The organism is Leucobacter komagatae (assembly GCF_000834055.1).
Taxonomy (GTDB): domain Bacteria; phylum Actinomycetota; class Actinomycetes; order Actinomycetales; family Microbacteriaceae; genus Leucobacter; species Leucobacter komagatae_A.
Genome location: NZ_JXSQ01000011.1, coordinates 1 through 57,538, shown reverse-complemented (window position 1 = coordinate 57,538; position 57,538 = coordinate 1). Strand labels below are relative to the sequence as shown.

Below are 57,538 nucleotides of genomic sequence, written 5' to 3'. Positions count from 1 at the left end.
TGAGTGGGCCATCCCGGCACGCATCGCCAGGTTCGAGGAGCGCGTCGCCTCGGGCGAGAGCCCGGCCGACTGGAGCGATGACTACCGGGAGCTGTCTGTGGCTACGGCGCGTGCACTGCTGCACGACCCGCCGGCGGTGGATCGCCTCGTTGTCTGCCACGGCGATGCCTGCGCGCCGAACACGCTGCTCGGCGCTGACGGCGAGTTCGCGGCGCACGTCGATCTCGGTTCGCTCGGTCTGGCGGATCGCTGGGCGGATCTCGCTGTGGCCGCGTGGAGCATTGACTGGAACCACGGGCCAGGGTTTGATCACCTCGTCTACGAGGGGTATGGCATCGAGCCCGACCAGGAGCGCATCTCGTACTACCGGCTGCTGTGGGACCTCGGTTAGGGACTCTTCTGCCCCGGCGGCCGGCCCAAACGCTGGGCGGAGGAGCCCCGGGCGGCTACCAGTCGATCGGGCGCGTCTGCCCGATCAGGCAGACGTTGCGCTCTGGGCCGACGGCGTCGACGGCCTGAGCTGCGACCTCGCGTGTCTCGGGGATGAGTTGCCCGATGAGGCAGGTCTCCCCCGAGCGGACGGCGACGAAGATGCTATCGGCTTCGAGGTTCGTCTTCGACTGGTCAAACGACACTTGCATGTCGGCCTTGTCGAACCCGCCAGCCGCGACCGCCTCAACGATGGGCTGGCCCTGGATGGGCTGCTCGCCGGCGGCGTAGCCGAGGAGGAGCTCTTGGAAGAACGGCAGGTTTTCCTGCGCTGAACCGCCAGGGACGAAGACCGCGGGTTCTGCGGGAGTTTCGATCTGTGGGCGGTCAGGGGTCGCGGGTGTTGGGCCCTCGAGTAATGAGCACGAGGCGAGCCCGAGAACGAGAAGCACGGATCCGGCTACAGCTACTCCTGCGCGGCGGGCTCGATTCACAACCATGACCCCAAGTCTATGGGCAGGCTGCTGCCTGGCGCACCCGAAGCTCAGAGGCACAGCTGGCGCGCATGTTCTCCACAACGCCGCTGCCGTAGGCGACGGCCCCCATCTTGTCCACACTGCGCGGTCGTTGCCCGGCGCCAGGCGGGACGTGACGCAAGCTTGAGCACACGCAGCGGATCCCCAGGTCCCGGCGACGGCGGCGCCGCCTCGAAGCGGCCCCAAGCGAACAGGAGCAGAGATGTCACACCACTTCAGCACGATTGGCCAGGTCGCGACCGACCCGAAGCTCTTCACCCCGGCCGGAGGAGCCGAGTTCTGCACGTTCAGACTCGCGAGCGGCGAACGGCGCTTCGACGCCGAGAAGCAGGAATGGGTCGACGCAGACCCGAACTGGTTTACCGTGAATACCTTCCGCAGCCTCGCGAGGCACGCGCAGCGGTCGCTGCGCAAGGGTGACCGCGTCGTCGTCGCTGGCAGGCTGCGCGTGCGGCAGTGGGAGACCGAGGAGAAACGGGGCACGTCGGTTGAGATTGATGCCGACGGGATCGGCCACGACATGCGCTTCGGCGTCTCCTACTTCACGAAGACGATCGGCGTCGAGCCAGGCGCCACCCAGAAAGCGGAGGCGAACGGCTCGCGCGACACGTCTGACACGGGCGACGCGGCCGACACGGCCGACACGGCCGACACGGGCAGCTTGCCTACCGCTCCCGCCCAGGCCCCCTCGCAGGTGACTGCTGGCCCCGGCGCCGCAGCGGCGCCCGCGGCAAGCAATGGCGACGACCGGAGCGACGACGGGAGCGGGCTGGCAGCCGACGGCTTCACGCCGAAACTCGCGTCAGCGTCGTGAGCCGCTTCACCCCGGGTACGCGACCTGCCAGCACCAACGCGTTCCTGGCAAACGATCGCGCCGGCCGCGAAGCCTAGGCCCGCGAACGGCGCGAGAACAGGCGGTCAAGCCCGAAGTAGACGTAGCCGACAGCGATGAGCGCGACCGCAAGCCCCGCAACACGAGCCGCGACGCCGCCAACCCCGTGCGCGTCGATATCCAAGAACGGGTACGGGTAGTGCTGCCCGGGCGAGAATTCCCCGCCAAGGCCCCCATAGGTGAACGCGAAGACAAGATACACGAGCGGGATGATCGCCCAGAGGAACGGGTCGAGTCGGCGCAGCCGCCCCTTCGGCACGAACAACAGCCAATCCACGATGAGCAGGCAGGGCGTGATGATGTGGATGAGGTTGTCGGTGAGCGAGAAGGGAACGTAATCGCTGTCCTGCACAAACGTCGCTGGCACGAGGACAATGAGATACACGAGCATGGTGACGGTGATCGCCATCATGACCGCAGCGCTGAACCGCGGTGACGGCGTCGAATAGCCGCTTGTCCCCTCACGCCGGAGGTCGCGGAGGGTTGCAACCACCAGCAGTGCCATCCACACCAGGCACAGCACGTTGCTCTGCACCGTGTAGAACGAGAACGATGCCCACCCCGGGTTCGCGCTGAATATCCCCGTGATCCGGATGATCCCCATCGCGATGAGCACGAGCGACACAATCCGGAACGCCAGCGCGCCCGGGCGCCAGGCCAACGCACCGGCGCGGAGCAACCTGCTCCCCCGCGCGTGGTCCGTTGCCGGCGTGGCCTGATCGTTCGTGTGGCCCGCGACCGCGGAGGTTTCTGTCATGAGGAAATCATACGAGATACGCAGCGAACCCCGCGCGGATCTTGTTCACCTTTGGCACCGCAACGGCGAGGCAGTAGCCCTGCGTTGGGTTCTTGGCGAAGAAGTCCTGATGCTCCTCCGGGCCGGGGAAGACCTCCCCGAGCGGCGACAGCTCGGTGACGACACCGCCGCCCCATGCTTCGTCTGCGCGCTCGCGGGCAGCCTCGAACAGCTCGCGCTGCGCCTCGTCGGCGTAGAACATCACCGAACGGTACTGCGTGCCAACGTCGTTGCCCTGGCGATTGAGCTGGCGGGGGTCGTGCATGGTGAAGAACGCATCAAGCACCACCTCGGCTGGCAACTCGGATTCGTCAAACTCGACCTCGACAACCTCGGCGTGTCCGGTCATCCCCGTGCACACCGCCTCGTATGTCGGGCTCGGCGTCGATCCACCGGCGAACCCTGAGCGCACAGCCTTCACTCCACCCAGTGCGCGGTATGCGGCGTCGAGGCACCAGTAGCAGCCCCCACCAAGTACGAATGTAGTAGTCATCGCGTTTCCTCCTTGTTGTTCCACCAGGCATCGTTCGGGCCAACGGGGACCCGGCGCTTGTGGTCTGTCGCGAGATAGCGGCGCTCGAGGTTCGCCCTTGTCGCGTCCGAGACGGCCTCCCCGCGGAGGTACGCGTCGATCTCCTGATAGGTGACACCGAGGCTCGACTCGTCCGTCTCACCGGGCGCGCCGTCGAGCAGGTCCGCTGTCGGCACTTTCTCCCACAGCCGCTGTGGTGCCCCGAGGGCCTCCAACAGCTGCGCTCCCTGGCTCTTCGTGAGACCGGCGAGCGGGATAACGTCTGCCGCACCGTCACCGAACTTCGTGAAAAAGCCGGTGATCGCCTCCGCGGCGTGGTCGGATCCGATGACGAGCAGGCCGCGATCCCCCGCGAGCCCGTACTGCGCCACCATGCGGGCGCGCGCCTTCACGTTGCCCTTGTTGAAGTCGGTCACGGCCTCGCCCGTTGCCTCGCCGAGGGCAGCAACCATGCCGTCAACGGCGGGGGCAATGTTTACCGTAGCAACGTGGTCGGGCTGGATGAACGAGAGCGCGAGCTGCGCATCGTCCTCGTCGCGTTGCACGCCGTACGGCAGGCGCATCGCCCAGAACTCAGCCTGCTCCCCCCGCTCCCGCAGCCGCTCCACTGCGAGCTGCGCGAGTCGCCCGGCGAGCGACGAGTCCTGCCCGCCGGAGATCCCGAGCACAAAGCCGCGAACGCCGGGGATGCTCGCGGCATAGTCCGCGAGAAACGCGACCCTGCGTTCGATCTCCGCTGCGACATCGATCTCCGGGACCGCGCCGAGCTCGCGGATGATCCGCTCCTGCAACGCGTTGATAGTTGTGCTCACTACACCAGCTCCTCTACGTCCATGAGGCATCGCGGCCCCAACAATCCTTTGAGCTCACCAAACAGGTCCGACGAGATCCTCACCCGCTCACGCAGTTCGAATACCCGAACGGCGTGCGGCGTAATGAGATTCAGGCGAACATCGGAATCCCCTGGGTGACGCTTTAGCGTCGTCTGCAACTCTTCCATGAGTGGCTGCGTTGTGCGAGCCTCTGTCAGTGTGAGTGACAGCGTGCCGACCTCGTCCTGGGCGGATGCATCGATGCCGCGCACCCCGTAGGCGTGCATCGACATGCCATCATCACGCGAGTTCAGCTTGCCCCGCAGCGCGACTATCGAATCAGGCTGCAGCATCGGACCGAACTCCTGGTACGACTTGCCCATGAAGAGCGCCTGGATCTCTCCCGTGAAGTCCTCGATGGTCGCCATCCCGTAGAGATTGCCCGACTTCGCGGTGCGGTGCTGCACGCTCGTGAGCAGCCCAGCGATCACCACGGTCTCGCCGTCAAAGTTTGCGTCGGGGTTCGTCACCTGCTCCACCGTCGCAGAGGCTTCCTTTGCGAGTGTCGTCTCCAGGCCGCGCAAGGGATGATCCGAAACGTACAGTCCGAGCATCTCGCGTTCGAATGCGAGCTTGTCTTTCTTCGTCCACTCGGGGCGCTCTGGCACGAGCGACACCACCTCGGCGCTCGATCCTGCGTCCTCAGCTGCCTCGGCGAAGAGACTGTCGAAGTCGAACCCGACATCGCCCTTCTCCTCCGCGCGCTTCTCCTTGACCGCGCCCTCAACGGCGCCCTCGTGGATCTCGAGCAGTGCACGCCTGGTGCCCCCGAGCCCATCAAATGCGCCGGCCTTGATGAGCGACTCAATGGTGCGCTTGTTCAGCGCTGGCAGCCCGACCTTCTTGAGGTAGTCGTGGAACGTCTCGAAGTTTCCGAGCTTCTCGCGGGCCTCGCGAACCGCCTCGACGACGTGCCCGCCGACGTTTCGAATCGCCCCGAGGCCGAAGCGAATGTCGTTGCCAACTGCCGAGAAGTTCGCGAACGATTCATTGACCGCCGGTGGCAGCACCTTGATGCCCATGCGACGGCACTCGTTGAGGTAGATCGCGAGCTTGTCCTTGGAATCGCCGACGCTCGTGAGCAGCGCGGCCATGTACTCGGCCGGGTAGTGCTCCTTGAGGTAAGCGGTCCAGTAGCTCACGACGCCGTATGCCGCGGAGTGAGCCTTGTTGAACGCGTAGTCGGAGAACGGCAGCAGGATGTCCCACAGCGACTTGATGGCCGCGTCGGAGAACCCGCGCTCGCGCATGCCGCCAGAGAAGCCCTCGTACTGCTTATCCAGCTCGGACTTCTTCTTCTTGCCCATTGCGCGACGCAGAATATCGGCCTGGCCGAGCGAGAAGCCGGCGACCTTCTGCGCGATCGACATCACCTGCTCCTGGTAGATGATGAGGCCGTACGTTGTCCCGAGGATCTCCTTCAGCGGCTCCTCGAGCTCGGGGTGGATCGGCGTGATCGGCTGCAGGTTGTTCTTACGCAGCGCATAGTTGGTGTGCGAGTCCGCGCCCATGGGGCCGGGGCGGTACAGCGCGAGGACCGCCGAGATATCTTCGAAGTTGTCCGGCTTCATGAGGCGCAGCAGCCCGCGCATCGGGCCGCCGTCGAGCTGGAAGACGCCGAGTGTGTCACCGCGGGCGAGCAGGTCGTACGAGGGCTGGTCGTCGAGCTCAAGGCGCTCGAGGTCGAGCTCTTCGCCGCGGTTGAGCTGGATGTTTTCGAGCGCGTCCGAGATGATCGTGAGGTTTCGCAGGCCCAAGAAGTCCATCTTGATGAGGCCGAGACCCTCACAGGTCGGGTAGTCGAACTGCGTGACGATCTGGCCGTCTTGCTCGCGCTTCTGGAGCGGAATGATGTCGATGAGCGGATCGCTCGACATGATCACGCCGGCCGCGTGCACACCCCACTGGCGTTTCAGGCCCTCAAGGCCGAGCGCGGTGTCGTACACCTTCTTCGCGTCCAGATCCTCCTGGAGCACCGCGCGGAACTCGGCGGCCTCCTTGTAGCGCTCGTGCTTCGGGTCGGTGATTCCGGCGAGCGGAATGTCCTTCGCCATCACCGCGGGCGGCATCGCCTTGGTGAGCTTCTCCCCCATGCCGAAGGGGAAGCCGAGCACACGCGAGGCATCCTTCAGCGCCTGCTTCGACTTAATCGTGCCGTAGGTCACGATCTGAGCGACGCGCTCGTCGCCGTACTTCTCGGTCACATACCGGATGACCTCGCCGCGGCGACGATCATCGAAGTCGACGTCGAAGTCGGGCATGGAGACGCGGTCTGGGTTGAGGAAGCGCTCGAAGATGAGGCCGTGCTGCAGCGGGTCGAGGTCGGTGATGCGGAGCGCATACGCGACCATGGAGCCCGCGCCGGAGCCACGCCCTGGGCCAACGCGGATCCCGTTGTCTTTCGCCCAGTTGATGAAGTCGGCGACAACGAGGAAGTACCCGGGGAAGCCCATCTGAATGATGACGCCGGTCTCGTACTCGGCCTGCTTGCGGACGTCGTCAGGGATCCCGCCCGGGTAGCGGTAGTGGAGGCCGGTCTCGACCTCCTTGATCATCCAGCTGTCCTCGGTCTCGCCGTCGGGCACCGGGAAGCGCGGCATGTAGTTCGCCGAGGTGTTGAAGGTGACGTCGCAGCGCTCTGCGATCCGGAGCGTGCTGTCGCAGGCCTCTGGCAGGTCGCGGAAAATGTGCCGCATCTCGGCGGCGCTCTTGAGGTAGTAGCCGGAGCCAGAGAACTGGAAGCGGTTCGGGTCGTCGAGCCGCGACCCCGACTGCACGCACAGCAGCGCGGAGTGCGCCTCAGCGTCGTGCTCGTGCACGTAGTGGAGGTCGTTCGTCGCGAGCAGCGGGATGCTCAGGTCCTTGGCGATCTTCAGCAGGTCGTTCTGCACGCGCCGCTCAATTTCGAGGCCGTGGTCCATGATCTCGGCGAAGTAGTTCTCTTTGCCGAAGATGTCTTGGAACTCGGCCGCGGCCGCGCGGGCCTCGTTGTACTGCCCGAGTCGCAGGCGCGTGTGAATCTCACCAGACGGGCAGCCCGTCGTTGCGATGAGCCCCTTCGAGTAGGTCTGCAGCAGCTCGCGGTCCATGCGCGGCTTGAAGTAGTAGCCCTCGAGCGACGAGTAGCTCGACAGCCTGAAGAGGTTGTGCATGCCCTCTGTCGTCTCCGAGAGCATCGTCATGTGGGTGTAGGCGCCCGAACCGGAGACATCGTCGCCGCCGCCGTCGCCCCAGCGCACCCGCGTCCGCTCGCTGCGGTGCGTGCCTGGCGTCACGTAGGCCTCGATGCCGATGATTGGCTTCACACCAGCATCGTTTGCCGAACTCCAGAAGTCGAACGCGCCAAAGGTGTTGCCGTGGTCGGTGATCGCCACCGCCGGCATTCCCTGCTCCGCGACCGCTTGCACGAGTGGCTTCACACGTGCAGCACCGTCGAGCATCGAGTACTCGCTGTGCACATGGAGATGAACGAAACCGTCAGAATCTGACACTACTGATCCCCTTTCGCAGACTTCTCAAGGGTACCCCCTCGTAGGCGAAGCCTCGCTCAGCGTGCGGCGCAATACGGGCGCCGACGCGGCAGCAGACTAGGAGTCGAGCACGTCGATTGCGTGCTGCAAATCCGCGGGATACACGGACTCGAACTCGACAGGGTCCCCCGAACCAGGGTGCCGAAATCCGAGTCGCATCGCGTGGAGCCATTGGCGTGTCAGCCCCAATCGATCCGACAGCGTCGGGTCGGCACCGTACATGGTGTCGCCAACGCACGGATGGCGTTGCGCCGACATGTGGACGCGGATCTGGTGCGTACGCCCGGTCTCAAGCTCCACTTCGAGCAGTGTTGCGAACGGGAACGCTTCGAGCGTCTCGTAGTGTGTAATCGACGGCTTGCCGTCGCTCGTCACGGCGAACTTCCACTCGTGCCCCGGGTGGCGCCCGATCGAACCCTCGATCGTTCCCGAGAACGGGTCGGGATGCCCCTGCACGACAGCGTGGTAGATCTTCTTCACCTCGCGGTCGCGGAACGCGCGTTTGAGGAGGCTGTATGCGCGCTCGCTCTTCGCGACGACCATGAGGCCGCTGGTTCCTGCGTCAAGGCGGTGGACGATCCCCTGCCGCTCCGGGGGGCCCGAGGTCGCGATGCGGTAGCCAGCGCCGGCGAGCGCGCCGAGCACCGTTGGCCCCGTCCAGCCGAGCGAGGGGTGTGCTGCGACACCTGCCGGCTTATCGATGACCACGAAGTCGTCATCGTCGTAGACGATGCCAAGCTCTGGGAGGTGCACGGGAACGACGGTTGGTTCCGCCTTTTCTTCCCAGCTCACCTCGAGCAGTGCGCCTGGCGTGAGCCGCTCCGACTTCGAGACAAGCTCACCGTCGAGCGCGACGCCGCCGGCAGCGATCACTTCCTGCGCGTAGCTACGAGAAAGGCCGAGCAGCTTGGCGAGGGCAGCGTCTGCACGCTCACCGGCCAACCCCTCGGGTACGGGGAGGCTACGGTGTTCCACCATCAGCCTTTCTTCGGGGGTGGCGGGGGTCTCGCCCGCGGTTGGCTGTTCGGGTGACTCGGGTGTTGCGTCTTCTTCGGGAGTCGCAGACGCTGCATCGGGTGCGTCGCGCACGCGCTTTTCCCTGCCACCCTCGATGGAGAAGCCGAAGATCGTGATGAGCACGAAGAGGATCATGCCGCTCACGATGCCGATGTCTGCGATGTTGTAGATCGCTGGCATCATCCACGGGGTGAAGATGTAGTCGACGACGTGGCCCTCAGGGAACCCAGGCTCACGGGTGAGCCTGTCCGTGAGGTTACCGAGCACGCCGCCGAGCAAGAGCCCGAGGAACAGTGCCCACGGCACCGAGCGAAGCCTGCGAATCTGCCAGACGATCACCCCGACGACGATCACGGAGAGGATCGTGAAGATCCAGGTCTGGCCGCTCGCGATCGAGAACGCGGCGCCGGGATTGCGCACGAAGTGCCACTGGAGGAAGTTGCCAAGGACGGGAACCGTCTCGCCCTCCGGGAGGTTGGCGACGACCCAGTTCTTGACGACCTGATCGCTCACGAGCACCGTGAGCGCCACACCAAGCAGCAGCAGCGGCACGAGCACCCGGCGACGGGTACTCGGTGCCGCTGCTGCGGGAGTTTCTGTCATCACCCTCGATTTACTCGAGGCCCTCAGGCCTCACGAGCGGCTCGGGTGAGCTGTCGAGCTCGCGCAGCTGCGACTGGATGTAGGAGCGCAGCGTCGAGCGGTACTCGCTCTCGAAGCCGCGAAGCTCGGCAACGACCTGGTTGAGCTTCTCCATCTCGTCGCTGTGTGCGCGGAGCTCATCGGTGCGGCGCTTCTGCGCCTCCTCGACGAGGTCGCGAGCGGTGCGCTCTGCGTCGTCGACCATCTGCGTGCTCTTGGTCTTCGCAGCGGTGATGAGCTCGTCGCGGGTGGTCTCACCCTCGCTCACGTACTTGTCGTGCAGTTCGAGCGCCATCTGGAGCATTGCGCTCGACTTGATCGCGTCGGGGCGCTGGGCGCCCTCGTCGTCGGCCACCGGCGCAGCCGGCTGCGGCTCGGGGGCAACAGCCGCCACCGGAGCGTCGACGACGATGGTCTCCTCCGAGGGATTGACCGAGCCGCGCTCTTCGAGCTGCGCGGTGAGCTCGGCGATTTTCGCCTCAAGCTCCTGCTTCTCAGCATCACGCTGGCGGATCTCTTCGACGACGGTATCAAGGAAGTCGTCGACCTGATCGAGATCGTAGCCGTCACGGAACTTTGTGATCGTGAACTTCTGATTCACAACGTCTTCAGGAGTTAGGGCCATCGTTAAGTCTCTTTCTGTGGGAAGGATCGCTCGCGCGATCATCACGTCAACGCTAGCAAACTCTCATTGAGCTTACGGGGTTTACACGTAGCCCGGGATAATCCGGATCAAGATAATGCAGGCGAACATGGTGAGAAACCAGCCAAGATCGAGTGCGACCTGGCCGAGTCGAATGGGCGGGAGCACCTTGCGGAACATCCGGATCGGTGGATCGGTGACCGTGTATACGGCCTCCACAGCGATTGCGAGCACGCCTTTCGGGCGGAATCCCCGTGCGAGGACCGTCACCCAGTCAAGAACGAATCTTGCCCAAAGGAGCAGCACGAACAACCGCAGTGCAATAACCACCACGGTTCCGACGATAAACAGGAGTTCCACTACGCGGTGGGTGCCACGAAGAACGAGCCGTCGGCTTCGCTCACCGGTTCATCGCTCCCAACCTCAATGTGCTCGGGCGTGAGCAAGAAGACCTTGCTCGTGACCCGCTCGATGCGGCCGTTGAGGCCGAGCGTGAGGCCGCTCGAGAAATCGATGAGGCGCTTGGCCTCGTCGTCGCTCATGCGGGAGAGATTCATGATCACAGGGATGCCATCGCGGAAGCTCTCAGCGATCACCTGCGCATCACGGTAAGCGGTCGGGTGGACGGTAAAAATCTCGTTCATTGCCTGTGGTGCCTGGTTGCGAACAGGGGTAACCCGTCGAAGCGGCGCGACGGCGGGACGTGCTGCCTGGGCCGGCTTCGTGGCCTGGGCGGCTGGCGCCGGCTCGCGCTCTGGCGCTGCCTGAACGACCGGCTCTTCCTCGAGGCCTTCCTCGGCCAGCCCGAGGAACACCATTGTCTTCTTCAACGGGTTACTCATCTGTTCTCCCAACGGTTGTTTGCCTTGAGACTACCTGGCATCGGGTCGGTTTCCGGTGATTGCGCTGCCGATTCGCAGGTGTGTCGCACCTGCTGCAATGGCTGCTGCGTAGTCGTGTGTCATCCCGGCTGAAATAGCCGACGCTGCAGGGTCGAGCGCGCGCACCCGCTCGGAGTAGCCCGCGAGCCTCGCGAATGCCGCCTCTGGAGCTTCTTCGAGCGGCGCAACTGCCATCACTCCGCGCAGGGTGAGCGTCTCGGTTGCGAGGATCTGCTCAGCGAGTGGCTCGATCTCTGTCGGCGCCGCACCGCCTCGGCCCGGATCGTCCGTGAGGTTGATCTGCAGGAAGACGTCGAGCCGGCTGTCGATCGGTGCGAGCGCCTCGACGAGCCTCGCCCTGTCGATGGAGTGGATCGCCGAGGCATACTGCGCCGCCTGGCGCGCCTTCTTCGTCTGCAACTGGCCGATGTAATGCCAGTTGAGGTCGAGGTCGGCGAGCTCGCCCGACTTCTGCTGCGCCTCCTGGTGCCGGTTCTCGCCAACATCGGTCACACCGAGCTCAGCGAGAGCGCGCACCAGGCTCGCTGGGTGGAACTTCGTGACAACGATCAGCGTTGTCTCAGACACGTCCCGCCCAGCGCTCTTGCACGCATCGGCAATTCCCGCCTGTACGAGGTGCAGGCGATCCGCGAGCCCCTCATACGCAACTAACGCCTCGGTAGCGCTCACGAGACTCGCCTACCTCAGGAACGCTGGGATGTCGAGATCGTCGTCGTCATCGCCGTCGAACGCTGGATCGCGAAGCTGCTCCTCGACCGGGGGGTGCGCGAGCGCCCCACCGAACTCGACGGCCTCGGCGGTGCGCGCCTGCTCGGACGCGCCAGCGCCCGCGAGCGCGGCAGCGCTGACCGCGGTTGCCTCTTCGATGCTCTCAACGTGTCCAGCACGGCGGCCGCGGTCTGCGTTCGCCTTGCTCTGACCGTTAGGTTCTTCGTCGAAGCCAGCTGCGATAACGGTCACGCGGACCTCGTCGCCGAGCGTCTCGTCGATGACGGTTCCGAAGATGATGTTGGCCTCTGGGTGGACGACGTCCTGCACGAGCGTGGAGGCCTCGGTGATCTCGCTGAGCGCGAGGTTCGAGGATCCCTGGATCGAGAAAAGTACGCCGTGCGCGCCCTCAATGGACGCTTCAAGCAGCGGTGACGCGACGGCGAGCTCTGCTGCCTTGATCGCGCGATCGGCGCCGCGGGCCGAGCCGATACCCATGAGTGCCGAGCCTGCCCCCTGCATCACGGACTTCACGTCCGCGAAGTCGAGGTTGATGAGGCCGGGGGTGGTGATGAGGTCGGTGATGCCCTGAACGCCGGCAAGGAGCACCTGGTCGGCGGCGGCGAAGGCGTCGATCATGCTGATTCCGGGCTCGCTGATCTCGAGCAGACGGTCGTTGGGGACGACGATGAGGGTGTCGACAGCCTCGCGGAGCGTGTTCACGCCCGAGTCTGCCTGCGCAGCGCGGCGCTTGCCCTCGAAGCTGAACGGACGCGTCACGACACCGATGGTGAGCGCACCGATCGACTTCGCGATGCGGGCGACGACTGGCGCGGCTCCTGTGCCGGTGCCACCACCCTCGCCAGCGGTCACGAAGACCATGTCGGCGCCGGCGAGCGCCTCTTCGATCTCTTCGGCGTGATCTTCGGCTGCGCGCCTGCCAACTTCGGGATCCGCGCCTGCGCCGAGTCCACGAGTCAGCTCGCGCCCAACGTCAAGCTTCACGTCGGCGTCACTGAGAAGCAGCGCCTGTGCGTCGGTATTCACCGCGATAAATTCGACTCCGCGAAGGCCGAGCTCGATCATGCGGTTCACGGCGTTGACTCCGCCTCCGCCGACTCCCACAACCTTGATCACCGCGAGGTAGTTCTGGTTCATGGCCACCTGGTCCCCTCAAACTCTAAAGTACTAGCAACATTAAAGTTCTAGTTGAACTTCAAAGTTAGTATCGCCGTATACGCTTTCGTCATAACGGTATGGGGCACAGCCCGCCAGGCGCCGCCGACACGCCGCGAAGCTACTTGAAGATAGGCGACTCGGTCGACGAGACGTCGATGTGACTCACCTCACGACCCTCGAGCGAGGCGAGCATCGTCTCGAGCACGAGCGACTTCCGCTTCGTCTCCTCCGGGTTGCCCCAGAACACCTCCACACCGTTCGCCAGCGTAAAGGTCACGTCTTGGCCGCTCGTTGCGCTCACAGAGACCAGCTGCGCGCGCAGGCTCCCTGGCATGTCGCGGACCACCTGCGACGCGGCGAGAAAGCCCTTGGACGACGTCGTTCGCATCCCCTCGCCGCCAAGTGGCACACCCTCAGGCCGCTCGGCAACGTCTCCGACGAGCACGCCTGCGGCGTCGTAGAGCTTCACCGAGTCACCCGCCTCGAGCGCGATGACCGGAATCCGCTCCTGAATCCGCACGACGAGGGTGCTCGGTGGCACCCGCTCGACGGCGAGACGTTGGATCAGCGGGAATGCCTCGAGCGACCTGAGTACGTCGTTTTCATCGACCAACGCGAGCGGCACGCCACTGAATTCGGCGAGTGCCTTCTCGATCTCCTCAGCGTTGACGCTTGTTGCGCCCTCGACCCGCACCTCACGGACCGCCATCACTGGTGTCAACGTCCCGACCAGCACGAAGAGCACCAAGCCTGCAACGGTTCCCAGCACGATCAGCGTGTGGCGACGGCGGCGGCGCGACGAAGCGGTAAAGCGGCGTGTCTCGCGCTTCAATCGCCGCTTATTCTGCCGCTCTGCTGCCCTGAGGCGCTTCTGCGCTGCCCGCACAGGGTCGACTTCTCTCGCCTCGCGCTGCAACCGGAGCATGCCGCCGCGGCCGGCTGCGGCGAGCTCTTGCGTCTCGGCGAGGTCATCCTGCGTCGAGACGGGGCCGGGAGACGCCGCGGCGCGAGGCAACAGGGTCTGGGCTCTGAGCCTGCGTGGTGTGGCCATCTGCTGGCACGTTCTCAGACCCGCGAGCGCCCGCGCTGCCCCTGGATTGGCTCAGCCGGTCGAGGACTCCGCGCCGCGCTGGTGCGGGTGGACGCTCGTCCTCCTGAGCGGCGTCGACCGGCTGCTCTGGCTCGGTCGTGTGTGGCGGTGCTTCCGGAGCCGGAGCGGGCCGCTGCACCCTCCCCTGCCGTTTTGGCGCGCCAGTGGACTCGGGATCGGCTTCCTGGTCAGCCCCCGAGTCGAAGCCCCCTGGCCGCTTCACGCCGCTCCGAATGCCCCGCCGAGCGCCTCGGCGAGCTGAGGGACGATCTTGTAAACGGTGCCAGCTCCGACGACGAGCACGAGGTCCCCGGGGCCGGTAAGCTCCACAACGGCCTGCGTCGCGCGATCCCAGCTGTCGATGTAGCTCGCCCGGCTCGGGTCGGCGAACGCCGCGGTCACCATCTCCCCCGTGGTCGTCGGGTCAGGCGCCTCGCGCACCCCGTCAATCTCAAGCACGATGGTGTGATCGGCCGCCGCAAACGCCGCAGCGAACTCCCGGTGAAACAGCCTGGTGCGGCTGTACAGGTGGGGCTGGTGCACGACAATGAGCTTCCCTGCTCCGGCAACGGAGCGCGCTGACTCGAGGAGCGCTGCCACCTCGGTCGGGTGGTGCGCGTAATCGTCGAAGAGTCGAACCCCGCCGGGTTCGCCGTGCGGTTCAAAGCGGCGATGAGTTCCGGTGAACGCAGCGACCGCCCGGAGCGAGTCGGCCGCGTCGAAGCCAAGCCCGGTGAGGACCGCGACGACCCCGGCGGCGTTCACAGCGTTGTAGCGCCCGAATACGCCGAGCTGCTCGGCAAAGCGCTCCCCCGCGATCTCGAGTTCGAGGATCGCGTGCCCCGCAGTATCGACCGACACGATGCGCACGTCGGCGTCGGCATCGAACCCGAAGGTACGGACCGGCGCGTGCACCCCGCCGTCGCCGCGCAGGCGCGCAAGCACTTCGAGCGCGCCTGGGTCATCGGCCGAGGTTACGAGCAGTTCGCTCGCCCCGCGCGCGAACTCCTCAAAGGCCGCCATGAAGTTGTCGCGTGACCCGAAGAAGTCGAGGTGTTCAGGGTCGACGTTGGTGATGAGCGCGACCTGCGTGTCGTAGATCAGAAACGACTTGTCGCTCTCGTCTGCCTCGATCACGAACAGGTCGTCGGAACCGGCTGCAGACGCCGCACCGATGCCGGCAATGACGCTGCCGTTCACAAACGAGGGGTCTTGTCCGAGGCCGCGCAGCGCCGTCGCGAGCATGCCTGTCGACGTCGTCTTGCCGTGTGCTCCGGCGACCGCGACGAGCCGCTTCGACCGAGCAAGCCACGCGAGCGCCTGCGAGCGGTGCAGCACGGGGATACCGCGCTCGACGGCCCTGAGGTATTCGGGGTTGTCTGGGGAGAGCGCGCCCGTCACGACGAGCGTGTCCGCGTCGCCAACGTTCTCCGCAGCGTGACCAATTGCGACCCGCACGCCGGCCTGCTCGAGTGCCTGGGTGCTGTAGTTCGCGCCGCGATCAGATCCGGTGACCGTAACGCCTGCCGCGTGCATCATGCTCGCGATCGCGCTCATGCCAGCCCCGCCGATGCCAACGAAGTGCACGCGCCCAAGGTTCGCGGGAATCTCAAGTTCGAGATCGGGGTAGATCATCTGGGTGCCTCCTCAGCGCGTCGGGGTGGCGCAGCCGCACGGCCGGGCCTCGCCGAACCGTACGTTTGGGCCACATGTAGCGTACCGCGCGCACGCCGTGAAGCAGGTCGCCCCGCGCGGCGGGGCGGGGTGCAGACCCGGCTCAGCTGCGGGGTGCGCCACCGTCACGCCGCGTGCGCGCGGTGCGGTTCGCGGTCGCGTGTGCGTCGCGTTCGCTCGGCACGATGGGTGCTGCGAGGAGCGGAGCGACGGCGACGAGCGCCAGTGTCACGGGCACGCCAACGGCGGCAATCATTGCGCCAATGAGCGGTGGCAGCAGCCCGGAGGCGAGGAACTGGCCGGTGTTTTGCGTGCCGAGTGCCCTGCCAGACCAGCGCGGGCCTGCGATCTCAGCAACCGCGGTGAACGCGAGTCCGTTGTCTGCGACGCTCACACAGCTCACGAGCACATAGGCGATCGCGGCTGGGATGGCCCAGTCTGCGGCCCCGAAAGCGGCAGAGATGAGCAGTAGCGCAGCGCAGGCGACGGCGATGAGCCTGATGGGGCGCAGCCTCGACCCGGCTGCGTCACTCCAGATTCCGGCAGCGATGCGCCCGCCTGCGCCGAGGAGCTGTGCGGCTGCGACGAGTGTTCCCGCCGCGAGCTCGCTCCACCCGAAGCCGATGACGAACCAGACGAGCCCGAACGATGAGAGCACGAACTGCGGGATCACGAGCAGCACGGAGACCGCGTGAATGCGGGCGAGCGTGCCGGACTCCCGGTACGGGTTACTCGAGACCGCTGCGAGCTGCTTCGCGGTGATCTGCGGGTCAATCACGACGAATGCGCACGCGATGACGCTGATGAGGGTGAGCACGCCCCCGAATGCGAGCGCTCCGTGGATCCCAAACTCGTTCGCGAGCGCCGGCACGGCGAGCGCGGCTACGGCGGTGCCGACCGGCTGGCACGTCTGCCGAATGCCCATCGCGAGCCCGCGCCGATCGGCGGGGAACCACCCGGATATCAGGCGGCCGCTCGCGTTATTGATGCACGCCGACATCGCTCCGCTCGCGACGAGCGCCAGCCCGAGCCAGACGAAGCCCTGCGCGAGCAGTGAGCCGATGACGGCAAGCACCGTGAGTGTCAGCCCGGAGAGCAGCACCCGCCGCTCACCGAAGCGGTCCGTGAGGGCACCCCACGCGATCAGTGTGAGCACCAGGCCGAGGCTTGGTGCTCCGGCAAGCACGCCAGCACGGGCGAGACTCATGCCCTGTTCGGCGTGGAGGTACGGGATGAGGAAGGCCGGGGTGACCGTAACGACTGTGGTCGCGGCCTGGCCAAACACCATCACCGCGAGCATTGCCCACGATCGCGCCGCAATGGGCGCGCGGCTAGCGGTCTCCATGTGCTTCGCGCACGAGGTCGTACAGTCGGGCAGTACCGTCGAGTGAACCGGCTCCGCGCGCGCGCTCGGCCATGTCGGCCAGCCGCGCCCGGTCGCCGAGCAGCGGCAAGAGCGTCGCTGTGACCCACTCGGGAGTGAGTTCAGAGTCGTCCACCATCAGCGCACCGCCAGCTGAGACGACGCCGGCGGCGTTCGCTCGCTGCTCGCCGTTTCCGTGACTCAACGGTACGAACACGGCTGGCACACCGAGGCCTGACAGTTCGCTCACTGTCGTCGATCCCGCGCGCGAAATCGCAAGGTCGCACGCGGCGAACGCGAGGTCCATCCGGTCGCAGTACTCGATAACTGTGTAGCCAGGCACACCGGGATCCTCGATCTCGGTGAGTCCGCCCCACACGTGCAGCACCTGCACACCGGCATCGACGATCGCCTGCGCGGAGCCCGAAACGCCACGGTTGATCGCGCGCGCGCCGAGCGATCCGCCCGTGACGAGCAGCGTCGGGCGATCCGCGTCGAACCCGAAGTGCGCGCGCGCCTCACCGCGGAGGGCAGCGAGGTCGAGCGTCTCGATCTCTGGGCGCAGCGGCATCCCCGTCACGCGTGCGTTCGCGATGGGCGTGCCTGCGAAGGTCACCCCAACGAACGCGGTCGAGCGGGCGCCCAGCTTGTTCGCCATGCCAGGCTTCGCGTTTGCCTCGTGGATCACGGCTGGCACGCCCTCCTTCGCCGCCGCGCGGTACGCCGGCGCAGAGGCATACCCACCGAAACCGACGACGACGTCGACGCCACGGTCCCTGATGAGCTTGCGGACGTCGCGGATCGCGCCGAAGTACTTCGCGGGGAACCGCAGCGCGTACGCGTTCGGGCGGCGCGGGAACGGGACACGCTCGATGGTCGACAGCTCGTATCCGCGCTCGGGGACGAGGCGGGCCTCGAGGCCCTCCTTCGTGCCAAGCACGACGATCTCGGCGTCCTCTTCCCGCGCCCTGATCCGGTCGGCGAGGGCGAGCAGCGGGTTCACATGGCCAGCAGTGCCGCCACCAGCGAGGAGATAGGTCGTCATACCCTCTATCGTGCCACGGATGCGGAGCTCGCGAGTTCCTCCTGGTGCGCCTTCGCGTCGCGCGCAACCGATATCACGACGCCCATCGTGACCAGACACGAAACAAGCGCTGTTCCGCCGTAACTGATGAGCGGGAGCGGCACGCCAAGTACCGGGAACAACCGGATGACAACGCCGATGTTCACGAATGCCTGACCAACGATCCACACGAGTGCACCGCCGACAACCGCGCGCCCAAACCGGTCGCGAGCACGGGAAATGACGCGGAGCATGAGCACAGCAAGCCCGATGAACAGTGCGATCACGAGCATCGCACCAACGAACCCAAGCTCCTCGCCGATGATCGCGAAAATGTAGTCGTTGTCGGCCGCCGGCAGCCAGTTCCACTTCGCTTTGGACCCGCCGAGGCCGACGCCGAACACTCCCCCGTTTGCCAGCGCCCACAGCCCGTGCTGGGGCTGCCACCCGAGGTTCGAATAGTCAGACCCGCCAGCTGAGTGCTCGAACAGCCTGTCCATACGGTTCTCGCTTGTGACGACGAAGAACACCACAGCGAGCAGTCCGCTGACGATGATGAGCCCGAGCGACTTCCAGCTCACCCCGCCGAAGAACATTGCGCCGATGACGAGCGCGGCCATGATGATCACGGTTCCGAGGTCGTGCCCCGCGAGCACGAGACCGAGCGCCAACAGCGCACCTGGAATGACAATCGGAATGAGTTCGTGAGAGACCTGACCGAGCAGTTTCTCCTTTTTGAGGAGCACCGCGCCGATCCACACGACGAGCGCAAGCTTCAGCGCCTCCGATGGCTGCGCCTGAATGCCGCCGACGAGGATCCAGTTGCGGTTGCCGCCGACGGCGAGGCCGAGCGGCGTAAACACGAGGGCTTGCAGGAAGAGCGCAACGCCGAAGAACCACCACGCCCAACGCTTCCAGAAGTCGAGCTTGCGGGTCGCGGCGAACGCCATGAGGGGCAGACCGAGCGCCGCGAAGAGCATCTGCCGCCAGAACACCCCGAGGAACCCGTTGTCCTGCGTGTAGGAGGTGATGGACGAAGCCGAGAGCACCATGATGAGGCCGAGCCCCGTGAGAAACAGGGTGATCCCCCAGAGCAACGCCACCGTGCGGTCGTTGCCGGACTTCACACTGGCGCCGAGCGATATCCGGGTACCTGAGACGGGGGGCCGCGATGTTCCGCCGCCCGCGCCCTGCCCCCCTGCTCGCCCGGCCATCGGGTTACTCCTTGCCAGCAGAGAGCTCGCGGAACGCGTCCTGGAACGCGCGCCCACGCGCCGCGTAGTCGTCAAACTGGTCCATCGATGCTGCTGCCGGGGAGAGCAGCACGGTATCGCCCGGCTGCGCGAGCGTTGCGGCAGCGTTCACTGCCTCACGCATCACGTCGAGGCCGCGCTCCGCGAGCACCTCGCTCACCGGCACGCCCGGGGCGTTGTCCGCGAGAATCCGGAGTACCTCGGTGCGATCGGCACCGATAACGACGGCGCCACGCAATCGCGCCGCGTGCTGCGCGACGAGCGGCGCAATGTCGACGCCCTTGAGCAGACCGCCAAGCACCCACACCACGCCGGACATCGCTCGGAGCGATGCGTCAGCGGCGTGCACGTTGGTCGCCTTCGAATCGTCAACCCACCGCGCTCCAGCCCACTCGCCAAGCTGCTGCGCGCGGTGCGGATCGGGGGTGAAGCTGAGCACCGCGCTGGCAATCTCCGCCGGGGCAACCCCGCGGGAGCGAGCAAGCGCTGCCGCGGCAAGAATGTTCAACCCCATGTGCGGTTGGCCGATCCCGCGCGACTCGAGTTCCTCCACGGTGACGAGCTCGAAGGCTTCGTCACGCCGATCTGCGTGGAAGCCACGGTCAACGAGGATGCCGTCGATGACGCCGAAGCCGCTCGGCGGCGGCGAGTCGAGACCGAAGCTGATGGCGCGGGCACCCTCAACGACATCCGCTTCCTCGACCATGCGCTCAGTCGCCAGGTCACCGCGGTTGTAGACGCAGGCGACCTGCGTGTTCTCGTAGACCTTTGCCTTGGCATCGCGGTAGCCGTCCGCGCCGCCGTGCCAGTCCAGGTGATCGTCTGCGAGGTTCAGGCAGACGCTCGCGTATGGGGACACGGTCTGCACGCGCTCGAGTTGAAAGCTTGAGAGTTCGACAACGATCGCGTCATAGCCGACGGGGTCGCGCAGCGCATCGAGGAGTGGGGTGCCGATGTTCCCAACGGGTACGGCCCTGAGGCCACCCGCAACGAGCATGTGCGCGGTGAGCTGCGTCGTCGTCGTTTTGCCGTTGGTCCCGGTGATGCAGATCCAGTCCGCGATGCTGTCGGTCTTGTCGCGCAAGCGCCACCCGAGCTCGATGTCGCCCCAGATCGCAGTTCCGCGCTCCGTAGCCCACGCGTTCACGGGGTGGTGCGCCGGGTACCCAGGCGAGATCACGATGAGTTCCGGGTCGAACGCAGCAAGCTCAGCGAGCTGCTCCTCGTCGGATGCCGCGAGGGCGCGCTCAGCCCCGATCACGTCGAGTAGCCGCTCGCGATCGGCGTCCTGTGCGCCGTAGACGACGCGCACACGCGAGCCAAGCTCAACGAGCGTGTCGGCGACGGAGAAGCCGGTCGCGCCGAGCCCGAGCACGGCAACTCGCAGGCCCGACCAGTCGTGGTGCCAGCTCGTGAGGGCGTCGAGCCGCTCCTGAACGGCGCTCACTGGCTCAACACCCACTCGGCGTAGAACGCACCGATGCCAACGATCGCGAAGATCCCGGCGATAATCCAGAACCGCACGACGATCGTCACTTCAGCCCAGCCCTTGAGCTCGAAGTGGTGGTGAATCGGGCTCATGAGGAAGATTCGCTTGCCCTTCGTCACCTTGAAGTAGATGCGCTGAAGGATCACGGAGCCGGTCTCGATGATGAAGAGTCCGCCGATGAGTACGAGCAGTACCTCGGTGCGGGTGAGGATAGCGAGCGCGGCGATCGCGCCGCCAATGCCCATTGAGCCGGTATCACCCATAAAGATCTGAGCCGGGTTCGTGTTCCACCAGAGGAAGCCTGCGACGCCGCCGAGGAAGGCCGCGGCGATGACCGCGAGGTCCATCGGGTCGCGCACTTCGTAGCAACCGGCCTCGCCAGCGGTCGTCGCGCAGTTCTGCGCCGACTGCCAGAAGCCGATGATGAGGTAGGAGCCGAACGCGAAAATGGATGCCCCCGCGGCGAGGCCGTCGAGGCCGTCTGTAACGTTGACCGCATTCGTCGTGGCGGTCACGATGACCATGACCCACAGGATGACGAGAATTGTGCCGGCGATGATGCCGAGACTCATGAAGTCGAACGGCAGGTCGCGGAAGATCGAGACGTGGGTGGAGACCGGCGTGAGCCCAGCCTCGTTGGCGAACTGCAGGCCGAGGAGCGCGAACGAGATGGCGATGACCACCTGGCCAACGATCTTCGCCCAGCCCCCGAGGCCGGCGGAGTTCTGCATGCGGGTCTTCATGAGATCGTCGATGAACCCGACCGTGCCAGCACCGACGGCCATGAGGATCACGAGCAGCGCTGACGGTGTCGGCGTCTCCCCCATGACGAGTTTGCCAACGAAGTACGCGAGCACGGAGCCTGAGATAAAGATGAGGCCGCCCATGGTCGGCGTTCCCCGCTTAACCTCGTGCTCTTTCGGGCCGTCAACACGGATCGGCTGCCCCCAGCGCAAGCTGTTGAAGCCGCGCACAAACAGCGGCGTCAACAGCAGCGAGTAGAGCAGCGAGAATCCTGCTGCGATGAGCATCGCGATCATGCGTAGGCCTCCCCAAGGCGGTCACCGAGCTTCTGCAGCCCGGCGTCATTCGATGATTTCACGAGTACCGTGTCGTCGGCGCTGAGCATCCCAACGAGGTATGCGTATGCCTCGTCCTGAGTTTCGAAAAACTCGCTCTCGCCGTCCCACGATCCCTCGTTGATTGCGCTGATATGCAGGTCACGCGCGTCGCGCCCAACCACGACGAGCTGCCTGATTCCAAGCCGCACGGCCTGCAGGCCGATCCGGCGGTTCTCCTCGATCGCGTACTCGCCGAGCTCCGTCATCGCGCCAAGCACGGCGACCGTTCTGCCAGAGGGCTTCCCGATCTGGGCGAGCGTGCGGATCGCTGCGCTCATTGAATCGGGGCTCGCGTTGTACGCGTCGTTGATGATCGTGATGCCGTCACGCCCGCCGAGCACCTGCATGCGCCCGGGAGCTGCGAGCGTCGCCGCTTCAAGCTCTGCAACGACGTCGTCGAGGCTCAGCCCGAGCGTCAAAGCGATCGCGGCCGCTGCTAGCGCGTTCATGACGTGATGCTCACCGAGCACGCGGAAGGCCACGTCGCGTGACTCACCGCCAGCGTGGAGCGTAAACGTCGTCCCGGCAGCGGACGGCTCGATCCCGCTCGCGCGGACATCGGCCTCCGGGTGCTGGCCAAACCAGAGCACTCTGGCGCTCGTGAGCTCGGCCATCTTCGCAACCCGCGGATCGTCACGGTTGAGCACAGCGACGCCACTGGCATCGAGGCTCTGCACCATCTCGCTCTTTGCACGGAACGTCGCCTCGATACCGCCAAACTCGCCAGCGTGCGCGAGGCCGACGGAGAGCACCACGCCAATGTGCGGCTGCGCCATTGCGGTGAGCCGCGCGATCTCGCCCGCTCCGCTCGCGCCCATCTCGGCGACGAGGGTCTCGGTCTCCGTGGTCGCGCGAAGCATCGTGATCGGCCCGCCAACCTCGTTGTTGAACGACTTCTCGCTCGCAACCGTCGGGCCAAGCCTCGCTGCCATAGCCGCAACAAGATTCTTCGTCGTGGTCTTCCCGTTGGAACCGGTGATGCCGACGATCGTGAGGGTCTCGCGCTCGCGCAGCTTGCGCACTGCGACGCTCGCCAGCGCTCCGAGCGCCTCCGTCGCGTCACTGACGACGATCTGTGTCACGGGGACAGCGCCGTCATCGAAACCAAGCTCTGCCGCCGTGAGTTCACGCTCGACCACGAGCGCAGCGGCGCCAGAACGAGCGGCCTTGCCTGCGAACAGGTGACCGTCGGTGTCGACGCCGCGCCGAGCAAAGAACAGCTGCCCCTCGCGCACCTCACGTGAGTCGGTCTGCGATTCACCCGAGACCGTGGTCTCGGGGGTGTCGCCTGGGGCAAGGAGAAGCGTTCCGGCTGTTGCCGCAGCGATCTCGGACAATGAGAGTTCAATCACGCAAGCAATCCTGCCTCGCGGAGAGCCCCGCGTACTTCATCCCGCGCCGAGTACGGCAGATACGCACCGGCAACCTCCTGATAATCCTCATGACCGGGGCCAGCATACAAGATTACGTCCCCTGGCTCCGCGAGCGAAATTGCGAGCCGAACGGCCGCGCGAGGATCCGCCTCCTCGATGAGCTCTGCGTGCCGCGCAGCGCGCGCGCCGTCGAGCAGTTGCGCCCGGATCTGCTCGGGCGGCTCACTCCTTGGGTGGTAGTCACAGATGATCACGGTGTCGGCCCCCGCACCAGCGATTCGCCCCATCTCGGCGCGCTTCGTGGTGTCCCGGTCGCCGTCTGCACCGAACATGAAGATGATCTTGCCGTCGGTCACCTCACCGAGCGCGTCGAGCATCGCCTCAAACGCTCCGGGGGTGTGACCGTAGTCAACGAAGAAGCGCGGCCCCGGCCCGCCTGCAGTGATCTCCTCGAGCCTGCCTGGGATGTGCAGCGGGATGAGCCCGTTCTCGAGCCCATCCGCTACCTGCTCAATCGGAATCCCAGCCTCGTGGAGCATGATCAGCGCGAGTGCTGCGTTCTCTGCCATGAACCGGCCAAAGACTGGCACCCGTCCACGAAAGTGTGCGCCGGCGGGGCCCTGCAACACAAACGAGACACCATCGAGGGTCTGCGCCGTGACTGCGAGATGCCAGTCGGCGCTTCGGCCGTACTCCGTCGCAAGCGTTGTCACCGGGATCGCTGACTGCTTCGCGAGCCGCTGCCCCGCGGGGCTGTCGACGACCACGACACCGCGTGCGGCATGCTCGGGAGCGAACAGCGCAGCCTTCGCCTGGAAGTACGTCTCCATGTCGCCGTACTCTTCGAGGTGATCCTGCGAAAAGTTATTGAACGCGACGACGTCAAAGTGCACACCGTCGATGCGGTGTCTGCCGATCGCCTGCGCAGACACCTCGATCGCGATGCCGGTAACGCCACGCTCAACCATTCTCGCGAGCAGGCCGTGCAGCTCAGAGGCCTCCGGGCTCGTGAGGTTCGACACGATGACCTCGTCGCCGATCCGCCGCTCGGCGGTCGAGCTGAGTCCCGGCCGCAGCCCCGCCGCTTCGAGCAGCGCTGCGATGCAGTAGACCACGCTGGTTTTCCCGTTAGTGCCGGTGATGCCGAACGTCTTGGCAGCCAGCGCATCAGTGCCGTACACGCGCGCTGACAACTCGCCGAGGAGCGCCCGCGGGTGCCCGTCGACGACGAGCACGGGGAGCGCATCAACGCCCGCGGCAGCCGCGAGGTCTTTGCCAGCGGCGTCCGTGAGCATCGCAGCAGCGCCGCGTTCAGCGGCTGACGCCGCGAAACTCGCACCGTGGTGGCGTGCTCCGGGGAGCCCAACGTAGAGGTCCCCCTGCCGCACGTCACGGGAGTCGATCGTGACGCCCGTCACGATCACCTCGCCCGATCCTTCGGCGATGACGAACGGAATGTGCTCCGCGAGGTTTGCGAGCGTTACCCGCTGTGGATGCTGAGGGCGGATCGTGAGATCCTCATGAGAGCTGGTCACGTGAATCCATCCTACCCAGCCGTGCCGGTCTCGTCGCCAATTGGGAGCTTCTCGTAGGTTCCCTCAGACGGCGGAATGCGGAACTTCCTGATCGTGGACTCTGCCGCATCGTGGAACGCTGTCACGGCTGCTGTTGTGCCGTCACCGCCGTGCGGGAAGCCGATGGTAGCGACGATCACGTACTGTGGGTCGTCCATTGGGAACACGCCCGCGAAGCTGTGAACGAAGTCGGTGCGGTAGCCGCCCTGCCCGTCTGACTGCTCCGCGGTTCCCGTCTTCCCGCCGATGCGGTAGCCGGGGATCGTAACCAGGTCTTTCACGAGACCATCGGTTCCTGTGGTCTCGAGCATGTCTTGCGTGGTGATGGCCGCCTCAGGCGAGAGCACCTTCACCGGGTCGCCATGATCGGGCTCAGTCACCTTGCCACTCGCAGAGGTGCAACTCTTCACGATCGACGGCGGTATCCGCACGCCGTCGTTCGCGATCGCCTGGAACACGCCTGCGGTTTGCACGATCGTGGACGATAGCCCCTGCCCAAACATGGTGACGTAGCTCGTCTGCGCATCCCAGTCCGCCACGTCGGCCAGCAGGCCCGTGTCTTCGAGCGGCAACCCAGCATTGGTCGGTTGTCCGACGCCAAACTTTTGGAGGTAGTCGTAGCGCACCTCGGGCGAGAGCCTGCTGCCGAGCATTGAAATGCCGACGTTTGATGAGTAGACGAGGGTGCCGGTGAGCGTCCAGTCCTGGGTGCCGTGCGGGAACCAGTCGCTGAAGGACACGCCATCCTGCGGCTGCCAGCTCCCAGGCGCAGACACCGTGCTCTGGGGAGTCGCCTTTCCCTGGTCGATGAGTGCGGCCGCAGTGATCACCTTGAACGTCGACCCGGGCTCGTACGACTGCACAAACGCACGGGCATTGTGCCGGCTTGAGTCTGACGCATTCACATCATTCGGGTCGACCGAGTCGTCCTCGGCCACGGCGACCAACTCGCCGGTCTTCACGTCTTGAATCACGAGGTAGCCGTACTCCGCTCCCACGTTCTGCGTCTGCTCGTTGATGATCTGCTGTGCCGCCCACTGCAGGTCGCGATCCAGCGTGAGCTCAACGGTTCCGCCGTTCTCGGCGGCTTTCGTCTGCACGACGCTACCTGGAAGCTGCACGCCGTCCGCACCGCGCTCGTAGGTCTCAGCACCGTCAACACCGGCGAGGCACTCGTCCTGCGAGAGTTCGACGCCTGCCTGTGCGACCTCGTCTTGGCCTGCGAAGCCAACAATGTTGCCGCCGACCGCGCCGTTCGGGTACACCCGCTTGTGCTGGCTGTCGAACGTGAGCCACGGAATGTACAGCTCCTTGAGCGCCTGGAGCTGGCTCAGATCGACGCCGCGCTTCACATAGGCGAAGTCCGACTTCTCGTTTTCCGCGAGCGCATCGTCGACGATCTTCTTAATCTCTGCACCGCTCTGCCCGGTGATTGCGCCGATCTCCGCGAACGCTTCGTCGGCGGTGACATCCACCGTGCCTGCTCCACGCTCGAGGTCGGGGCGCGTGAACTTCCTTGTGCCTTTCGCGTCAACGTTCTTTGGCGACAGCTGCACGTCGTATCGCTCGTCGGTTGTGGCAAGCACATCGCCGTTGCGGTCAACGATGTCGCCGCGAACGCTCGGCAGCGTGATGGGGACAGCGCGTTTCTCGCGCGAGTCCTCGTTCATCTGCGGTGCCGAAATCATCTGCAGGTCGACCAGCCGCACCATGAAGGCGAGCCCGGCGATGAGCACGATTGCGAAAACGACGAGGTTGCGGCCTCGCGGCCCGCGCAGGGTTTGCCACAGCACTCGTTCGTCTCCTTTCCGTGCCACTACGCGCAGCTAGCGGGTTTCGGGTGCTGGGAGCTTGCCCTTCCAGGCAACTGCTGCCGCAGCGTCGGTGACCGGGGCCTTCGCGGCCGTCTGCGCGCCGAGGAGCCCCTTGGCGTCGATCGTTGGGAGGGTATCGAGTTGCGCGTTCGGAACGAGGTTCTCGCCAGCGTCGCGCGTTGCTGAGTCGAGGGAGCCCTTGATGGCGCCGTCGCTCAGGCGCATCGTTGCCGGCGACACGTTCTGCACCATCCCAAGCGCGCCTGCATTCTCAACGAGGTTCTGTGGCGAGGCAAGCTTGTCGAGGTTTTGCGAGAGCACCCGCTCAACGCGTCCAAGGTCGCGCTCCTCGATCGACAGCGCGCGGCTTTCGTACGCGCCCTGCGAGACGAGGATGCTCAGGGCGAGCTGCGCCGCGAAGATGCCGAGGATGACGCACACAGCAACGATTGCGCCAACCACAGGGCTCTTGCGCGGTGCGGCAGCTGGTGCGGTGACCGGCCGCAGGCGGTCACCGCGCTCGCGCGTTGGCTCCGGCCTTGGAGCGGGTGCGCCAAAGAGGCGGTTCTGATCCACCTCGACGGGAACTGTTGCGTTCATGACACGTCCCTTACTCGTTCTGCCGCACGGAGCCGTGCTGGGATGGCGCGCGGGTTGACTGCGCGTTCTGCTTCGGTTGCGAGCTCTGCACCCTTGGTGATGATCTTGAGTTCCGGGCGATGCTCTGGGAGTTCGATGGGCAGGCCCTGCGGGGCCGTCGACTTGGCGCGCGACTGGATGGCGCGCTTCACGATGCGGTCCTCGAGCGACTGGTACGACATCACGACGAGTCGTCCGCCGAGGTTTAGCCTGTCGATGGCGGCGGGAATCGCCCGTTCGAGCGTCGCGAGTTCCCCGTTCACCTCGACCCGCAGCGCCTGGAAGACGCGCTTCGCGGGGTGGCGCTTGCCGAGTACCGCCGCCGGTGTTGCAGCCTGCAGCACGTCGACGAGCTGGCCGGAGCGTTCGAGCGGGGCGAGCTTGCGTGCCGCGATGATCGCCCGCGCGTAGCGGCCAGCGAGCGGCTCCTCACCGTAGCGCTCGAAGAGTTCGCGCAGGCGCCCCTCCGGCTCCTCCGCGAGGATCTCCGCAGCTGTCCGTCCGCGAGTCTGGTCCATCCGCATGTCAAGCGGAGCGTCCTGGGCGTAGGCGAAGCCGCGGTCGGCGTCGTCGAGCTGCAACGAAGACACGCCAAGGTCGAAGAGCGCACCGTCGAGGCTCTGTGCTCCGGCCTCGCGCAGCGCATAGTCAATCTCGTCGTAGACCGCGTGCACCGGTACGAAGCGCGCTCCAAAGCGCTCAAGGCGCGCACTCGCGAGTTCGAGCGCCTCAGTGTCGCGGTCGAGCCCGATAACGGTGAGCGAGGGGAACCGCTCGAGCAAGGCCTCGGTGTGGCCCCCCATGCCGAGCGTCGCGTCGATGACGTGCGCGCCGGGGCGCTCAGCCCCGGGTGCGAGTAGCTCAACACAGCGTTCGAGCATCACCGAAGTGTGCAGCTCGGCTGGGTTGCGTGGCGTGGGTTCGTTCATAGTGTGTTCCCGGCTAGAACATGCCGGGAATCACCTCCTCTTCAATGTCGGAGAAGACGGATTCCTGCTCAGTGAGGTACGTCTCCCACGCCGCTGCGTCCCAGATCTCCGCGCGGGAGCCTGCGCCGATGACGGCGAGCTCTCTCCCGAGCCCCGCGTAGTCGCGGAGGCTCTGCGGCACGGTGACGCGATGCTGCTTGTCTGGTGTTTCCGGGTGAGCCCCGGAGAGAAAAACTCGAAGGTAGTCGCGTGCCTGCTTCGAGGTGAGTGGCGCTTGCCGCACTCGCTCGTGCATGGACTCAAACTCGCTCTCGCTGAACACGTAGAGGCAGCGCTCCTGGCCGCGCGTAATAACCAGGCCGTCTGCGAGCTCGTCACGAAACTTTGCGGGGAGGATCAGCCGCCCTTTTTCGTCGAGGCGTGGAGTGAACGTGCCGAGAAACATGGTCCACTCCTTTCCTCAACCGTTGCGTTTCTCCCACGGTACTCCACTTTCCTCCACTTTTCACGACATTCGGCGGCAACATCACGTAAACCGCAGTGATACCCCTTTTATTTAGTGGTGGAGCAAAGTGGAGTGATTCCAGGCCTCAGTGGCAAACGAGAGCCTTTGCAGTGGCCGACGGGCAGTGGCGCGTGCGCGACTCGGGTCACTGCTTCGCCCGCGGCCGACCCTTCGGGCGCACAAAAAAGGGCCGCAGCAGATGCTGCGGCCCTTGTGTGGCGAATGCGATCGAGTTCAGGTGCAGCGCGTGTGTGCGCCGGAGCCTGATCGAAGCCCGCACCCGCGCGGGAAAACGAAAACGGGCCGCAGCATAAGCTGCGACCCGTTCACATTTGCCCCGCGTGGAGGAATGTGGAGTGCGACCCCCAGGCGGCTACTGCCCGCCCATTCGCTCGTCCCAGCGACGCTCCATGCGATCAGCAAGCGACGCTTTCGACTCGGGCTGTTGCCGCGAGTTCGAGGTGAACTGCTCGGGCTCGATCTCCGTGCGCTTCGAGAACATCACGAGAACACCCCCGAGCATCGCCGCGAATCCGAGCAACCCAAGCCACAGCTGCTGCATGGCGGCCCCTCCAATGAGGAACCCAATGCCGGCAAGTGCGAGAAGCGTTCCGAGCACCAACGAGCGGTAGTTAAACCGCCGTGGGACTCCGGTCGACGCGGGAAGCAAATCGGCCTCGCTCTGATAAAGCCTTCGCTCCATCTCGTCGAGCAGCCGCTGTTCGTGTTCTGACAGCGCCATGATGCCCCCTTCACCTTTAAGAAAAGTCTTTCCTACCAGTTTACGGCTACTGCTCCCGGATAGGCTAGTCGGGTGGACGAAACGACGAGACTCGCAGGCCTTATACAGGAGCGACTGAACGACACCATCGACGCGCACCGCATTGACCTTGAACCCCTCGGTCCCGATGCTGCACCGCTGCTCGATGAGGCCACGAGCTTTCTCACCGGAGGCAAACGATTCCGTGCGCTGTTCGCCGTGCACGGCTATCGCTCGGTGAAGCCGATCGCAATCGACGGCGACATCGACGCAGAATTTGGTGCGCTGCTTGACGTCGCATGCGCGCTCGAACTCTTCCACGCTGCGGCATTGATCCACGACGACGTGATCGACCGTTCCGACACGCGCAGGGGGCGGCCTTCCGTTCACCGCACCTTCGCCGGCCTGCACGAGCGGCATGGCTACCGCAACGCCCCCGACCACTTCGGCACGTCGAGTGCGATCCTGCTGGGCGACCTGCTCCAGTCGTGGTCGGACGAACTCATGGCGAACGCCTGCGACACCATCCCAGACCGCGAGGCCGCACGCGCGACACGCGCGCACTTCAACCGCATGCGCAGCGAGGTCGCACTCGGCCAGTACCTCGACGTGCTCGAGGAGCAGCGCGGCGGCTTCGCAGAGCACGCCGAGCAGCTCGACCGGTCGACGCGCGTGCTCGTCTACAAATCAGCGAAGTACAGTGTGGAGGCACCACTGCTCATCGGCGCGGCGCTCGCTGGCGCGAGCAGCGAGCAGGAGCACGCACTCGCAGGCTTCGGGCTTCCCGTCGGCGTTGCGTTCCAGCTGCGCGACGACCTGCTCGGGGTGTTCGGCGATGAAGAGGTGACGGGTAAGCCAAGCGGCGACGACCTCATCGAGGGCAAGCGCACCGTGCTCGTGACGCTCGCTCGTGAGGCACTCCCCGGCACGCAACGCCGCATCTTCGACGACCTCCTCGGAACCGCCCTCGATAAGGAGCAGGTTGCAATGCTGCAGCGAACGATCCGCGGCAGCGACGCCGAGCAGCAGGTCGAGTCGATGATCAGCCGCAACATCGAACGCGCCGAGCGCGCACTCACGAACTCGGATCTCAGCCCGGACGCGATCGCCACGCTGTCGCGGCTCGCGGAGCGTGCCGCCCGGCGCGACGCCTAGCAGTAGGCGCGTTTAGCCTGAACCCGTGGTGCCCCTGGCGCTACCGGGCGGCTCCGGTGCGCCTGCGCCGGACAAGCAGCACGGCACCGCCGAGAAGCATCGTGAGCGCTCCTGCCACAAACAGCGTCAGCTGCTCCCCCGTGGCACCGGTTGCCGCGATTGTGCCTTCCCCGCCACCGGAGGTGCCCGGCTTCAGGGGCTTTTCGCCTCCCGGTTCAGTCGGGACGACGGGCACCTTCGCGGCAGCAATCTTCACCGCGTAGCTCGCTGTCGCTGAGCCGAAGGCATTCGTCACGGTCACAACCACTGTGAAGTCCCCCGCGCGCTCCGGCGTGCCGCTAATCGCGCCCGTTGCCGGGTCAATGGAGAGACCGGCTGGCAGCCCCGTTGCCGACCAGGTGAGCTCAGGGTCACCCGTCGCGGTCACAACGGATTCTGGGTATGCCGTTCCCACCGTGCCACCAGGGAGGCCGCCCTCGAGGGTAATCTTCGGGGCGACTGCGACGCGCAGGCTTACCGTCTTCTCAATCCGGTTTCCCAGTGCATCGCTTGCGTAGACAGTGAACGTGACCTCGCCCCGCGCAGTGGGAGTCCCCGACACCGCGCCCGTCTTCGGATCGATCGAGAGCCATGCAGGTGCGCCGTCTGCGAGTTCGTACTTCTCAACAACAAACCCGGGCTCGGGTGCACCACCCTGCGTGACGTTAATCACTGAGGCTTCGCCCGCGTATTTATCGCCAACGAGCGCCAGCCCTGGGAAGCCTGCTGCGTCAAGGTCGACGCGTTCGTGGGTGAACCATACCGAGCCGCCGAAAATATCGTGCTCGGCTGGACGGTATTCGAACGCATAGTAGGCTCGATTGCCCGCGGCAGGGAGGTCCACGCTCAGAGTCGGCCCGTCAGGGTCAACCACGGTCGCATTCACGCCCGGGAACGTCGTGCCGTCGCGCAGCGAAAGCTGACCGGCTGCGTCAAGCACGAGCCGGCCTGCCGTTACCGGCGAGTAGTAGGTGTCTGGCAACTCAATCGTTTGCAGTGCGAGGCGCATACGCAGCCCCTCGTGATCTGGGAGCTCTTCGATCGTCGAGATTGCGTTGCCCGACGCTTCGACGAGTTCGAGATTCGAGGCCCCAGCGAGGAACCGGACGTCTTTCAGGCCCGTGTTATCGGCCCGGAAGATCCTCAGATCCGGGTTCCCCGCGATGCTCTCAAATTTGCCGGCAAGATCCGGGTTGTCCGACAACACGACATTCTTGAGACCCTTTGAATTCGCGAGTCCATCGAGATCGGACAGCGAGGTTCCTTGCATCGCGATCTGTTGGAGATTCTTCAGCCCCGCAAGCGGCGCTGTCGTTTTCACAGGATTGCCTGTCACAAACAGGAGCGCAAGGTTTGCCATGTTCTCGACACCACGAAGCGACGTGATTGTCCCAACGTGCTGCACATCGAGGTGGGTGAGGTTCACGAGTGGCGCCAACGGCTCGAGTGTGGTGAGTCCCGGGTTCTCCAGCAGTTCGAGCCGGGTCAACCCAGTCAACGTCGAGAGCCCCGTCAACGTGTCGTCGGTGACTCCAGCATCCCGCAGTGACAGCCCACTCAGCCTCGTGACATCGGCGAGGCGAGCGACCGATTCGGCGGTGTCGAGCTGAGCCGTGCCCTGCACCATCGAGACAGTGTAGACCCTGCTTGCGAACTGCAGCCCCTCGAGGCTCCGAATCGGTTCCGCCCCAGCCTGCGTGTTCGCGTTACAGGTGAGCGGATTCGACATTCCGGCGAGCTCCGCCTCGGTAATCGGAGTGTCGGCGGGGCGGGAGCTGTCGATCCTATAGTTCAGACACTGCGCGAATCCCGGATCGGGAACGACGCCGTCCAGTGCCTGCGCAGGAACGCCGAGCACGGCAACGAGCGCCGAACCGGCGAGCGAACCCGCGGCCAGGAGGCTGAGCGCCTTCGCGCTCACCCGCCGGGCAACACGAGACCTTTGAGCAGCACGCAAAGTAGACTTCGTCATCCCCGACCCCACCATAGTTTCTGCCATGTTAGGCAGGTTCAGGCAGCAGGGCAAGGAAAAGCAATGTGAAATCTATGCTTACCCGCGCCGACCGGCGCGGGTAAGCACTAGAACGCGAGGGACTGGGTCGCGCGCCGCACGGCGCTCTTTCGCCCGTCGACGAGCGAATCAATGGGGCACTCGCCGAGCTCTTCGCTCACGCTGAACAGCCAATCCATTGCCTCATCGTCCGAGAACCCTGCGTCGAGCAACACGAGCAGCGTCCCGCGCAGCGAGGGCAGCGGTTCGTTGCCCTGAATGAATTCGGTCGGCACGCGCAGCGAACCGTCGATGCGCACCGCGCCGAGGGAGTGTTCCTCGATAAGGCGGCGCACCTTGCTCGGGGAAAGCTCCAAGCGCTCTGCGACTTCGTTGATGGTGAAATAGGAGCGTTCTGCTCCGCTGTTTTCTGGCACACCCTAACTCTGCCAGCGTGTTTCGAGAAGCGCAATCCGTGCGATACCGGCGCGCGCCAAGACTCCCAGGCGCAAACTTCCGTAGACTTTCGGCGTGACCGCTCCCCCCATCGACCCGCTCATCGGGCAGACGCTCGACGCCCGATACGTGATCCGGTCGCGTATTGCCCGCGGCGGCATGGCGATGGTGTACCTCGCTCACGACCTCAGGCTCGAGCGCAGAGTCGCGGTGAAGGTCATGCACGAGCACCTCGCAGAAGACGAAAACTTCACCCGCCGTTTCGACCGCGAAGCACGCAGCGCAGCGCGGCTGTCACACACGAACCTCGTGAACGTGTTCGATCAGGGCAAGGACCTCGGCCGCGTCTACCTTGTGATGGAGTACCTGCCGAGCATCACCCTCCGCGAGCTCCTCAAGAAGCAGCAGCGACTCACACTCGACCAGAGCCTCGAAATCGGCGACGCCATCCTCGCTGGCCTCGCAGCCGCACACAGCGCTGGCATCGTCCATCGCGACCTCAAGCCAGAAAACGTACTGCTCGTTGACGACGGCCGCATCAAGATCGGCGACTTCGGGCTTGCCCGCGCCGTGAGCGCAAACACCACGACCGGGCAGGCGCTCCTCGGTACGATCGCGTACCTGTCCCCCGAGCTCGTCACCCGCGGCATTGCAGATGAGCGAAGCGACCTCTATGCCTTCGGCATCATGCTGTACGAGATGCTCACTGGAGCGCAGCCCTTCACCGGCGAACAGCCGATGCAGATCGCCTACCAGCACGCTCACTCCGATGTTCCGCCACCGTCAGACGCCGCAGACGTCTCTACCCCCGCGATCGACCACTTTGTGGTGTGGCTCACCCAGCGCAACCCCGAGCTGCGCCCCGCGAATGCCGGTGAAGCCCTCGTGCACATGCGTGAGCTGAGGCAGGATCCCTACCGCGTCTCTGAGGCGCTCGCGACCGCAGTGATCCCGGCGGGCGCAGTCCCGGGCGAAACGACGGTGCTTCCCGCCTCCGCGCTGCCTGACGACGCGGCGACCACCCACCTCACCCCGTCAACGACGGTACTCAACCGCGCCGAGCAGTCGACGCTGCAAAGCACCGGATCCGAAACTCCTCAGCAGCCGGGCAGCGACGCTGACCGCGCGCGCGAGCAGGGTGCGAGGCGTTCACGCAACGGACGAATCACCGCAGGCGTTGTCACACTGTTGCTGGCGGCAACGGCCGGAGTCGCGCTCTGGTTTGGGCAGGGCCCCGGATCAGCGGTCACCGTTCCCGACGTCTCCGGCACGCCAATGGAAGAGGCGCAGCTTTCCCTCGAGGAACTCGACCTGGTCGTGAACACGGGCGAGTGCGCGAGCCTTGACGTCGCAGTCGGACTCGCCGCCGGTGTGGATCCTGAGCCTGGCACACGGCTCGACCGTGGCAGCGAAGTCACACTCTGCCAGTCCACCGGACCAGAGTTGCTCGCAGTGCCCACTCTCGTCGGCCTCTCCCTCGACGACGCAATCGCGCGCATCGAAGAAAGCCGGTTCACGTTCGGTGAGGTCACCGACACCCGATTCTCCGACGCCCCAGCCGACGAGGTACTCGCCGCTCTTGACGCTGACGAAGCCGAGCTCGGCGACACCTTCCCGGAGCGCAGCACGATCAACCTGGTTGTCTCAGCAGGGCCCGCGCCCGGCGTCTCGGGCATGAGCGTCGAGCAGGCAACGCAGACGCTCGCGGACAGGCAGCTCACGGTCGACAGTGCGAGCAACACCGAGGTCATCAGTGACGACGTGCCGCGAGGGAAGGTCGTCGGCGTGGTCTGGCTGACCGACCCGGTTCGGCCTGGCGACTCAGTCGGATTGCAGATCTCGTCTGGCCCGGAGCTCTTCGAAATCCCAGACATTGCCGGCCTGGGGCTCCAAGAAGCTATGGACACGCTCGAGAGCGCTGGGTTCTCGCCGACCACACTCGTCCCGGAGGCGCTGCGCAGCCTCGCAAAGGCGACGGGAACGAACCCGGCAGCCGGCGAACGAGTTGAGGCGGGCACCGAGATCCGCGTCACCTCGCAGCTCTCGCTCTAGCACCAGAACGCACCACCGCGCATTGCCCTCGCGGTGGCAGCGAAGCACCCTGCAGAGCAGCACCCTGCAGCGCAGCGGGTGAAACGCAGCGAGCCAGGGCAGAAACTATGGTCGTTCTGCCCTGGCTCGCGGTGTCTGAGGCCTAGCGGCCGCCGCCCACTGTGCGCTTGAGCTCCTCGGCGACCTGGAACGCCAGCTCGAGCGACTGCATGTGGTTCAGGCGCGGATCGCACACCGACTCGTAGCGCTGCTCGAGCGCTTCCTCGTCAATATTCTCGGACCCGCCGAGGCACTCGGTGACGTCGTCGCCGGTGAGCTCAACGTGAATGCCGCCGGGGTACGTTCCGACCTCGCGGTGCGCCTCGAAGAAGCCGAGCAGCTCGTCCATCACGTCGTTGAAGCGGCGCGTCTTGAAGCCGTTCGCGGTTGTGATTCCGTTGCCGTGCATCGGGTCGGTGACCCACAGCGGCTGTGCGCCAGCGTCGCGGACGCCCTCAAGCAGGCCGGGAAGCACGTCGCGGATCTTCTCAGCACCCATGCGGGTGATGAAGGTGATCCGGCCGGGCTCGCGCTCGGGGTCGAGCTTGTCGAGCAGTCGCAGCGCATCGTCCGTTGACGCCGTCGGGCCGAGCTTCACGCCGATCGGGTTGCGGAGCTTCGAGAGGAAGTCGACGTGCGCGCCGTCAAGGTCGCGCGTGCGCTCCCCGATCCAGAGCATGTGCCCCGACGTGCCGTAGAGCTCGCCGGTGCGCGAGTCGATCCGCGCGAGTGGCCGCTCGTAGTCGAGCAGCAACGCCTCGTGGCTCACGTAGAACTCGGTCTGTGTGAGCGCCGTGTGATCCACACCGCACGCGTCCATGAACCGCAGCGCACGGTCTATTTCGGTCGCGAGTGCCTCGTACCGCTGATTCGCGGGGTTCGACACGAAGCCCTGGTTCCAGGAGTTCACCTGGCGCAGGTCAGCCATCCCCCCTTGCGTGAACGCGCGGATGAGGTTGAGCGTCGAAGCCGACACGTGGTAACCGCGAACGAGGCGGCTCGGATCTGCGGTGCGCGACTCCTCAGTGAAGTCGTAGCCGTTGACGAGGTCGCCGCGGTACGCGGGCAGCGTGACACCCTCACGGGTCTCCTCGTTGCTCGAGCGCGGCTTGGCGAACTGGCCAGCCATGCGACCGACCTTAATCACCGGCATCGAAGCGCCGTAGGTGAGTACGACAGCCATCTGCAACAGCGTCTTCACGCGGTCGCGGATCTTGTCGGCCGTCGCAGCCTCGAAGGTCTCAGCGCAGTCGCCGCCCTGCAGCAGAAAGGCCTCGCCGCGCGCGGCGCTCGCGAGCCGCTCACGCAGCTGGTCAACCTCGCCGGCAAACACGAGCGGCGGCTGCGTCGAAAGCTCCTGTTTGGCATACTCAAGGGCGGCAGCGTCGGGCCAGCTCGGCTGCTGCTTCGCAACGAGTGCACGATAGGTATCGAGCTGCTCGAAGGTCTGCTGCGCCGTCAGGGTCTCTACGCTTACTGCGTTCATGGCCATCCCGTGTGTATCTCAAACGTGCCGTCCGGTGTGACGGCCCCACATAAGCCTACCGAACGCGCTCGGACCGGCGCGCATGCCATGGCCATGCCCGTAGCGAACGAGCGCGGTAACGCAGCGGGGAACAGCGGGCGTTCCGCACCTGTGGGATGCGAACGCTATGCGGGGCCTAGCGCTGGCGCACGCTCGATGCGTAGACGTCGACGTATTCCTGGCCGCTGAGCTCCTGGATCGCGAGCGTGATCTCGTCCGTAACGCTCCGCAACACGAAGCGATCGGCGCTCATGCCCTCGAACCTGCTGAAGTCGAGCGGCGCACCGATAACCGTGCCGATCCGGCGAACTCGCGGGAACTTCGCGCCGATGGGCATCGCCTTCTCGGTATCGATCATGACGACAGGCACGACGGTCACACCGGATTCGAGCACCATGCGAGCGACGCCCGTTCGCCCCCGGTAGAGCCGCGCGTCTGGGCTTCTGGTGCCCTCGGGGTAGATGCCAAGCACGTCCCCGCGGTCGAGCACCTGCAGTGCGGTGTTCAGTGACGCCTCCGAGGCCTTGCCGCCTGAGCGGTCGATGGGGAGCTGCCCGACACCGAGCATGAACGTCTTCACGAGCCACCCCTTGAGGCCCTTGCCCGAGAAGTATTCACTCTTTGCGAGGAAGTAGACACGGCGTTCGATCATGATCGGAAGGAAGAAAGAATCAATAACCGATAGGTGGTTCCCGACAAGGATTACGGGGCCCGTGGCCGGAATATTCTCGGCTCCCTCCACCCATGGTCGATAGACTGCCTTCAAAAAAGGGCCGACGATCAGGTGTTTAAAGATCCAGTAGAGCAAAGTGAGCTGGTTCCCTTCGTAGGCCTTCAGGATATCGGAGCCGCGCATCTACAGGCGCATAGAGATAGGCTGTGAGCATACATGCATGCCGCCTTCCGGCCGTGCATTGCGCCCGACACGAGGTACAAAGGAGTTGCCGTGAAGCTGTCAGAAACACCACTGCTCGTCCCCCCGATCCCCGAGGACAACATTACAGACCTCCTCGAACAGCGGGTTGCCGCTACCCCAGACCGTACGCTGTTCGCGACACCAACCAATGGCGGTTGGAGCGATATCAGCGCGACAGAATTCCGCCGCCAGGTCGTCTCGCTCGCCAAGGGCTTCGCCGCCGCTGGCGTGCAGCCGGGTGACCGCGTCGCCTTCATGTGCAAGACCAGCTACGAGTGGACACTCGTAGACTTCGCCATCCTCTATGCCGGCGCCGTCATGGTCCCCGTATACGAAACGTCGTCGGCGCTACAGATCCACTGGATCCTCGAGGACTCAGGCGCCAACGCGTTCCTGATCGAGACACAGGAGCAGTACGAGCGTTTCGCGGAAATCCAGGACCAGCTTGATGGCGTCAACCAGGTATGGCGACTTGATGAGGGCGCGCTCGCGACCCTCAGCGAGCAGGGCTCAGCCGTTGAAGATGCCGAGATTGAGCGGCGCAGGAATATCGCGGTCGGCGCAGACATGGCGACGCTCATCTACACGTCGGGGTCAACCGGCCGCCCACGCGGCTGCGTCCTCACCCACTCGAACTTCGTCGACCTGTCGCGCAATTCAGCTGGGGCGCTCTCGCACGTCGTGCAGGAGCCTGGTACGTCGACGCTGCTCTTCGTTACCCTCGCGCACGTCTTCGCGCGCTTCATCTCCATCCTCAGCGTGCACGCCGGCGTCCGCGTCGGCCACCAGTCAGACACCAGCCAGTTGCTGCCGGCGCTGAGCACCTTCCATCCGTCGTTCCTCCTCGCGGTACCCCGCGTGTTCGAGAAGGTCTACAACTCGGCCGAGCAGAGCACCGCAGCGGACGGCAAGGGAAAGATCTTCATCGCCGCCGCGAAGGTAGCTGTCGCCCACTCTGAAGCCCTCGACGCCGGCAAGGTGCCGTTTGTCCTTGGGCTGAAGTTCAAGGTCTTCGACAAGCTGGTCTACGCCAAGCTTCGCGAGAAGCTCGGCGGCCGCGCCCGCTACGCAGTCTCGGGTTCCGCCCCGCTGAGCCCGTACCTCGGGCACTTCTACCGGAGCCTCGGCATCAAGATCCTCGAGGGCTACGGGCTCACCGAGACCACGGCTCCCGTCACCGTGAACCTGCCAGACAAGTTCAAGATCGGAACCGTCGGCCCGCCCCTTCCCGGCCATACCGTGCGCATCGCAGAAGATGGCGAGGTGCAGGTCAAGGGCATCGACGTATTCAAGGAATACTGGAACAACCCAGAGGCCACGGCCGCCACGTTCACCGAGGACGGGTTCTTCCGCACCGGCGACCTCGGCTCCCTCGACTCCGACGGCTACCTCACGATCACCGGTCGCAAGAAGGAGATCATCGTCACGGCCGGCGGCAAGAACGTAGCCCCGGCCGCGCTCGAGGATCCGATCCGCGCAAACACGATCATCAGCCAGGTCGTCGTTGTCGGCGACCAGAAGCCGTTCATCGCGGCGCTCGTGACGCTCGACGCTGAGATGCTCCCGGCGTGGCTCACGAACCAGGGCGAGGATCCCGGCATGTCGATCCTCGAGGCGTCAAAGAACCCGAAGGTGCTCGCGGAGGTGCAGCGGGCCGTTGACGGCGGAAATGCCCGCGTCTCGCGCGCCGAGTCGATCCGCAAGTTTGTGATCCTGCCGACCGACTTCATTGAAGCGAACGGGCACCTCACGCCGAAGATGAGCATCAAGCGAGACAACATCCTCAGGGACTTCTCCGCTGAGGTCGCTGATATCTACGGCGAGAACCCGCAGACGGACTTCGTGCAGACTCAGCACTAGGCTGCCTGTGCCACGGATACGGCACACCGGCACGCGCGGCGCCGCTTGAACTCAGGTTCAGGCGGCGCCGCTGCCGTCTGCGTGCACGCGGGTGTGGATCACCGATCCATCCGCGGTACACCAGACAACCGCACGCGACGCAGCAGAGGGCGCGAGCGCGAGCGGCAACTGCACCTGAAAGCTCGGCTGGATCTTCCCGAGCCCTGAGACGAGTGGCACCCGCACGCGCGTGCCGTCAGTCGAAGTAAACGTGACCTCCCCACCCGTGACGGTGACGCGGTCGCCGCGCACGCTGAGCTTCACGTCGCTGAGCTCACCATCGAAGCGCTGCGGGTCGGCGCAGAGCCGCACGAACTCGCGCTGCCACCGAGCAGCGCGCCGATGGGCGATGATCTGCGGGAAGACGAGGAGCAGCCAAACGCCGAGCGCGGTTGCCCCCGCGAGGTCGAGCGCGAACTGCCAGCTATTGCCCCCAAGCAGCCGCGGCAGCACCAGCGTAAGCACGATGACCGCTACAGCTGCGGCCGTCGCGATCCACACGTTGCGGGCAGCTCGCCGGTTGTCAGGCACATCCCCAAGCACCGGAGGGAGTTCAATCTCGCTCGTGGCAGGGAAATAGCTTGCCCAGCTCATGGGCGCCCGTGGCCGCACCCTAGAACCAATCCGAGGTGCGGATCTGGCGCATCGCTTCGCCGCGAGCCTCCCGGTCCAGGCGGGAGATATACAGCTTCCCGTCGAGGTGATCGCACTCATGCTGTAGCGCTTGGGCCTTGAGGCCCTCGCCCTCGATGGTGATCTCGTTACCGTCGAGGTCGATGCCGACGACCTTCGCGTAGGGGTACCGCAGCACCTCGAACCAGAGGTTGGGCACCGACAGGCAACCCTCCCCAGTCAGCACCGGATCGCCCGAGACTGCAACGAGCCGCGGGTTGATGACATATTCGATGACGCCGTCGATGTGCAGGCTGAATGCGCGCTGCGTGTAACCAATCTGCGTCGAGGCGAGGCCAGCGCGACCGGGTTCGTCAACCGTTTCACACAGGTCCGTGACCAGTGCGTGTATGCCCGCATTGATGTCTGTGACTTCATCACACACCGTCCGCAGTACCGGGTCCCCAAACAGCCGAATCTCGCGTTTTGCCATGCACCGATGCTATCGGCTGCCACACTTCTTTGACGCTTCCCTGAGATCAAACACCAGTTTCCAGGTGGAATCCACTAAGCTCGAAACGTGCATGTATTGAGTGTCAGCTCCCTCAAAGGTGGCGTAGGAAAGACAACCGTGAGCCTCGGCATCGCGTCGGCGGCGTTCTCACGCGGTCTCCGCACCCTGGTGGTCGATCTCGACCCGCAGTCGGATGTTTCGACAGGCCTCGCGGTGAACCCGGACGGCTACGCAAACATCGCGGACGTGCTCGAGTCACCCAAGGAAAAGGTGGTCCGGTCAGCGATCGCCCCGAGCGGTTGGAACGAGTTCCACGAGGGCGGCAAGATCGACCTGCTCGTCGGTAGCCCCTCGGCCATCAACTTCGATGGACCGCACCCGTCTGCGCGCGACATCTGGAAGCTCGAGGAAGCCCTCGCAACCGTTGAAGCCGACTACGACCTCGTACTCATCGACTCCGCGCCGTCGCTGAACGCCCTGACCCGCACAGCGTGGGCAGCGAGCGACCGCGTACTCATCGTCACCGAGCCCAGCCTCTTCGCGGTTGCCGCCACGGACCGCGCGCTGCGCGCGATCGAGGAGATCCGCCGCGGCGTGAGCCCGCGTCTCCAGCCCCTCGGCATTCTCATCAACCGCACCCAGCCGCAGTCGATGGAGCACCAGTTCCGCATCCGCGAGCTGCGCGAGATGTTCGGCCCGCTGGTACTCAACCCGCAGCTCCCCGAGCGTCCGGCACTGCAGCAGGCGCAGGGCGCGGCGAAGCCCGTTCACCTGTGGCCAGGCGAGCCCGCACAGGAGATGGCTGGCCACTTCGACCTCGTACTCGACCGCGTACTGCGTTCCGCGGGCGCGGCAGCCGCTCAGGCGAAGTAACCCGCCGGCGCCACACCAGCGCCACACCGGCGTGGCTCGAGTGTCAGCGAATTGTGGGCTGCGCGTCCAGACGCGGTCCGAAGAACAGCGGAATGTCGTCGGCGAGTTCGCGTGGCGCACGCGGTGACCAGTCCCAGGCAAGGATTTGCGCCTGCGACCTGCGGGAGAACATTCCGCGAAATAGCTCGTACATGTCGACGCGCAACATCGACTCTTCTGTGCCCTCGAGCACGACGCCGGTTTCGCTGATCCGCAGCTCCCCCAGTGCGTCGTCACGGAGATTGTAGAGCTCGATCGCACCGAACGCGACGTCTTGCCAGGTGTGGCGTTGCTCCGCATCGATTCTGAGCGCCTCACGTAGGTCGTACTCGTGGACGCGCACGTCCCACGCCGGATTGGGGCCGCGGACGTCATCGAGCATGGGGGCGAGGGTGTCTGCGTTGCGTCGGATCTCGGCCATGCTCTGCGCCACCGAGTAGGACGCCCGCTCGTCTACCTGGCGCTGCGTCCAGCCTCGCCCAGGAGACCCGTCGAGGCGGGACTCGAGCGTGTCGGTTGAGGCGCCTGCCAGGTGGCTGAAGAGCTGGCGCACGCTCCAGAGCGGCGTCGCGGGAACCCGGGCTTCTTCATCGCCAGGACGCATCGCGCTGACGAGATATTCAAGAGAACTGACACCATCGAGATAGATGCGCGCCATGCTCGCTGCTGCATACATGATTCACCCGCTTTCTGGTTCGGGTAACCATTCTGCGGGCAGACACTGGAATGTCGCTCAATGTCCGCTCCGAATGTGCCAGCAGTGGCACGCGATGCGTCGCGCCGCAACCGCAGCGGGGAGGCTCGGTGAGGCTCCCCCGCCGAGCCGGGATCGCTAGGAGGTCTTGCGTGCCGCGCGGCGGGCCGCGAGCTCATCGCTTGCGCCAGCGTCGTCGGCGCCCTTTTCGCGGTGGTCGTCGAGATCGACGAGCGAGGTTTCGACCTCGCGGAGCACCTTGCCGACGGCAATACCAAAGACGCCTTGGCCGCGGCTCACGAGGTCAATGACCTCATCGTTGGACGTGCATAGGTAGACGCTCGCACCGTCGCTCATGAGCGTGGTCTGCGAGAGGTCGTGTACGCCGGCCGCGTGGAGCTGCGCGACCGCGGTGCGGATCTGCTGCAGCGAGATTCCGGTGTCGAGCAGGCGCTTCACGAGCTTCAGCACGAGGATGTCGCGGAAGCCGTAGAGGCGCTGTGAGCCCGAGCCGCTCGCTTCGCGAACGGTTGGCTCAACGAGCCCAGTTCGCGCCCAGTAGTCGAGCTGACGGTAGGTGATGCCCGCTGCGCGCGCGGCTACTGCACCCTTGAAACCGCCGTCGATGTTCGGCTGCGGCAGGCCGTCACTGAACAGCATCTCTGCGGAATCCAGGTACTCGTGTGTACCGTTGCCGCTACCGCCGGATGGCGGTTCGATGTGCTCCATGACGTCCCTCTCTTCGCGCTGTGCTCAGTTCACCTAACGCTATCGGCGAGGGGGCTCCCTGGCAACGACCGCGGACACCGATTTCGCTTCTTCCACCTTAAGGTTCTAGTTGAAGGTGAGAAATCAGCGGAATGACGCCAAATCAGAGCACGCCGAACTTCCGCCGCAACACGCCGGAGCGCACCGTCTCAAGGTATTCGACGAGCTCGAGCGAGCCGTCAACAGCGCTCGGCGAACCCTGCTTCTCCCCCCGCGACGACACGGCCTGCGCGAGCATCTCAGCTTCGCGCTCCGCCGCGATCCGCAGCGAGCGAAGGTGACGCGGTGTGAGCCCGGCCTGCGCGAGCTTCACCAGCGCTGTGAGCTGGGCGATCGAGTCAAACGGAAAGACCTCGGTCGCTGGCAGCAGCCCGGCGGCGATTGCCTCGCCGAGGAAACGCTTATTCGTTGCCGTTGCGCGGCACAGCTCATCACTTGACAGCACCTGCTTCGACGACAGGATCGTCGAAGCGCTGCGCTGCGAGGCTCCGGGAATGACGGGGTCGCGCCCCGCATCGAGCTCCTCAAGCACCTCAGCGATCTTCTTCAACGGCAGGTAGTGATCGCGCTGCAGCGTGAGCACCAGCCGCACCCGCTCCACGTGCTCCTGCGAAAACTTCCGGTACCCGGACTTCGTTCGCTCAGGAGCAACGAGACCCTGGTCCTCGAGGAACCTCAGCTTCGAGGGCGTGAGGTCAGCAAACTCCTCCTGGAGAGTCGCAAGCACCTGCCCAATACTCAGCAGCCCTGCGGGAACAGCACGAAGTGGCGCGGCCGCCATTAGAACGAGCCTGGAAGATCAAAGCGCGAGGCGAAGAACGTGAAGCGGAACTTGCCCACCTGCACCTCTACCCCGTCTTCGAGGACAACCTCACCGTCGATGCGCTCACCGTTGCAGTAGGTGCCGTTGAGCGACCCGCGGTCGAGCACGGAGAACGTTGTGCCGTTGCGCTTGAACTCGGCATGCTTGCGCGAGACGGTGACGTCATCGAGGAAGATGTCAGCGGCCGGGTGACGCCCGGCAACCGTGACGTTCTGGTCGAGCAGGAAACGTGCCCCAAGGTCTGGCCCGCGGCGGACAACAAGTAGTGCCGCTCCAGACGGCAGCGACTGCACTGCCTCAAGCTCGTCGATACTCAGGTCGGTGACCTGGGCACGAATCATCGCGTTGAGATCCTCACGGAACTGCTCCGTGGCGCGTACCTCGGTATCTTTGCTCCGCTTCTCGCTCACCACTGCATCACCCGTTTCATACTCGATGGGGCTACGCCCCGATACTGTCCCCCTACGCTACCGCAGTGCGGTACCCCAGCGCACGTCGAAATCGTAATACTCAGGGGTTATTCGCGGACCGCGCAATTCCGTCCGCGCGTGGCGGGATCGCGCGCATCGCCGGCACGACCTGCGGAGGGAAGCGCCGGGTCTCATCGCACCCCGCCACTACTCGTGGGATTCAAGGAATTCGTAGACCTCGTGCGAGTCAACGCCGGGGAATGTGCCCGTCGGCAGCGCCGCGAGCAAACTCGTCGGGGTCGCAGCCTCGGGCCACGCGGAGGCCTGCCACTTCTGCGTGAGCTCGGTCGAGGCACGCCGGCAGCAGCGCTCGTCGGGGCAGAACGACTGCGAGCGGTGCTGAGTTTCGCGCCCGCGGAACCACTTCACGTCTTCAAACCGCACCCCGACGCTCACGGAGTACTGCCCCTCCTTAGCGTTCTCGAGACGCGAGGTGCACCAGTACGTTCCGCCAGAAGCCATGTCCGTGTACTGGTACCAGGGGTTGAAGAAGTCGGGCTGCGCGAAGACGGTGCGCGCCGTCCAGTTTCGGCACACCATAGCGCCCTCAAGGTTCCCCAACGCATCGGAGGGGAACCTCACGCCATCGTTTTCGTAGGCTTTGATGAGCGTGCCCGATTCGTGGGCTTTCATGAAGTGGACGTTGAGGTCGAGCCACTCGGTCGCAAGGTTGGTGAAGCGATGCGCGGCCATCTCGTACGACACGGCGAAGGCGTCGCGCAGGTCCTCCATCGAGATCTCCCTGCGCTTCTTTGCGTCTTTGAGCGAGTCAACGGCAGCGGCCTCCGGCAGGAGCACCGCACCAGCGAGATAGTTCACTTCGACGCGTTGCTTCAGGAAGTCCCCGTAGTTTCTCGGTTCTTCGTGACCGCACACGAGACTGCCGAGGGCGCGGAGGATCGGGGCGCGAGCGTCACGCGACGGGAGGTTCGCGCTGAGATAGATGCGGCCGTTTCGCCTGTCAATCACCGAACGTGTCGAGTGCGGCAGGTCCGTCACGTAGTGCAGCGTGAAGCCAAGCTTCTCCGCAACGCGCGCGACGGTCTGCTGGAGCACTGGGCCGCCCGAGTATCCGACGCTGTCGAGCAGCTGCGCCGCCGCCCGCTCGAGGTCGGGGTAATAGTTGTTCGCGACACGCATCCCCTCCCGCAGCTCGGTGTTCGCGCGGCGGGCCTCCTCCGGCGTCGCGGCGCGCTCGCTGTGCAGGCGCTCGACCTCCTGATGCAGCCCGATGATGGCGCGGAGCGTCTCGTCGTTCACGGTCTTCGACACGCGGATCGGCTGCAGCCCAAGCGAGCGAAACACCGATCCGCGCTGGGCCCGCTCTACCGAGATCTCGAGAGCGGCTCGCTCACTCGGCGCCTCGTCGATGAGCAGCTCGTCAACGGTCGATTGCAGCGCGCTCGCGAGCGATCGCAGCAGCGGCAGCCGCGGCTCCCGCTTCCCGTTCTCGAGTGCTGACAGCTGCGAGGGCGCACGATCCACCGCGGAGGCGAGCTGCTCGAGCGTCATCCCGAGCTCAATGCGGCGCTCACGAATGCGCCGGCCAAGGGTGAGCGCGTCGCTGCCCTCCGATTCGGTCTCGACGGGCGCGAGGTCGAGTGCATCAATGGTCATGCCCCCATCGTGACAGACCTTCAAATTTTCGGCAAGCAGAAATAGTGCGAAATTTCACGCGAGAAACGCCCGCATTAGCCCGTTCGGTGGGCCGAAGATAGAAGCACACAACCGATTCACCTGCGGAACACGGCCTCCGCGTCCCCAGACGCACTGCCTCCCCGCAGCCCCAGCAGCACACCCAGCGGCTTCACGACACCGGCTTCACCCATTCGAAGGACACGATCATGAACACCCAAACCGCGACAGCCGAACGGCAGCGCACCTTCTCTTCCCCCGCCCACGAGCCCCGCCTCGAAGTCAACGGCCGCCCCTTCGATCGCAGCGACGAGATCCTCACCCCCGAAGCGCTCGCCTTCCTCACCGAACTGCACGAGCGCTTTGCCAGCCCGCGCCACGAGCGCCTCGCAGACCGCCAACGCAGGCGCTACGAGATCGGCAATGGCCGCGACCCAAAGTTCCGTGAGGACACCCGCCACATTCGCGAGGACGCGACGTGGCAGGTCGCAGCCCCAGCCCCCGGCCTCGAGGATCGGCGCGTCGAGATCACCGGCCCGACCGACCCCAAGATGACCATCAACGCCATGAACTCTGGTGCGCGAGTCTGGCTCGCAGACCAGGAGGACGCGACCAGCCCGACGTGGAAGAACGTCATCGGCGGTCAGCTCTCGCTCTACGACGCGATCCGCGGTCAGCTCGAGTACACGAGCCCAGAGGGCAAGGAGTACCGCGTCACTGCCGAGCGCACACCGACGATCGTGATGCGCCCACGCGGCTGGCACCTCGTCGAAAAGCACATCCGCTTCACCGACGCGCAGGGGCAGTCGGGCGCAGCCTCCGGCAGCCTCGTCGACTTCGGCCTGTACGCGTTCCACAACGCGCAGCAGCTCATCGCCAACGGCGCGGGCCCCTACTTCTACATCGCGAAGCTCGAGTCGAGCGAAGAGGCGAAGCTCTGGGACGACATCTTCAGCTACACCGAAGAACGTCTCGGGCTCGCCCACGGCACGATCCGCGCGACGGTCCTCATCGAGACGCTGCCTGCCGCGTTTGAGATGGAAGAGATCCTCTACGTGCTGCGCGACCACATGGCCGGGCTCAATGCCGGCCGCTGGGACTACATCTTCTCGATCATCAAGAACTACCGCGGCCGCGGCGCACGCTTCGTGCTTCCCGACCGCAGCGAAGTGACGATGACGGTGCCGTTCATGCGCGCATACACCGAGCTGCTCGTGAAGACCTGCCACAAGCGCGGTGCGCACGCGATCGGAGGCATGAGCGCCTTCATCCCGAACCGCCGCGACCCGGAGGTTACACAGCTGGCCGAGGAGAAGGTCCGCGCCGACAAGCACCGCGAGGCAAGCGACGGCTTCGACGGCACCTGGGTCGCCCACCCCGACCTCATTCCCGTTGCGAAGGCCGAGTTCGACGCAGTGCTCGGCGACCGCCCGAACCAGGTCGACCGCCAGCGCGACGACGTCGAGGTGACCGCAGCTCAGCTGCTCGACGTGCACATCGGCCGCGACATCACCGAGGCGGGCGTGCGCGACAACGTCTCAATCGGCGTGCGCTACATCGAGTCGTGGCTTCGCGGTATCGGCGCCGCCGCGATTGACAACCTCATGGAGGACGCTGCGACCGCCGAGATCAGCCGCTCGCAGATCTGGCAGTGGATCCACCAGGATCAGCGCACCGCTGACGGCACGCCCATCACGCGCAGCTGGGTCGAGGGCATCCTCGCGGAGACCGTACGGGGCTTCGAGCGTTTCGAGGGCGACCGGTACGACGACGCAGCGGAGCTCTTCGCAGACGTCGCGCTCGGTGACACGTTCCCGACGTTCCTCACCGTACCGGCCTACAGCCGGTACCTCGTCGAAGGCTAGCCGAGACGCACGCACGCTCGGGTAGACCGCAACAGCACTGTGGGCCCCTCCTCGGAGGGGCCCACAGTGCTGTGTGCTGTTGCTGTGTTGTGTGCTGCTGTGCTGTTGAGCTGCTGCTGCGCTCTCGAGCTGCTGCTGCCGTGGACCGTCACCGGCCGAGACGGCACGAACTAGTCGCGGTCGCCGCGCGACTCTGCAAGGCCAGGGGCGCTCGGCTTGCGCGCGGCAAGCTCTTTCGCGGCGCGAGCCTGCTGTTCCTCTTCACGCTCAGCGAGGGCGAGAGCTTCAAGCTCGCGGTCCCGCTCCTCCTCAGCAATCGCCTGCAGCCTGTCCTGCTCGGCGGCCTTGGCCGTCGCCCGGGCGACGGCGGGACCGAGCTCGTCGACCAGCACAATGTTGTCGTCGAGTTCGCCGGTACGGTACGCGGCACGCCCGACCATGTGGGCCGCGGTCGGAGCGGTCAGCGCCTGGAAGACAAATACTGGGACAAGCGCGAGGAACACCCCGAGCGAGCGCTGGTCAATGGCGACGGCCGCGATCACCAGCAGCAGGCCGAAGATCTGTGGCTTCGTCGCCGCGTGCAGCCTGCTCAGCGAATCCGTGAAGCGAAGCAGTCCGATGCCCGCCGCAGCGGAAAGGAAGGCAGCAAGCACGAGGCAGACGAGCGCGGCAATGTCGAGAATCTGATCAAACATGTTCTGCCTCCTCCGTTGCCTGCGGCAGATCCGAATCGGTTCTGCGCTTCACATACCGCGACACAACGATCGTCGCGAACGTTGCCGTCGCCGCAATCGCAACCATGATCGGAATCGAGTCGGTGTGATTGCGCGCAACCATGTCTGCTCCGAGCGACAGCACCACGGTCGTGAGCAGCACATCAGAGGCGACCATACGGTCGAGGATGGTCGGGCCACGGACGATGAGCACGAGCGCAGCGAGCGCCGTAAAGGTCAGCCCGACGCCAACCACGATGAATAGCACCACTTCGAGTGTCATTTGCGCACCGCCTTCACTTCTTCGCGCGAGCCGAGCGTGAGTACGAGGAGCCGCTCGATCGTCGCAACGTCGTGCCGCATCTTCGTGATCGCCTTCTGCGACGGGGTATTCAGCACGTGCAGGTAGAGCGTGGATCCAAATCGATCCACCTCGGCGACGAGGGAACCAGGGATGAGCGAGATCGTCAGACCGACGATCGTGAGAATGAAATCGGAGCTGGTGCGCAACCGAACCGCAATGATCGACGTCTTCGGCACAGGCCCGGGACGCACGGCAAGCCAGGCGACCTCGAATGAAGCCCACGAGAGGTTCCAGAGGAAGTATCCGAGGTAGCGCAGCGCGTACCAGGGGTTGAAGCGTCCCGCGAGCGACACTGGCGGAAGGTAGAACACACGCATCATCACAATCGAGACAATGAGCCCGCTCACAAACGACAGCAGCGACACTTCCTGCCAGAGCATCATCCACAGCACCACCAGGCCAACGAGCAGCGGGAGCTCGTGGAAGCGGACGATGATCTCAAGACCCGTCGCCGTACGGGGTGCGCGCTTACCCATCTGAAGCCTCCTCAGGGGCTGCCGTCGAGCCACTTCCGCCGTTCGGGGTTGATCCCTCGAGCACGAGCGATGCCAGTTTCTCTGGAGACGCGAGCTCCTCACCCGCGCGCTCAGCGTAGGCGAACAGGGGGCCTGCAGCGAACGTGAGCACCAGGCTCACCCCGATCATGCCAGCAGTCGCCGCAATCATCAGCTTCGGGATGCCGCGCTTCTCCTGCGTCGGTGCTGCGTCGGGGGCGTCGTGCAAGCGCTCGATCATGGCCTCCTCACGCTCACGAAGCATGAGCGCCTCGGTTGAGGGGGCCTTCGCCGGCCCAGCAGCGGGTGCGGTGACCGTCTTCGGCCGCCAGAACGCGAGCACCCACGCCCTGGCAAGGGCGTACAGCGTGAGCAGCGAAACGAGCGCGCCGATGCCGATGAGCCAGTAGGCCCCAGGCGTCTGCAACTCGGCGCCAGCGGTAAACAATCCGAGTTTCCCGAGGAAGCCGGAGAAGGGCGGAATGCCGCCGAGGTTCAGCATTGGCACGAAGAACAGCACCGCTATGACCGGCGCGCTTCGCATGAGCCCGCCGAGCCCCGACAACGAAGTCGTTCCCCCCTGGCGCTCCATGAGTCCTACCGCGAGGAACAGCGTCGTTTGCACGATGATGTGGTGCGCGATGTAGTAGATCGTCGCGGAGAACCCCGCCGCGTTCGCGATGGCAATGCCAAAGATCATGTAGCCAATATGGCTAATGAGGGTGAACGAGAGCATCCGTTTGACGTCGAGTTGCGATATCGCCCCGAGGATACCGACGATGAGCGTGAGCGCGGCGACGACCATGAGTAACGGGTCGACGCTGGACTCGGGAAACAGCATCGTCTGCGTACGAATAATCGCGTAGACGCCGACCTTCGTGAGCAACCCGGCAAACACGGCGGTGACCGGAGCCGGCGCGGTCGGATACGAGTCCGGTAGCCAGAACGCTAACGGGAACACCGCCGCCTTGATACCAAAAGCAATGAGCAGCGCGAGATTCAAAATGAGTTGCAGGTCGCTCGGCAGCTCGGCGATCCTGAACTGCAGCTGCGCCATGTTCACGGTGCCAGTCGCGCCGTAAACGAGACCGATCGCCGCGAGGAACAGGATCGAGGACACGAGCGAGACGACGACGTAGGTCACGCCGGCGCGGATGCGCGGGGCGGTGCCGCCGAGGGTGATGAGCACGTAGCTCGACACCAGCAGAATCTCGAACCCGACGTAGAGGTTGAAGAGGTCACCGGCGATAAAGGCGTTGAACACGCCGGCGCCGAGCACCAGATAGGTCGGGTAGTAGATGGAGACCGGCGTCTCCTCATCCCCGTCGGCGAGACCCTGGCCGATCGAGAAGATGAAGACGGCGAGCAGCACGACAGCGGAAACCGCAAGCATAAGCGCGGACACGCGATCCACCACGAGCGAGATGCCGTACGGGGCAGCCCAGCCTCCGACCTGCATGACGAGCGGGCCCATGCGATCCACGACGAACATGAGCGTCACGCCGAGCACCGAGCTCACCGTCAGCGCCACGAGAGTGATGCCGCGCTGCACCTCCCGATGGCCGGGAATGGCGAGCGCAAGCGCGGCCGCGACGAGCGGGATCAGGACAACGAGGGGCACGAGGAATGTCACTTGCGGGTCTCCTCGGCGTCAGTTGGCAGTACATCTTCTTCGTCGTATTCGGGGGCGACCTCGAGATCCTCGTCCGTCACCTGCCCGGCGGTGAGAGTCTCGGCGCTGCCGATAGCGAGATCGTCCTCGTCGTCCTCGACATGGTCGTCGCTGACGCGAGCAAGGCGCCAGGAGCGATAGATGAGGGCAAGCAGGAACGCACTCACACCGAACGTGATCACGATCGCCGTGAGGATGAAGGCCTGCGGCAGCGGATCACTGATCGCTTCGTCGCCGCCGGCGAGTGGTGCCGCACCGAACTCGCCTGACATCAAGAAGATGAGGAGGTTCGTCGCGTTCCCCACCAGGAGGAAGCCGAGCATGATCCGCGTCAAACTGCGGTCGAGCAGGAGGTACACACCCGCAACGTACATGACGACCATCACGGCTACGAGGACAAGTGGCATGGTCACTGTGCTGCCTCCTCTGCGAACTCAGCGTTATCTGATTCCTCGTGCTCGTCGATCTCAGAGCCGAGGCTCCTGAGCACATCGAGGACGAGGCCGAACACGACGAGGTACACGCCAATGTCGAACAGCGTTGACGTCACAAGCGGCAGCGTTCCGAACGGGCCGAGGTCAACGTCGACCCAGCTCGAGGACAGCGCCGGCTGGCCGAAGAACAGCGGAATGATTGCCATGGTCACCGCGAGCGCGAGACCGATGCCGAGGATCCGGCCAGCGTCGAGCGACACCGTCGCCCGCAGTTCGTGCCTGCCACCGGCGAGGTAGCGGGCAACAAGTGCGAGCCCCGCAACAAGGCCAGCGGCGAAGCCGCCGCCTGGCGCGTTGTGACCGGAAAGCAGCAGGAATACCGAGAGGATGAGGAGGCCGTGGAAGACCAGCCGAACAACGACCTCGAGAATGATCGAGCGTCGCTCCGGTCGGAGGTTCGAACCGGCGAGCAGCCAGTTCATGCGGCGTGCCGGATCCTCTGGGTCAGCGACCCGCAAGAGGTGCGCGCGTGTGGCGTTTCGTGCCTCACGTCGGCTGAGATGCGGGCTCTGATCCACGCGGGTGTTCAAGAACACGAGCGAGGCGACGCCGGTCGCCGCCGCAAGGATCACGGACAGCTCACCCATCGTGTCCCAGGCCCTGATGTCGACGAGCATGACGTTCACGACGTTGTAGCCGTGGCCACCCTCGACCGCGAGCTGCGGGAGGCCGAGCGAGATCGGGTCGGCGACGCGGGCGCCGAGCGACACGACAGCGACCGCGCCAAGCACGAGTCCGACGCCGAGCCCGAGTGCGAGCCTGAAGAACCGTGTCGCACGCTTCGGCCGCTCGGCCATGTGTGCTGGGAGCCGTCGAATCACGAGGACAAACGCGATGAGCGTAACCGTCTCGACGAGAAGCTGTGTGAGGGCGAGGTCGGGTGCGCCGTGCAGTGCGAAGATCGTCGCCATGCCGTAACCGGTGACACCAACGAGGAGGCCGCCCTGGAATCGCGTCCTCGCCCGCATTGCGAACAGTGCCGCAACGATCATCACGACGGCGATCGGAATGTCTACCGGGCTCGAGACGAGTGCGATCTCGTCTGGCCACTGCTGGACCGAGAGCAGGGTGCCACCGAGGGTGATCACGACAACGGTGAGGATCACCGCGAGGTAGAACGGCAGCGAGCCGCGCTGCGTGATCGACGTAAACCGCACCGCGATCGTGTCGAGCATGTGGGTCGCGTACCAGTAGGCGTGCGATCCGGAGAACCGCTCGGAGGGCGGCGACATGGTTGTCGCGAGCCTGCGGGCGGGGAAGAAGATGAGCGCACCAAGCACAAAGATCACTGCGGAGAGCAGGAGCGGAAGGCTGAATCCGTGCCACAGGCTCAGCTTCTCCGGGTCTCCGAGCGGGGTGCCTGGCACCGAGGCGCGAAGCAGTGGATCGAGCAGCGGCGACGCCAACCCGTAGAACACGGCTACAGCGGTGAAGAGCGCGGGCGCGATGACGATGCTCGGCGAGACGCGGGTCACGAGTGGCGTGTCTGGGACGCCTGGCTTGCGCGCGAACGCACCCCAAATGAACCGCACCATGTAGGCGACCGTGAGGACGCTACCGACGACCGCTACGCAGAGCGCGACATAGGCCGCGGGTTCGGTGTGCCCGACCTCGAGGAGCTCCGCGAACGCGGACTCCTTAGCGACGAAGCCGAAAAGCGGCGGGACGCCGGCCATTGACGCGCCGGCGATGACAGCCACGGTTGTCAGCAACTTGAATCGCCTGCCAACGCCGCTGAGCCGCCTGAGGTCGCGAACGCCGGTGGAGAAGTCAATGATTCCGACGGTGAGGAACAGCGGCGCCTTGGCGACCGCGTGCGCGAAGAGAAGCACGAGCCCGGCGAACGTCGCTCGCGGGTCCCCCACGCCAATCACCATCACGAGCAGACCGAGCTGGCTGACCGTTCCGTGGGCAACGATGAGCTTGATGTCGAACTGCCGCAGCGCCCTGAACCCACCGATGAGCATTGTGATGCCACCGAGAATGACGAGCGTCCAGCGATACCCTGGCACATCGGAAAACGGCTCGCTCATGCGGGCGATGAGGTACACACCGGCCTTGACCATCGCCGCGGCGTGCAGGTATGCGCTCACCGGCGTTGGTGCCGCCATCGCGCCTGGCAACCAGAAGTGGAGGGGGAAGATCGCTGACTTCGAGATCGCACCGAGGAGCACGAGGTACACGGCAACGGTGACGAGCGATCCCTGTGGCGGATCTGCGATGATCTCAGACAGCAGCGGCGTGCCGCCTGTCTGCACGATGAGGACGAATCCGACCAGCATCGACAATCCGCCGAGCGTGGTGATCATCAGGGCCTGCAGCGCGGCAGAGTTCGCCGTTCGCAGCCTGGCAACGTGACCGATCAGGAGGAACGAGAAGACCGTAGTCGCTTCCCAGAAGACAAAGAGGAGGTAGACGTTGTCGGCCACGACGAGGCCGAGCATGCTCGTGGCGAAGCCCATGAAAACAGCGGCGAACCTGGGTACACCCAGCTCGGTGTCGTCGAAGTAGTAGGCGCAGTAGAGCAGCACGAGAGCGCCGGCTCCAGTGACGAGCAGGGCAAACATCGCTGAGAGCGGGTCGAGCCTGAGCGTGAGTCCAACGTCCAGCTGTGGGATCCACTCGATGTGCTCGACAAGCACGTCGCCGGCGAACACGGGGAACGCGAGTGCAACAAAGACCGCGAACGCTGCGGCCATGAGCGCGCCGAGCACGAGGAAGCCGCGTCGTCCAACGCGCTTAACGAAGGGATGAGCAACCAGTGATATGAACGCGAGTAGAAGGATTACACCCATCATCGCGCCCATTGGCTCCCTACCTTCGCTTCTTGTGCTGCCGTCGTCCCAACCTACAGTTTATCGGAATATGACTGTTCCAAATACCGAAGCTAGGAATCCCCTCCGAACTGCGTGTCGGTCACACCAGAGACACTCGTCGTCCCCAGTCGGCCTTCCAGCGCCAGGTAAAAGGCTCCCCCTCCTCACTCTGGGATCTCCTCAGGGCGGTAGCGGGGTAGCCGTGATGCGGGCAGTGCGGCGATCGCGCTTACCCCGGCAAGCAGTAGAAAGCCGAGCTTGAGCGTACGCAGTCGCTCTCCCTCGTTAAGCTCGATGGCCGAAGCCACCTGCGCTTGCGTCGCGTCGGTCTCGGCGAGCAGCTCTCGCAAATCATCATTGTTAATGAAGTTCACGTTGCCAAGGTCGACCTGCGCCGCGAGCTCGGCGGGCAACTCCGGGTGCTTCTCAACCGACTGGGTCACCCCGAAGCTCAGTGTCGTCACCAACACGGCCCCCATGACCGCGGTACCGACGGCCGATGCGAGGTTCTGCGTCGTACCGCGGATCGATCCGACGTCGCCTGCAAGCTCCTTTGGCGCAGCCGTAACCAACACGTTGAAGACGAGGGTGACGAGCGCACCCTGACCGATCCCGAACGCGATCAGCCCAAGAATTGTCGGCAGGGTCTCCCAGTTGTTCGTGACGACGAGTGCGAGCCACAGCAGTGCAACCGTTGTGAGGCCGAAAGCGAACAGTGCGATAGTGCGTGGCTGGAATCGCTTGTAGAAACGGACGATGAGTGTGGCTGTCACGAACACGGTGAGGTTAAACGGCATCATCGCGAGCGACGTGTCGAATGGGGTGCGCCCCTGCACCACCTGAATATATGTTGGCACCGTGAAGTTGATTGCGGCTTCCATTGCCACGATCACGAACATCGCGTAGACCGCTGCCCGCTCCGTCGGGTTGCGCAGCACGTCGAGGTCAACGAGCGGATCCTTGCCCTGCCGTTTCCTTCCACGCGTGCGAACAAAGAACAGCTGACCGAGCACGATCCCGACAACCACAAACGCTGGCGCAGGCGACAGGCCGAGCAGCGAAAACGGTGCCGACTCGCTCGCATGCACAATTCCCCAACCATTGAGGTTGTTGAACCCGAGCGTGAGCAACACGATGGCGCCACCGATGAGGAGCGAGGCTACGACGTCGATCCGCACACTCTTGTCACCGCGATCGGAACGCAGAGTGAAACTCAGAATGAACACCGCGATGGCGAGTGCGAGCGTGATCCCGAACACGGGCCGCCACCCAACAAAAGTGCCGAGGGTACCGCCGATGAGGAATGCGCTCATCCCGGAGAAGGCGCGTGCGGAGCCGAGCGAGCCAACCGCTGTTGCCTGCTGCTCGCCCTTATAGTTCTCAGCGATGAGAGCTACGAGCGCGGGCACGATGATCGCGGCTGCTGCGCCAGCGAGTGCTTGCCCAGCAATTGCCCAAGCGACCGTTTGCGACAGCATCATCATCACCGAGGACCCGGCGAAGACAACCGTGACAACGCGGAAGATCTTCACCCAGCCCACGCGCTGGCCGAGCTTCGCGCCCGTCATCACGAGCGCGGCGACTGCGAGGCCGTAAACGACGATCGTCGAGCTCGCCGTGGTGGGGGGAACCCCAAAGTCCTGCCCCATCCCGCCAAGCGAAATTGGGAGTGCTGCGACGTTGAACGACATAAGCACCTGCGCGAGGAAGAGCCCAACCATTGGGGCCCAGGAGCGACGTTCGGTTGCGCCCTTCGCGCCTGGTCCGTTCGCGTTCGCCGCGCCTGCGATGGATGACGTACTGTGAGCGACCATGATCTACAGTTCCTTTCGATGCGAACCCGGAGCCACCAGCGATGACTGCTCCTTCACACGTGGTGCGGACGCGAAGAGATTCAGCGCGAGCGCCCGCGAGAGGTACGCGCAGACGCGCTGACCCCTGACACTGTTGCCCGCTTCGTCGAGGGGAGGCGAGAAGACCGCAAGCGCTCCCTTTCCGGGTGCGACGGCAAGGATGCCGCCCGACACCCCTGACTTCGCTGGGAGCCCGATTTCGAAGAGCCACTCCCCCGATCGTTCGTACATCCCGCACGACGCAAGCACGGCGAGGGTGTCACGAGCGGCCTGCTCGGAAACGACGCGCTGACCCGTGACCGGGTTCACACCACCGTCAGCGAGGGTCGCCCCCATCACGGCCAAGTCCGCAGCGGTCACGGAAAGCGAGCACTGCTTCGTGTACGTCTCGACCACGCCGAGCGGCTCGGGGTCCAACCGCGTGTAGCTCGTGAGGAGGTGTGCGATCGCCCGGTTGCGGTGGTTCGTGAGCATCTCCGAGGCGAACACCTCCTCGTCGAGCTGGAGCTCACGCCCGGCGAACGCAGACAGCCCCGCGTGGATGGCCTCCCAGCGGAGCGTCGGATCGGCGTGGACGAGCGCCGTGGTCGCGATTGCGCCGGCGTTCACCATCGGGTTGAGCGGGCTGCCACCGTTGAGTTCGAGGGCGACCACCGAGTTAAATGGCAGACCGGTATTGTTCACGCCGACCCGGTCGTGAACCACCTCGTGGCCGAGGGCATCGCAGACAAGCGCGTAGACGAACGCCTTCGAAATCGATTGGATCGAGAAGGTGTGTGCGCTGTCGCCAAGCGAGTGGGTTCTGCCGTCAGCCGTGACGAGACTCATTCCGAACTTCGAGGGATCGGCGGCGCCAAGAACGGGAATGTAATCGGCAACGCGGCCGTCAGTCGTTGCGGCGTATCGCTCGTGCGCCGTGGCAAGCAGCGCGTCGATCTCTGCGGAGGAGGGGATGGACCCCGTGGCAACCAACTGGGCCACGTCTTGTACGTCTGCTTCGAACATACGAACCAGTCTCCTAGATGTTTGATAGCGAACACATGCTGGGTACAGAATGGCAAACATCAGGGTGCAGCGCTAGAGCCAAATTCATAAAGCTGTGCGTTGCAGAAAAAACACCGTGATTCCGGGCCTCTCCGGGCTCGGAATGTGTCCTGAAATGACGAAAGCCCCGGAGCATAACTGCTCCGGGGCTTTCCAATAATTGTTCGGCGGTGTCCTACTCTCCCACGAGGTCCCCCTCGCAGTACCATCGGCGCTGTCAGCCTTAGCTTCCGGGTTCGGAATGTGACCGGGCGTTTCCCTGACGCTATAACCACCGAAACTCTATTGACAAACAACAACCCACCCAGACAAGCACCACACGGATGCACTTTCGGGGGGTTGTGGCCGTACGTCAAGAACCACAAAGTAGACGCGAACATCGTTACATAACAGACTCAT

At 65.0% G+C, this 57,538-nt stretch carries 51 protein-coding genes, 1 rRNA gene and 1 pseudogene (1 of these 53 cut by a window edge); 7 read left to right on the top strand and 46 right to left on the bottom strand.

The annotated features are described in order from the left end of the window. Window positions 1-391 carry the end of an aminoglycoside 3'-phosphotransferase gene (locus SD72_RS09380; RefSeq protein WP_042544192.1) on the top strand. The gene continues 434 nt to the left of window position 1, outside the view, so the window shows 391 of its 825 coding nt (coding positions 435-825); the start codon falls outside the window, past its left edge; the stop codon is at window positions 389-391. Window positions 392-446: 55 nt separating this feature from the next. Here the strand turns inward: SD72_RS09380 and SD72_RS09375 are convergent, their stop codons facing one another. Beyond that, on the bottom strand, window positions 447-929 hold the full coding sequence (locus SD72_RS09375) for a DUF6993 domain-containing protein (RefSeq protein ID WP_042544191.1): 483 nt from the start codon (window positions 927-929) through the stop codon (window positions 447-449). Between the two features lie 238 nt (window positions 930-1,167). Here SD72_RS09375 and SD72_RS16965 point away from each other — a divergent pair, with 238 nt between their 5' ends. Beyond that, window positions 1,168-1,779: a single-stranded DNA-binding protein gene (locus tag SD72_RS16965; RefSeq protein ID WP_052492580.1), complete on the top strand. Its 612-nt coding sequence runs from the start codon at window positions 1,168-1,170 to the stop codon at window positions 1,777-1,779. 73 nt (window positions 1,780-1,852) lie between these two features. Here SD72_RS16965 and SD72_RS09365 read toward each other — a convergent pair whose 3' ends face one another. The 25 genes and pseudogenes from SD72_RS09365 to SD72_RS09250 all read right to left on the bottom strand — a co-directional run bounded on the left by SD72_RS09365 (window position 1,853) and on the right by SD72_RS09250 (window position 29,307). After that, window positions 1,853-2,614, bottom strand: a complete 762-nt coding sequence (locus SD72_RS09365) for a Pr6Pr family membrane protein (protein ID WP_042544190.1) — start codon at window positions 2,612-2,614, stop codon at window positions 1,853-1,855. Between the two features lie 7 nt (window positions 2,615-2,621). Continuing rightward, on the bottom strand, window positions 2,622-3,146 hold the full coding sequence (gene msrA, locus SD72_RS09360) for a peptide-methionine (S)-S-oxide reductase MsrA (protein ID WP_042544189.1): 525 nt from the start codon (window positions 3,144-3,146) through the stop codon (window positions 2,622-2,624). After that, complete coding sequence (gene nadE, locus SD72_RS09355; protein WP_232299714.1) at window positions 3,143-3,985, bottom strand: ammonia-dependent NAD(+) synthetase; 843 nt, start codon at window positions 3,983-3,985, stop codon at window positions 3,143-3,145. The genes msrA and nadE overlap by 4 nt, the downstream gene beginning before the upstream one ends. Window positions 3,986-3,996: 11 nt before the next feature. Next, on the bottom strand, window positions 3,997-7,497 hold the full coding sequence (gene dnaE / locus SD72_RS09350; RefSeq protein ID WP_042544232.1) for a DNA polymerase III subunit alpha: 3,501 nt from the start codon (window positions 7,495-7,497) through the stop codon (window positions 3,997-3,999). 147 nt (window positions 7,498-7,644) lie between these two features. Continuing rightward, entirely contained in the window at window positions 7,645-8,562 is a 918-nt protein-coding gene (locus SD72_RS18250; RefSeq protein ID WP_232299713.1) for an RluA family pseudouridine synthase, read from the bottom strand. A gap of 159 nt (window positions 8,563-8,721) precedes the next feature. Further along, window positions 8,722-9,207: pseudogene (lspA, locus tag SD72_RS18245) on the bottom strand (signal peptidase II); the annotation flags it as partial. A 10-nt stretch (window positions 9,208-9,217) separates the two neighbouring features. After that, window positions 9,218-9,871 carry a DivIVA domain-containing protein gene (locus tag SD72_RS09340; RefSeq protein WP_042544187.1) on the bottom strand — a complete coding sequence of 218 codons (654 nt, stop codon included), beginning with the start codon at window positions 9,869-9,871 and terminating at the stop codon, window positions 9,218-9,220. 81 nt (window positions 9,872-9,952) lie between these two features. Beyond that, window positions 9,953-10,249, bottom strand: coding sequence for a YggT family protein (locus SD72_RS09335; protein ID WP_042544186.1), 297 nt, complete (start codon window positions 10,247-10,249; stop codon window positions 9,953-9,955). Then, the gene (locus SD72_RS09330) at window positions 10,249-10,731 is read right to left on the bottom strand and encodes a cell division protein SepF (RefSeq protein WP_042544185.1); all 483 of its coding nucleotides are present in this window, start codon (window positions 10,729-10,731) and stop codon (window positions 10,249-10,251) included. Before SD72_RS09330 ends, SD72_RS09335 begins: the two co-directional genes overlap by 1 nt. A gap of 30 nt (window positions 10,732-10,761) precedes the next feature. Beyond that, window positions 10,762-11,460, bottom strand: a complete 699-nt coding sequence (locus SD72_RS09325) for a YggS family pyridoxal phosphate-dependent enzyme (protein ID WP_042544184.1) — start codon at window positions 11,458-11,460, stop codon at window positions 10,762-10,764. A gap of 9 nt (window positions 11,461-11,469) precedes the next feature. Then, window positions 11,470-12,663, bottom strand: coding sequence for a cell division protein FtsZ (gene ftsZ, locus SD72_RS09320; RefSeq protein ID WP_042544183.1), 1,194 nt, complete (start codon window positions 12,661-12,663; stop codon window positions 11,470-11,472). Window positions 12,664-12,796: 133 nt separating this feature from the next. After that, complete coding sequence (locus SD72_RS09315; protein ID WP_042544182.1) at window positions 12,797-13,729, bottom strand: FtsQ-type POTRA domain-containing protein; 933 nt, start codon at window positions 13,727-13,729, stop codon at window positions 12,797-12,799. A gap of 258 nt (window positions 13,730-13,987) precedes the next feature. Beyond that, window positions 13,988-15,403: a UDP-N-acetylmuramate--L-alanine ligase gene (gene murC / locus SD72_RS09310; RefSeq protein ID WP_042544181.1), complete on the bottom strand. Its 1,416-nt coding sequence runs from the start codon at window positions 15,401-15,403 to the stop codon at window positions 13,988-13,990. A 142-nt stretch (window positions 15,404-15,545) separates the two neighbouring features. After that, window positions 15,546-16,787 carry an MFS transporter gene (locus SD72_RS09305; protein WP_042544180.1) on the bottom strand — a complete coding sequence of 414 codons (1,242 nt, stop codon included), beginning with the start codon at window positions 16,785-16,787 and terminating at the stop codon, window positions 15,546-15,548. After that, window positions 16,774-17,850: a UDP-N-acetylglucosamine--N-acetylmuramyl-(pentapeptide) pyrophosphoryl-undecaprenol N-acetylglucosamine transferase gene (locus tag SD72_RS09300; RefSeq protein WP_042544179.1), complete on the bottom strand. Its 1,077-nt coding sequence runs from the start codon at window positions 17,848-17,850 to the stop codon at window positions 16,774-16,776. The genes SD72_RS09305 and SD72_RS09300 overlap by 14 nt, the downstream gene beginning before the upstream one ends. A gap of 5 nt (window positions 17,851-17,855) precedes the next feature. Next, window positions 17,856-19,082 (bottom strand): FtsW/RodA/SpoVE family cell cycle protein, encoded by a 1,227-nt coding sequence (locus SD72_RS09295; RefSeq protein WP_084767075.1) that lies wholly within the window; start codon window positions 19,080-19,082, stop codon window positions 17,856-17,858. 4 nt (window positions 19,083-19,086) lie between these two features. Continuing rightward, window positions 19,087-20,568: a UDP-N-acetylmuramoyl-L-alanine--D-glutamate ligase gene (murD, locus tag SD72_RS09290; RefSeq protein WP_084767073.1), complete on the bottom strand. Its 1,482-nt coding sequence runs from the start codon at window positions 20,566-20,568 to the stop codon at window positions 19,087-19,089. Further along, window positions 20,565-21,650, bottom strand: coding sequence for a phospho-N-acetylmuramoyl-pentapeptide-transferase (mraY, locus tag SD72_RS09285; RefSeq protein ID WP_042544177.1), 1,086 nt, complete (start codon window positions 21,648-21,650; stop codon window positions 20,565-20,567). The genes murD and mraY overlap by 4 nt, the downstream gene beginning before the upstream one ends. Beyond that, on the bottom strand, window positions 21,647-23,083 hold the full coding sequence (locus SD72_RS09280) for a UDP-N-acetylmuramoyl-tripeptide--D-alanyl-D-alanine ligase (protein ID WP_042544176.1): 1,437 nt from the start codon (window positions 23,081-23,083) through the stop codon (window positions 21,647-21,649). The genes mraY and SD72_RS09280 overlap by 4 nt, the downstream gene beginning before the upstream one ends. After that, a complete protein-coding gene (locus SD72_RS09275) occupies window positions 23,080-24,639 on the bottom strand; it encodes a Mur ligase family protein (protein WP_042544175.1) in 1,560 nt (519 codons plus the stop codon). The genes SD72_RS09280 and SD72_RS09275 overlap by 4 nt, the downstream gene beginning before the upstream one ends. An 11-nt stretch (window positions 24,640-24,650) precedes the next feature. Beyond that, complete coding sequence (locus SD72_RS09270) at window positions 24,651-26,471, bottom strand: peptidoglycan D,D-transpeptidase FtsI family protein (protein ID WP_232299710.1); 1,821 nt, start codon at window positions 26,469-26,471, stop codon at window positions 24,651-24,653. A 33-nt stretch (window positions 26,472-26,504) separates the two neighbouring features. Then, on the bottom strand, window positions 26,505-27,092 hold the full coding sequence (locus tag SD72_RS09265; RefSeq protein ID WP_042544174.1) for a hypothetical protein: 588 nt from the start codon (window positions 27,090-27,092) through the stop codon (window positions 26,505-26,507). Beyond that, window positions 27,089-28,060 carry a 16S rRNA (cytosine(1402)-N(4))-methyltransferase RsmH gene (gene rsmH / locus SD72_RS09260; protein WP_042544173.1) on the bottom strand — a complete coding sequence of 324 codons (972 nt, stop codon included), beginning with the start codon at window positions 28,058-28,060 and terminating at the stop codon, window positions 27,089-27,091. Before rsmH ends, SD72_RS09265 begins: the two co-directional genes overlap by 4 nt. A gap of 13 nt (window positions 28,061-28,073) precedes the next feature. Beyond that, the gene (gene mraZ / locus SD72_RS09255) at window positions 28,074-28,505 is read right to left on the bottom strand and encodes a division/cell wall cluster transcriptional repressor MraZ (RefSeq protein WP_042544172.1); all 432 of its coding nucleotides are present in this window, start codon (window positions 28,503-28,505) and stop codon (window positions 28,074-28,076) included. Between the two features lie 433 nt (window positions 28,506-28,938). Continuing rightward, window positions 28,939-29,307 (bottom strand): DUF3040 domain-containing protein, encoded by a 369-nt coding sequence (locus SD72_RS09250; protein WP_042544171.1) that lies wholly within the window; start codon window positions 29,305-29,307, stop codon window positions 28,939-28,941. A gap of 72 nt (window positions 29,308-29,379) precedes the next feature. On the opposite strand from SD72_RS09250, the gene SD72_RS09245 reads away from it, so the two are divergent. Then, complete coding sequence (locus tag SD72_RS09245; RefSeq protein ID WP_042544170.1) at window positions 29,380-30,480, top strand: polyprenyl synthetase family protein; 1,101 nt, start codon at window positions 29,380-29,382, stop codon at window positions 30,478-30,480. Between the two features lie 40 nt (window positions 30,481-30,520). Here the strand turns inward: SD72_RS09245 and SD72_RS18240 are convergent, their stop codons facing one another. Then, window positions 30,521-32,491, bottom strand: coding sequence for a putative Ig domain-containing protein (locus SD72_RS18240; protein ID WP_232299709.1), 1,971 nt, complete (start codon window positions 32,489-32,491; stop codon window positions 30,521-30,523). A 107-nt stretch (window positions 32,492-32,598) separates the two neighbouring features. Further along, complete coding sequence (locus SD72_RS09235) at window positions 32,599-32,946, bottom strand: Rv2175c family DNA-binding protein (protein ID WP_042544168.1); 348 nt, start codon at window positions 32,944-32,946, stop codon at window positions 32,599-32,601. 94 nt (window positions 32,947-33,040) lie between these two features. Here SD72_RS09235 and pknB point away from each other — a divergent pair, with 94 nt between their 5' ends. After that, on the top strand, window positions 33,041-35,017 hold the full coding sequence (pknB, locus tag SD72_RS09230; RefSeq protein ID WP_042544167.1) for a Stk1 family PASTA domain-containing Ser/Thr kinase: 1,977 nt from the start codon (window positions 33,041-33,043) through the stop codon (window positions 35,015-35,017). Between the two features lie 142 nt (window positions 35,018-35,159). On the opposite strand, the gene SD72_RS09225 is transcribed toward pknB, so the two are convergent. After that, on the bottom strand, window positions 35,160-36,542 hold the full coding sequence (locus SD72_RS09225) for a class II 3-deoxy-7-phosphoheptulonate synthase (RefSeq protein WP_042544228.1): 1,383 nt from the start codon (window positions 36,540-36,542) through the stop codon (window positions 35,160-35,162). A gap of 175 nt (window positions 36,543-36,717) precedes the next feature. Then, window positions 36,718-37,389 (bottom strand): lysophospholipid acyltransferase family protein, encoded by a 672-nt coding sequence (locus SD72_RS09220; protein WP_042544227.1) that lies wholly within the window; start codon window positions 37,387-37,389, stop codon window positions 36,718-36,720. A gap of 138 nt (window positions 37,390-37,527) precedes the next feature. On the opposite strand from SD72_RS09220, the gene SD72_RS09215 reads away from it, so the two are divergent. Then, window positions 37,528-39,357 carry an AMP-dependent synthetase/ligase gene (locus SD72_RS09215; RefSeq protein ID WP_042544166.1) on the top strand — a complete coding sequence of 610 codons (1,830 nt, stop codon included), beginning with the start codon at window positions 37,528-37,530 and terminating at the stop codon, window positions 39,355-39,357. A gap of 57 nt (window positions 39,358-39,414) precedes the next feature. Here SD72_RS09215 and SD72_RS09210 read toward each other — a convergent pair whose 3' ends face one another. After that, window positions 39,415-39,990 (bottom strand): hypothetical protein, encoded by a 576-nt coding sequence (locus tag SD72_RS09210; protein ID WP_042544165.1) that lies wholly within the window; start codon window positions 39,988-39,990, stop codon window positions 39,415-39,417. A 19-nt stretch (window positions 39,991-40,009) separates the two neighbouring features. Then, complete coding sequence (gene def, locus SD72_RS09205; RefSeq protein ID WP_042544164.1) at window positions 40,010-40,501, bottom strand: peptide deformylase; 492 nt, start codon at window positions 40,499-40,501, stop codon at window positions 40,010-40,012. Window positions 40,502-40,588: 87 nt separating this feature from the next. On the opposite strand from def, the gene SD72_RS09200 reads away from it, so the two are divergent. Beyond that, window positions 40,589-41,395 carry a ParA family protein gene (locus SD72_RS09200; protein WP_042544163.1) on the top strand — a complete coding sequence of 269 codons (807 nt, stop codon included), beginning with the start codon at window positions 40,589-40,591 and terminating at the stop codon, window positions 41,393-41,395. 43 nt (window positions 41,396-41,438) lie between these two features. On the opposite strand, the gene SD72_RS09195 is transcribed toward SD72_RS09200, so the two are convergent. From SD72_RS09195 to SD72_RS09175, 5 genes are all read right to left on the bottom strand, one after another. Beyond that, a complete protein-coding gene (locus SD72_RS09195; protein ID WP_157000529.1) occupies window positions 41,439-42,092 on the bottom strand; it encodes a maleylpyruvate isomerase N-terminal domain-containing protein in 654 nt (217 codons plus the stop codon). A 174-nt stretch (window positions 42,093-42,266) separates the two neighbouring features. Then, entirely contained in the window at window positions 42,267-42,788 is a 522-nt protein-coding gene (locus tag SD72_RS09190; RefSeq protein ID WP_042544225.1) for a MerR family transcriptional regulator, read from the bottom strand. Between the two features lie 211 nt (window positions 42,789-42,999). Beyond that, entirely contained in the window at window positions 43,000-43,677 is a 678-nt protein-coding gene (gene ftsR / locus SD72_RS09185; RefSeq protein WP_042544162.1) for a transcriptional regulator FtsR, read from the bottom strand. Continuing rightward, a complete protein-coding gene (locus SD72_RS09180; protein ID WP_232299708.1) occupies window positions 43,677-44,129 on the bottom strand; it encodes an FHA domain-containing protein in 453 nt (150 codons plus the stop codon). The genes ftsR and SD72_RS09180 overlap by 1 nt, the downstream gene beginning before the upstream one ends. A 207-nt stretch (window positions 44,130-44,336) precedes the next feature. After that, window positions 44,337-45,806 (bottom strand): helix-turn-helix domain-containing protein, encoded by a 1,470-nt coding sequence (locus SD72_RS09175; protein WP_042544160.1) that lies wholly within the window; start codon window positions 45,804-45,806, stop codon window positions 44,337-44,339. 227 nt (window positions 45,807-46,033) lie between these two features. Here SD72_RS09175 and aceB point away from each other — a divergent pair, with 227 nt between their 5' ends. After that, window positions 46,034-47,689, top strand: a complete 1,656-nt coding sequence (aceB, locus tag SD72_RS09170; protein ID WP_042544159.1) for a malate synthase A — start codon at window positions 46,034-46,036, stop codon at window positions 47,687-47,689. Between the two features lie 170 nt (window positions 47,690-47,859). On the opposite strand, the gene mnhG is transcribed toward aceB, so the two are convergent. The 9 genes from mnhG to rrf all read right to left on the bottom strand — a co-directional run bounded on the left by mnhG (window position 47,860) and on the right by rrf (window position 57,418). Then, a complete protein-coding gene (gene mnhG, locus SD72_RS09165) occupies window positions 47,860-48,384 on the bottom strand; it encodes a monovalent cation/H(+) antiporter subunit G (protein WP_084767065.1) in 525 nt (174 codons plus the stop codon). After that, window positions 48,377-48,685: a monovalent cation/H+ antiporter complex subunit F gene (locus SD72_RS09160; RefSeq protein WP_042544158.1), complete on the bottom strand. Its 309-nt coding sequence runs from the start codon at window positions 48,683-48,685 to the stop codon at window positions 48,377-48,379. Before SD72_RS09160 ends, mnhG begins: the two co-directional genes overlap by 8 nt. Further along, complete coding sequence (locus SD72_RS09155) at window positions 48,682-49,242, bottom strand: Na+/H+ antiporter subunit E (RefSeq protein WP_042544157.1); 561 nt, start codon at window positions 49,240-49,242, stop codon at window positions 48,682-48,684. Before SD72_RS09155 ends, SD72_RS09160 begins: the two co-directional genes overlap by 4 nt. Next, window positions 49,235-50,893 carry a Na+/H+ antiporter subunit D gene (locus SD72_RS09150; RefSeq protein ID WP_042544156.1) on the bottom strand — a complete coding sequence of 553 codons (1,659 nt, stop codon included), beginning with the start codon at window positions 50,891-50,893 and terminating at the stop codon, window positions 49,235-49,237. The genes SD72_RS09155 and SD72_RS09150 overlap by 8 nt, the downstream gene beginning before the upstream one ends. Continuing rightward, window positions 50,890-51,339 carry a Na(+)/H(+) antiporter subunit C gene (locus tag SD72_RS09145; RefSeq protein WP_420038423.1) on the bottom strand — a complete coding sequence of 150 codons (450 nt, stop codon included), beginning with the start codon at window positions 51,337-51,339 and terminating at the stop codon, window positions 50,890-50,892. The genes SD72_RS09150 and SD72_RS09145 overlap by 4 nt, the downstream gene beginning before the upstream one ends. Before the next feature lie 2 nt (window positions 51,340-51,341). After that, the gene (locus tag SD72_RS09140; protein WP_042544223.1) at window positions 51,342-54,224 is read right to left on the bottom strand and encodes a Na+/H+ antiporter subunit A; all 2,883 of its coding nucleotides are present in this window, start codon (window positions 54,222-54,224) and stop codon (window positions 51,342-51,344) included. A gap of 182 nt (window positions 54,225-54,406) precedes the next feature. Further along, a complete protein-coding gene (locus tag SD72_RS09135; protein WP_232299707.1) occupies window positions 54,407-56,056 on the bottom strand; it encodes an MFS transporter in 1,650 nt (549 codons plus the stop codon). A 3-nt stretch (window positions 56,057-56,059) separates the two neighbouring features. Then, window positions 56,060-57,100 (bottom strand): glutaminase A, encoded by a 1,041-nt coding sequence (gene glsA / locus SD72_RS09130; RefSeq protein WP_042544154.1) that lies wholly within the window; start codon window positions 57,098-57,100, stop codon window positions 56,060-56,062. A 201-nt stretch (window positions 57,101-57,301) separates the two neighbouring features. Further along, window positions 57,302-57,418: ribosomal RNA gene (rrf, locus tag SD72_RS09125) — 5S ribosomal RNA — on the bottom strand. Window positions 57,419-57,538: the final 120 nt, after the last annotated feature.

What these genes read in the sequence shown, in the direction of transcription:
- mraY (WP_042544177.1), bottom strand. Translation starts at nt 21,650, where the DNA reads ATGATCGCGATGCTCATCGCAGCAGGATTCTCGCTGCTCTACTCGCTG.
- SD72_RS09330 (WP_042544185.1), bottom strand. Translation starts at nt 10,731, where the DNA reads ATGAGTAACCCGTTGAAGAAGACAATGGTGTTCCTCGGGCTGGCCGAG.
- SD72_RS09140 (WP_042544223.1), bottom strand. Translation starts at nt 54,224, where the DNA reads ATGATGGGTGTAATCCTTCTACTCGCGTTCATATCACTGGTTGCTCAT.
- SD72_RS09375 (WP_042544191.1), bottom strand. Translation starts at nt 929, where the DNA reads ATGGTTGTGAATCGAGCCCGCCGCGCAGGAGTAGCTGTAGCCGGATCC.
- dnaE (WP_042544232.1), bottom strand. Translation starts at nt 7,497, where the DNA reads ATGCTCGACGGTGCTGCACGTGTGAAGCCACTCGTGCAAGCGGTCGCG.
- SD72_RS09195 (WP_157000529.1), bottom strand. Translation starts at nt 42,092, where the DNA reads ATGGCGCGCATCTATCTCGATGGTGTCAGTTCTCTTGAATATCTCGTC.
- murC (WP_042544181.1), bottom strand. Translation starts at nt 15,403, where the DNA reads ATGATCTACCCCGATCTCGAACTTGAGATTCCCGCGAACCTTGGGCGC.
- SD72_RS09340 (WP_042544187.1), bottom strand. Translation starts at nt 9,871, where the DNA reads ATGGCCCTAACTCCTGAAGACGTTGTGAATCAGAAGTTCACGATCACA.
- SD72_RS09225 (WP_042544228.1), bottom strand. Translation starts at nt 36,542, where the DNA reads ATGAACGCAGTAAGCGTAGAGACCCTGACGGCGCAGCAGACCTTCGAG.
- aceB (WP_042544159.1), top strand. Translation starts at nt 46,034, where the DNA reads ATGAACACCCAAACCGCGACAGCCGAACGGCAGCGCACCTTCTCTTCC.
- SD72_RS09250 (WP_042544171.1), bottom strand. Translation starts at nt 29,307, where the DNA reads ATGGCGCTGTCAGAACACGAACAGCGGCTGCTCGACGAGATGGAGCGA.
- SD72_RS09305 (WP_042544180.1), bottom strand. Translation starts at nt 16,787, where the DNA reads ATGGAGACCGCTAGCCGCGCGCCCATTGCGGCGCGATCGTGGGCAATG.
- SD72_RS09300 (WP_042544179.1), bottom strand. Translation starts at nt 17,850, where the DNA reads ATGACGACCTATCTCCTCGCTGGTGGCGGCACTGCTGGCCATGTGAAC.
- SD72_RS09210 (WP_042544165.1), bottom strand. Translation starts at nt 39,990, where the DNA reads ATGAGCTGGGCAAGCTATTTCCCTGCCACGAGCGAGATTGAACTCCCT.
- def (WP_042544164.1), bottom strand. Translation starts at nt 40,501, where the DNA reads ATGGCAAAACGCGAGATTCGGCTGTTTGGGGACCCGGTACTGCGGACG.
- SD72_RS09135 (WP_232299707.1), bottom strand. Translation starts at nt 56,056, where the DNA reads ATGGTCGCTCACAGTACGTCATCCATCGCAGGCGCGGCGAACGCGAAC.
- SD72_RS09160 (WP_042544158.1), bottom strand. Translation starts at nt 48,685, where the DNA reads ATGACACTCGAAGTGGTGCTATTCATCGTGGTTGGCGTCGGGCTGACC.
- SD72_RS16965 (WP_052492580.1), top strand. Translation starts at nt 1,168, where the DNA reads ATGTCACACCACTTCAGCACGATTGGCCAGGTCGCGACCGACCCGAAG.
- msrA (WP_042544189.1), bottom strand. Translation starts at nt 3,146, where the DNA reads ATGACTACTACATTCGTACTTGGTGGGGGCTGCTACTGGTGCCTCGAC.
- SD72_RS09365 (WP_042544190.1), bottom strand. Translation starts at nt 2,614, where the DNA reads ATGACAGAAACCTCCGCGGTCGCGGGCCACACGAACGATCAGGCCACG.
- SD72_RS09175 (WP_042544160.1), bottom strand. Translation starts at nt 45,806, where the DNA reads ATGACCATTGATGCACTCGACCTCGCGCCCGTCGAGACCGAATCGGAG.
- SD72_RS09155 (WP_042544157.1), bottom strand. Translation starts at nt 49,242, where the DNA reads ATGGGTAAGCGCGCACCCCGTACGGCGACGGGTCTTGAGATCATCGTC.
- SD72_RS09190 (WP_042544225.1), bottom strand. Translation starts at nt 42,788, where the DNA reads ATGCTGTTCAGTGACGGCCTGCCGCAGCCGAACATCGACGGCGGTTTC.
- SD72_RS18240 (WP_232299709.1), bottom strand. Translation starts at nt 32,491, where the DNA reads ATGACGAAGTCTACTTTGCGTGCTGCTCAAAGGTCTCGTGTTGCCCGG.
- SD72_RS09315 (WP_042544182.1), bottom strand. Translation starts at nt 13,729, where the DNA reads ATGGCCACACCACGCAGGCTCAGAGCCCAGACCCTGTTGCCTCGCGCC.
- SD72_RS09145 (WP_420038423.1), bottom strand. Translation starts at nt 51,339, where the DNA reads ATGCCACTTGTCCTCGTAGCCGTGATGGTCGTCATGTACGTTGCGGGT.
- mnhG (WP_084767065.1), bottom strand. Translation starts at nt 48,384, where the DNA reads ATGTTTGATCAGATTCTCGACATTGCCGCGCTCGTCTGCCTCGTGCTT.
- ftsR (WP_042544162.1), bottom strand. Translation starts at nt 43,677, where the DNA reads ATGGCGGCCGCGCCACTTCGTGCTGTTCCCGCAGGGCTGCTGAGTATT.
- rsmH (WP_042544173.1), bottom strand. Translation starts at nt 28,060, where the DNA reads ATGAACGAACCCACGCCACGCAACCCAGCCGAGCTGCACACTTCGGTG.
- SD72_RS09265 (WP_042544174.1), bottom strand. Translation starts at nt 27,092, where the DNA reads ATGAACGCAACAGTTCCCGTCGAGGTGGATCAGAACCGCCTCTTTGGC.
- mraZ (WP_042544172.1), bottom strand. Translation starts at nt 28,505, where the DNA reads ATGTTTCTCGGCACGTTCACTCCACGCCTCGACGAAAAAGGGCGGCTG.
- SD72_RS09295 (WP_084767075.1), bottom strand. Translation starts at nt 19,082, where the DNA reads ATGGCCGGGCGAGCAGGGGGGCAGGGCGCGGGCGGCGGAACATCGCGG.
- glsA (WP_042544154.1), bottom strand. Translation starts at nt 57,100, where the DNA reads ATGTTCGAAGCAGACGTACAAGACGTGGCCCAGTTGGTTGCCACGGGG.